The organism is Pseudomonas sp. Fl4BN1 (genome assembly GCF_009908285.1).
In the GTDB taxonomy this organism is placed as follows: Bacteria; Pseudomonadota; Gammaproteobacteria; order Pseudomonadales; family Pseudomonadaceae; genus Aquipseudomonas.
Genome location: NZ_JAAARM010000017.1, coordinates 54,233 through 110,935, shown reverse-complemented (window position 1 = coordinate 110,935; position 56,703 = coordinate 54,233). Strand labels below are relative to the sequence as shown.

Here is a 56,703-nt window from a genome sequence, read left to right as displayed (position 1 = left end):
AACGATTAATTGCGCGAAAGAACATTCGAAAAACGCATGTTACTGACTTCATCCTTGCAGGAGCCACCTGGCCGGCGAAGCGCCCCTTGAGCCTTGCGTGGCCCTTGCCCAGGCCTGAGCTGGCCAAGCCTGCTCCTACAGGGGCGTCGAGGCGGTAGAAGGTTCTAGCTGACGTTGCGCCAACCAGATCTCTTCCTGCAGCCATTGGCCAAACACCTGCAACTGCGGCATCTGGGTCTGCTCCGGGCGGGTCACCAGCCAGTAGGATTGATGGCCTTCCACATGCACATTGCGCACCTGGGTCAACTGCCCGGCCGCCAACTCCGCAGCCACCATGTGCCAGTCGGCGATGGTCACCCCCAGGCCCTCGACCGCGGCGCGGATGGCCAGGTCCAGCAGGTCGAATTCATAGCCGCCCTGAGTGTCGACACCGCTGATCCGCGCAGCGTCCAGCCAGTGCTTCCAGGTCAGATAGCGCTGGTCTTCGCGCGCCAGCACATGCAGCAGCGTCATGCGCGTCAGGTCGATGCCCTGCTCGGTCGATTCGCGGGCCAGCAGCGATGGCGCGCAGACCGCGATATGCCGCTCCTGGAACAGCAGCGAGCTGTCCAGGCCATCCCATTCACCGTCGCCGAAGCGAATCGCGCAATCCAGGGTACTGGTTTGCACCAGGCTGTCCTGCAGGCGCGTGCTCAGGCTCAACTGCAACTGCGGATGCTGTTCGCGCAAGCGCCCCAGGCGCGGCAGCAGCCAGCGACTGGCAAAGGTCGGCGGCACATTGAGGTGCAGGCGATTGGTGTGGGATTGCTGCTGGATGCCGCGCAAGGTCAGCTCGATCTTGTCGAAGGACTGGTGCAGCGCCCGCAACAGTACGCGCCCGGCGCTGGTCAATTCGAGGTGGTGATGGCGGCGCTGCAGCAGGCTTTCCCCGAGCTGTTCCTCCAGCTGCCGGACCTGGCGGCTGACCGCGCTCTGGGTGACGTTGAGCAGCTCGGCGGCGCGGGTAAAACTGCCGGTGCTGCCGGCGACTTCGAAAGCTTTGAGCGCATTGAGCGCGGGCATCTTGCGTTTCACGGCAGTCTCTCGCTGACAGCGGCTGAGGGGCGCCAAGCATCGCACGCCACTGCATCGCCAGCCAACTGGCTAACATGCGTTTTACGCATGCTCAGGCACCGAATAAATCGTTTGTCGCGCCACCTGCGGATGCCAACACTGCGGGAACCTTGTAAAAAACCACCACACGAGCCCTGCCCATGCCCCACTCGCCCTGCCACGCCTGCACCCTGCAAGCGTCGGTTGAAAAACGGTATGAGTGTTCGGCACGAATACTCGCCGTAGCGCTTATAGCAAGTGGAGCACGCAGGCCGTCAGGCTAGAGGCGTTAGGGATTGATGCCCGAAGGGTGGAGGCAGGTCGGCTGTTCGACCTGACTCCATGCGCAGCACGAAAGCCCGGCCCTGTGCGAAGCGCAGGGAAAGCAAGACAGTTTCAGCGCACCGTGCTCAGTTATTGCTGCACTGTTCGTGCTGCGGCTGATTGATTCAACGACGACAGAATCTCATATAAAAAATGTAACCCTTTTTGAGGTTCGCAATAGCGCCACCGGCGGCTGAATACCTCTTTAGAAATACCGACGAATCATTCTAAATCCTCGCAAGTGAAGTTATGTCGAGCAAGAAAAATGGTAGACTTTGAGCATTGGATATACACATATAAGGATATTCCTGTGATAAGACAGATTTTGTTACCTACCTATATTTTATTGCTGCTGACTGGCTGCCAAGCACAATCATCCCCTTTCCCTAAAAGTCAAAAACTCTCGCCTGACAAAGTTGCTCAGATTGCTGCGACCATCGAACAGAAATACCCAAAACTTCCCACTGAGGTTCGTGGCAAGCTGCTCAGTACCGTCGTACAGTCTCTGGACAACATGGTATTCGTCGAAGGTGGCGAGTTTCAGATGGGGGATTTTGGTTGGCCTTATGATGATGACCCCACCAATATGTGCAATTGGCCATGCGGTGTCGAACCAGAGCGGATGGGGCGCATCAGTATGGATGGCGACGACGACTTCGTTCATCCCGTTAAGCTGAGCAGTTACTCTCTGTCGAAATTCCAAGCCACGCTAGGCGATTTTGACTTGTTCTTTATCGCTCAGGGCAAACCACTATTTAATGCGGAAAATCGCAAGCGAGAAGATTTGAAGGAGCTCTACGCGCCCAACCTACCTGCACCGGCCCAAAGCTGGCAAGAGGCCAAGGATTATTGCGGTTGGCTAGGCCAGGTGAGTGGTTATCCGGTCGACCTACCAACTGAGGCGCAATGGGAATATGCCGCTCGAAACCGTGGCCAACACGTAGTGTTCCCTACCGACAATGGTAGTTTGAATTACGGACGAAATTTTCCAGAACCGGATGAAATGGACACATTCCCAGTAGATAAATTCGTCCCTAATCCATTGGGTATCTACAACCTTTCAGGTAATGCGACTGACTGGGTCAATGATTGGTATGACAAAGATTATTACCGCCATTCACCCGTCGAAAACCCTCAAGGACCAAACACTGGCAGCGAACGGGTCTGGAGAGGAGCAAATATGCTGGAGGATCCGCTACTCAGTGCCAACACAGTTCGCCGCTGGAGTGTTGAACCTGTACAGGATGGCCATTATGCAGGAGCGAGTTTTCGCTGTGCCATTCAATCAGAGAAGCAGATATAGCGTTCAAAAAATGGCGCTAATTAGTGCCATTTCTTAGTGCACTACTAAGCTAAGCCATCAAATTTGCCGCTATTGCGAGCAGCTATCAGCACTCTCTCTTTCCGCCAAGCATTGCTAGGACTCCACGCCATTCTGGTCGAACTCGTCGAGCTCTTAGTTGTCTGATTAATTACTAGGCCATCAACAAATCGATTGAACTGGCCTTGCTCATACCCATCCAACAATGCGTTGATTCGTTCCAGACTCTCCATCGCATTTACCTTTCCCGCCTTCGGCGAGCAGTGCTCAAGCACTTCGATAAATTGCCGCCAACTCCGTATCTCTGAAAGAAGAATTACAAGTGCCTCTTCTTGCAGTTCATTAAAGCTCTCGACAAATCCCTCCGTCAACATATAGACCATTGGACCAAGCGATTCTGGCGGAAGTAGCCTAAAAGGTAGACGTTGCCCCCTAACCATCAATACTTTATCGGATTTGTGCTTGATCACATAGTTCGCCAAATTTTTCGCTTCGGCCTTCGATGCATCACGCGCCATCCACCAGTCGCGCATTTTCAAAGCACTATCATCAAACGCATTGATAATTGCTTTACCTGGCGCTACTGCAACTTGGTATATCCCAGTAGTTAGATAGCCAAAAGCCTCCGTCGTCACACCCAATAAATGTCTATAGTCCATATCAGCCAGAGCATTGCAAAACAGTAAAGTCAGTTTTCCGACCTGCTCAAGATCCACCAACGTACCAAATCCACCACCGGCACCAGGCCCGAACACCAGAGAGCCTTTACAGTTAAACGCCAATCGGTTTTTGGAAATACTGATACCAAACTCACCGCTAGCACCGACACCAAAAGCGATGTTGCCTTCCGCCTTGACCTCGGCCAGTTTGGCCCAACTGCTATTGGCATGGGTCTGGCCGACAACGGTTTTCCCTCTGCCCATATTGTCCGGCTCAACCCACTCGAAGGCCCCGCTCAGCGCACCACCTGCTTGGGCTCCGGCAAAAGCATCGCCCTTGACACCAATGTTGCCACTGGGGCCGACTTCCATGGTCGGTGTACCTAACAGAGCAGTAGCCCCAGCCGGGGTTTCGGTAGGTTTGTATTGGACTTTGACTCCCGCTTCTCCTCCCGCTTTAGCGCCGACAAAGCACGACAACTCCAGCTTGCCACTCACGCGAAACACGCCCATCGGGTGCAGCACTTCCTTACCTAAGGCATTGCGATACGACATGTTCGCGACATACCCGCCCCGGCTAGGGAAAAATCGGTTCAACGATGCTGAAGCCTCTGCCAGGGAGAACGCGGCGCTGCCTTTCGCACCAACATCGATACTGCCTTCTTTGGGGTTCCAGTTGTTCACGCCGGCACTGGCGCTGGCAGCAAAGCGCAGAGCATGAGCTTCTGCGGATACTGCATAGCGAGCCGCATCGCGCTGATTGGACGTCCAGGTCACTTCCTTATGTAGTGTGTTGAGCAGGTTATCTTCCTTGCTGCTCCAGGTACTGATCTTGAGTTCAAGGTTACCCAAAGGGCCGGCCTTGCGCCCGCCACCGACGGCTTCTTTGATGTCCTTCATCAGATCCGCGGCCAATTGCTTACTGAACGGTTTACCGGCCATGGCCCGCGTCGAAACACGAACACGCCAAGAGGTAGTGTTGCGGTATGGGATAGAGATAAAGTGGCGACGAGTGGGATCGCTGAACAGGATGATTTCCACCACAGAAACACCAGTCCTGCTTTGCTTGCCACGCTGAGTTTCAACACTACGCCCTTTGCCGTAGTTCAAATTGGGCGCAGCACTATTGGCATGGGATGAGCTGTCTTGCGGCTCGACTGTTCTTTGAGCCGCCAGTTTGCCGTGCAACTCCGCAATATCTATCTCTAACTCCAGCACCTTTTTGCTCTGCAAAAACTTCCAGTTGCTTTCAAACTGCGTTGTTCCAAAAAAACTGGGCGTGTAACTCTGATACCAAGCACGGGCCTTCTGCAAGGTCGCCAGTTGTCCTTCAAGGTCTTTATCGGTCATCAGCGGTGCGGCTTTGTTTAGCAGGGGCTTGGGCACGCGCATCAGCAATCCCGCACCTTCAGCCTTGCCCCCCCAAGCCTCTTTCACGCAACCGGCACACGCGCAACTGGAGTTAGGGTCTTGGGGCCTTTGGCATTGGGTGATGGGCAAGGCTTTCGCCAGGTTCTGATGCAGCTCATCCATCAGTTTCTGAACAGCGCTGATTTCCTGCTTCAAAGCCTTGGATTGTTTGTCGGTCAGTACATAAAAGTGCGATTCGCCAGTAATGTGGGCCACATCGACCAGTTCTTCGTCACATTCGGCCTGTCCTTTAATGGCGATAGAGCTGGTGTTATGCGCGTACATCGGTGGTGGCAATGCCAGCTTGCGTGCAGTGTCGGGGAGCTTCAGAGCCCAACCAGGCTTGATGTGGTTGGGGTCACTGATGATCGGATTCAGCGCTTGTATTTCCGCCGCTTTAACCCCGTGTTGCTGGGCAATTTGGCCCAATGTATCGCCGCTTTGAACCGTGTAAGTACTGTTCATCCATCATCGTCCTTGTGATTCAGAGGCGCTCAAGCGCGATCAGCTTGTCGCCAAGACCCAGGTCATCACGGGCCAATAATTCGGTATGTGGGGAGCGGTTCCAGAAGCCATCGCCCTGACGCAGCGCCAGACGTAGCCAGCGCTCCTGCTCGGCCACTTGCAGATACCCTGTGTTCCGGGCCGCAAGCAGTTGCTGATACACGAACGCCACTGGCTCGGGCATGGGCAATACCGCCCGATAATCCTGGGCGAGCCGTCCTGCCAACACCTTCAAGCGCTGAAGATCCATGAGGGCCTGACGCTCGCACCCCAAGTGCAGCCATCCGGGATCTTGAATCTCTGCCCCTGGTTCAGGTCGAGGATGAGCCAAATGACGCCAGCCCAGCTCGTTGCGCCAAGCTATGTCGGTGAGCGGCCCCATGAATTTCAGCATCTGGGTTTCATCAAGGCTGTTCAGCAGTGGCTCCAACCAGCGAGGGTCAAAAAAACGCATCAGTTGGGCCGGCGTATCATCGGTGCCGACAGTGAGCAGGCTGCGCCAATGCTCGATAGCCTGCTCGAAGGAGTGTTCACTCTCCAGGTAGGCCACGCACCCGGCGTAGGCCTGTTCAAGCAGCGTGCCGGCGTACTCCATCAATGCACCAGGCAGCGGACACAGCAAAACGAACGGCCCAGCAGCTTGCAGAGCTCCGTAGGGTGTGTTGTCGAATAGTGGGATGCAGCGCTCAGCACCGTAACCGATGGCCTGGTCAACGTGATCTTGCAAGTCTGGGTCAAAACTAGCGTCTAGAATCGCGCATAAGAATCCCGGTGCGGCAGGCACCTGAAAAGGCGATGAGATGGATTTGATCATGCCGTTTTACCTGGTTGGTGAATCGGGCAATGGCCCGATGCATCGAGCTGGCAGCCGGGAGTTGGCAGGAGAGCCCCCGCCACCGACTGCTGTTGGTAAAACGAAAGACTAGGGAGCGGCAATACTGCCGGCTCCGACAACCCTTCGAGCATCCCTGGCAACACGGGAGCTGCTGCGGTTCCCGCAACGGGTGCACCACCAATTACAATATTGGTACTGCTGAAAATACCACTAGGGCCAATCACGATATGCTGACCACCCCCCTTCAATGTCGTACTGACCCCAGCATCGAGTATCAGATGAGCACCGGCCTTGATGTGCACTTGTTGTCCGGCCTCAATCACCACCGTTTACCCTACACGGGTATGACTGCTGCCAGCGACCTGCAAATAGTCGTTGGCTTTGAGATCCACTTTACGGTCAGCGATGACGGTACGTTGCTCTTCAGCTTCGAGTACCGTGATGCTATTGCCCTTGATGGTCTCTCGACGTTCGTTACCGACTTCTAACCGGCTATCATTTTCGATCCTCTGCTCCATATCACGCTGAGCACGTAGATAGATCAGTTCCTGCCCGGCGCGGTCTTCAATCGACAGTTCGTTGTAGCCACCACTGTGTGGTGAACTGTGGCTACGTAACACAGTCTTGGTTTTGTTAGCCGGCAAGGGGTATGGCGTAGAGGTGAGCTTATTCACCACGCATCCGGTAATTAACGGTAGGTCGGGGTTGCCCTCTAAATAGGTCACTACTACTTCCATACCGATGCGTGGAATAGTCACTGCACCAAAACCATCTCCCGCCCAGCTGGATGACACGCGCAGCCAGCAACTGCTCTTCTCACTGTTGCGTTCAGCTCGATCCCAGGGCAGCTCGACACGGACACGGCCATATTCATCACAAAATATTTCTTCTCCGGGCGGCCCCGTCACACGGGCGGTCTGGCTGACCAGCACTGATTTACGGGTGACCAGCGGTGGACGGTAGAACACGTCCCAGGGAATCGCACTGAAGCGGTTGCGGTAACCCTGGGTGAAGCCATCTGCGGGGGGCTCCTCATGGGTGATCGACTCTTCCAAAGCTTGCGGTTGTTTGCCCGAGTGATGGACGCTGAGCAACAGCCATAAATCGTTACACGTCTTGCGTGGATGGTCGGTCAGGTCAAAAAAATGCCCGCTGCGCAGGGTCGGCTGATCGCTGTGACCTTCAGCCAGTTGATAGTCCGCTCGGTGGCGCTCAAGGGCCCGCCTCGATAGCACCTTGCCGTGCTCCAGCGAGGTCATCGGCACCGGGTAGCGATAATCCTCCAGCGCGGGGCTGAACTCGGCGGTGAATTGGTTTTCTAGCAATAGGCTAGGCCGTTTGAAATCGTAGTCACGGCGCGTTGTGGTGCTGGTACGGGTGCTGAAGCGCTGGGAGAACTGGCTGACCACAGGGTGATCGGCAACTTGGCCGCTGCCGGGTTGATACGGAGTCGGGCCAAGTTTCGGAAAATAGGTCTGGTCTTCACTGAACACCAGGCGGTGACCGTCCTGGCTGTGCTGGTGGTGCCAGGCGATGCCGTCTTCACTGCACAGACGCTGGATAAAGTCGAAGTCACTTTCGCCGTACTGAGTGCAATAGTCGCGCTCGGGGCTGGCACTGACATGGAAGGTAAATACATCTGTCTGCAGGCCATGGCCCTTGAGCACCTGAGTAACGATTTGCGGCACGCTCAAGTGCTGGAAAATTCGTTGGTTGTAGCTGAATTGCAGATAGTGCAGTACGGGGACCAAGGTCAGGTGATAACGGGTCAAGCGCTTACCCGCTTTCCCCATCTGCACATCTTCGATGTGCCCATGAATCCCTTCACCACCCAGACCAAACTGAAGAAAGGCCGGCTGGCAGAGCAGGCTCTCCAGATCAAAATCGGGGTACTCACTGACCAACTCAATCCGAATCGCATACAAGGCGCTGAGGGCCTCAAGGCCATCAAAGGTCAGCACCTTGAAATCGTTGCGTACAGAGGGGATCTGTAGTTCGAAATGCGCGGTATTGGCTGGCGCGAACATAGGCTTTTCCTTAAGCAGGGAAATAAAAAAACCAGCAAAGCAGAGCTTCTCCCAGAGCGAAAAGCAGGGAGGAGAGCAGCGCCTACCGTTAATGCATCAGACCTGCTGCTGGAATTTTTCGAGGGAGAGCGAGAGTTTGAAGGCAATATTTGAAACATTGATCGTTTAAGCTGAAGCTTTTTATTTGGGCAAAAGTTGAACATCCTCTGTTCTTTTTTACTTTGCTATAGGGCTAGCTCTGGCCTGTAAATGAAGGCAAGTCCCAAACGCACAACAACCCGACCATACCTAGCCAGAGCTATGTAAATAGCTGCTCACGCTAACAAAGCCGAACAGGATTTACTGTAGGAGAAGTCCCAAAATCAGTCTGGGCTTTCAGATATCCAGAATGTCTCGCAGCTAATGCGAGAGGCATTGGGAATACCTACAGAATTCGGAAAAAATCGTACGCGAAAACTTTCAGACGCTAGCGGCGCCATATTCAAGACTGCCATGACCGTATCGATATTGCTTTCCTCTCTTCGAAACGGCCATTGGCATGGTCAATCACTTCGTATGTGACATTGCAACCGCCCTGATGTGCAGGCTGCAACAGAATGCGTCCCAGTTCACCCACCTCGGCACGGCGCAGGTTGCTAGAGCCGCCCCAGCAGCACAGGCCGTCATAAATGCCATCCAAGTACCCCTATCGCTACACCGACAAGGTCGGCGACATCGCCTTCGCCGAAAGCGCCTGGATCGGCTACCGCTTCACCCCCGAACAGCAGGTGCAGGTCGGCCTGAACCAGATCCCCTTCGGCCTGCAGCCGTATTTCGGCAGTAGCTTTTTCGAAACCCTGGGCAACGTGGTGGGCCTGGAGGACATCGAACAGGTCGGCGCCAAGTACATCCAGCAGAGCGGCGCGTGGAATCTCCAGGCCGGCTATTACCTGCGCCCGGCCTGGCAAGGCAAGGGCACCAGCAACGGCCGTACCTACTCCAGCGTGGTGTCCTCCGCCGACCGCTACGTGGCCGATGGCAGTGACAACCGTGAACGCAATACCCTGGTGCTGCGGCTGGCCAGGGCCGTGCAACTGGGGGATTGGGCCTCGGAAGTCGGGGTCTCCGGCCTGACCTCGACCCTGAAGAACAACGACACCCGCCACGATGGCCGGCGCAATGCCCTGGCCCTGCACTACCTGGGCAAGAACGGGCCCTGGGGCGTGCAGTTGCAGGCGGCGCGCCAGCAGATGTCGCCGCGCAATCCGGGCACCGACGAGCTGGTGACCCTGGGCGGTTATGACGGCACCTTCAACGTCGCCAGTCGCGGCAACCTGTATGTCGCCGACCTGAGCTATGCGGTGGACGGCAAGTACCTGTTCGACCAGGTCAGCGGGATCAAGCTGTACACCAACTACAGCGCCTTCGAGAAATCCGCCAGCGGCTACCAGACCTCGCAACGGATGATCCTTGGCAGCTCGTTTTCGCTGAGCCGACTGTGGGTCGCCACCGAGTGGCTGTTCGGCAAGAACGATCCCTACATCGGCGGCAGCAGCTATGCCCAGAGCCTGGGCCCCGGCGGCAGCAACCAGTGGGAAAACCAGCTGTATGTGAATATTGGCTACTACTTCTGAATCTTTGCCGGCCCTTTCGCTGGCAAGCCAGCTCCTACAGCTGACAGGGATATCGCCGGAAACCCTGTAGGAGCCGGCTTGCCGGCGAAGGCGATCTCAAGGTCCTCTTGGCCGGCAAGCCAGCACCCTCCAAGGGCGGCTACAGGGTAAGATGGGCGCGCTGAACAAGCGCCTTACAACAACAATAAGCCTGCCCCGCCACGTCCAGCGCCCCGCCTGCCAGGCTCGGCCGCTCCTTCCTGGCGCCAGGTGCGGAGTCTGCCCGCCATGCGTCAACTGCCCTCCCTGAACATGCTCCGGGTCTTCGAAGAAGTCGCCCGCCACCGCAGCTTCAGCCAGGCCGCACAGGTCCTCAGCGTCACCCAGGGCGCCGTCAGCCGACAGATCAAGCAACTGGAGGATTACCTCGGGGTGGCGCTGTTCAGCCGCAACCCGCGAGGCCTGGAACTGACCGAGGCCGGCGCAGCCCTGGCGCCGAACCTGGGGCAGGCCTTCGATCACATGGAGCGGGCGCTGCAAGCATTGCGCGTGCCCAACCTGCGCCAACGCCTGCGGATTGTCGCGCCGCCGACTTGGGCCACCCGCTGGCTGTCGGCGCAGTTGCGCGACTTCTGCCAGCGCTACCCGGACATCAGCCTCAGCGTGACCCAGCACAACAGCCATGACAGCCCGGCGCAAATCGACTGTGAGATCCGTTTCGGCATGCACGCCGCCACGCATTGCCACAGCCAGTTGCTGGTGATGGAGCGCCATATCGCGGTGGCCAGCCCGGAGCTGTTCAGTGCCGGCCAGGCACCGGACCTGCGCCGCTTTCCCCTGCTGCACATCCTGCATGACGGCAAGCGCCTGCGGGTCTGGGAGAACTGGCTGGCGGCCATGGGCCGGGACGATGTCGACGCCCAAGCGGGCCTTGAGTTCAGCACCCTGGACCAAGTGATCCATACCGCCCTGGCAGGTGGCGGGCTGGCGGTGATCGACCGGCAGATGATCGAGCGGGAACTGGCGGACGGACGCCTGCTGCCGATCACTCCGGTAGAAGTGATCGGCCCTTACGGTTACTGGCTTGAGGTGGCGAGTGATCGGCAGGGGTTGTCCAAGGTGCGGCTGTTCACCCAATGGCTGAGCCTGGTGAGCAACCCTTGAACCTCGCCGCACAGCGTCGACCGCCAGCGGCTTGCCAGCGACGACGCTCAACAACGCACAAGGCTCAAGGCGTTCTTCACCGGCCAGCCGGCTCCTGCAACATCAGATCGGCGCGACGACCTTGGGCAGGTTGGCGACAGGTTCAGGGCTGTGCACGCTGCACGCCTGGCTCAACGTCAGGGACTTGGTTTCCGGCGCCCAGGCCCAGGAGATCCAGGCCCCCAGGGCAAGGATCGCCGCGAGGATGGCCATGGTTGGGCTGAGGCCGATCCCGGCCACGCTCACCGGTAGCAGAAAGGTGCTGATGGCCGAACCCAGGCGACTGACGGCGGTGGCCAGGCCGATGCCGCTGGCGCGCACTTCAGTGGGAAAACTCTCTGCCGGGAACACCCCCACCAGGTTGCTCACCGCCGACAACACCAGGGTGAAAACACCAAACAGCAGCACCATCAGCCAGGCCGCACTGCCCGGCAGCACCGCCAACAGCAGCAATGCCACGGCGAGGATGATGAAGGAGTTGATCAAAAACCCCCGGCGGGAAAATTTCACCGTGCACCAGATGCCGATCAGCGCACCGAGGATCAACAGCAGGTTGAGCATCAACTCGGTGCCGAAGCCTTCGGCCAGGCCCATCTTCTGCAGGATCGATGGCAAGAAGGTGTAGATGGCGAAGTACGGCATGACGATGCACACGAAGAACAGGCAGTTGAACGCCGTGCGCTTGCGGTACTCGGGGCTGAACAGCACCGCGTAGCCGGAACGGCTTTCGCCGCTGGGCTGTTCGTCGAGCACCACGTTGGCACCCAGGTGTTTGTGCACGATGGCCCGGGCCTCGGCAATGCGCCCACGATTGACCAGCCAGCGCGGCGACTCCGGGGTGCCGATGCGCGCCAGCAGGATCAACCCGGCCGGGATCGCCGAGGATGCCAGCATCCAGCGCCAGGCGTCATCGCCCAGGCTGAGCATGGCGGTGCCGATAAAGGTCGCGGCGACGTAGCCGAAGGTCCAGATCACGCTGAACGAACCGAGCAATACGCCGCGGTGCTTTTTCGGCGCGAACTCGGCGAGCATCGCGTGGCCGACGCTGAAATCGCCGCCCAGGCCAATGCCGATCAGCACCCGGCAGAAAAACAGGCCCATGGCGGTCTCGGCATAGAACTGCATCACCGAGGCCAGGGTGATCAGCACGAAGCTGACCAGGAAGATCTTCTGCCGTCCCAGGTGGTCGGAGATCCAGCCGAAGAACAGGCTGCCGATAAACAGCCCGATCAGCGCCGAGGCGCCGATCAGCCCCTGCCAGAAGGCGTCCAACTGCATCTGCGGACTGAGCAGGGTGAAGGCAATGCCGATCAGGCCAAGAATGTAGCCATCGGTGAAGTGCGCGCCGAACGTCAGCCCGGCGATCTTCAGGTGGAACCGGCCAATCGGCAGGTCATCGATCTTGACGGTTGCGGTGGTCATGTTCGTCTCCGTTTATTGTTTTTGAATAAGAGATGAATCGGGGTCGAGCACCCCTTGCCGCAGCCGTATGCGGCAAGGGGCCTGGCTTCAGAGGCCGCCCATCAGCAGGTATTTGATCTCCAGGTAGTCGTCCAGGCCGTACCTGGAACCTTCGCGGCCGAGACCGGATTCCTTGATCCCGCCGAACGGCGCCACTTCGGTGGAGATGATCCCTTCGTTGATCCCGACCATCCCGGCCTCCAGGCCTTCGGCCATGCGCCACACCCGACCGATGTCACGGCTGTAGAAATAGGCGGACAAACCGAAGGGCGTGTCGTTGGCCTGCTGCAGCACCTGGGCCTCGTCCTTGAAACGGAAACAGGCGGCCACTGGGCCGAAGGTTTCTTCCTGGGCGATCAGCATGTCGCCGGTGGCTTCAGTGAGGATGGTCGGCTCGAAGAAGGTCCCGCCCAGTGCATGCCGGCGACCGCCACACAGCAACGTCGCGCCCTTCTCCAGCGCATCGCCGACATGCAGCTCGACCTTGGCCAGCGCCGCCGCGTTGATCAGCGGGCCCTGCTCGGTATCACCGTCCAAGGCGCTGCCCACGCGCATGGCCGCGACCGCGTCTGCCAGCTTGCGGGTGAAGGCCTCGTACACGCTGTCCTGGATAAAGAAGCGGTTGACGCACACGCAGGTCTGCCCGGTGTTGCGGAACTTCGAAGCCATGGCGCCCTTCACCGCGGCATCCAGGTCGGCATCGTCGAAAACAATGAACGGCGCGTTGCCGCCCAGTTCCAGGGAGACTTTTTTCAGGGTGTCGGCGGCCTGGCGCATCAGCAGCTTGCCAGTGCGGGTCGAGCCGGTGAACGACAGCTTGCGCACCACGCTGGAGGCTTGCAGCGCGCCGCCGATGGCCACTGCATCACCGGAAACGATGTTCAACACGCCGGCTGGAATACCCGCCTGTTCGGCCAGTACCGCCAGGGCGAAGGCCGACAACGGTGTCTCTTCCGAGGGTTTGAGGATCATCGTGCAACCAGCGGCCAGGGCCGGGCCGACCTTGCGCGTGACCATGGCCAGCGGGAAGTTCCAGGGGGTGATGGCCGCCACCACGCCAATCGCTTCCTTGGTCACGATGATTCGCGCATCGGCCTTGTGGCTGGGGATCACGTCGCCATAGGCGCGCTTGGCTTCCTCGCCGAACCACTCGAGAAAACTCGCGGCGTAGACCACTTCACCCATGGCTTCGGCCAGCGGCTTGCCTTGCTCGCGGCTGAGCAAGGTGGCCAGTTCACGCTGGTTGCCCAGCATCAGCTCGCTCCAGCGCTTGAGCTTCTGGCTGCGTTCCTTGGCGGTGAGCTTGCGCCACGCCGGCAAGGCGCGGTTGGCGGCGGCGATGGCCAGGTCCGTGGCTTCGGCACCGGCCTTCTGTACCTCGGCGATCAGCTCGCCGTTGGCCGGGTTGAACACCCGGTAGCTGGGGCCACCGTGGGACCATTGGCCATCGATGTAGTTGCCATTGCGGATCAGCGTGCTCATGCCACGGCCTCGGTCAGGGTGAAGCGCTCAAGGCCCGGACGGGCACTGCGCAGGATGCGACAGCCTGCGGTGTAATCGTTGATCACATCGCACGGGGTGTAGTTGCGCTCCAGCTCGTGCAGCTCCTCGGCATCCAGCGGCGTATCGAGGGCCGCCAGGGCACTGTCGAACTGTTCGGTGGTGTCGGCCCCCACCAGCATGCAATCGACACCCGAATGGTTGAGCACCCAGGCCTGGGCGATCTGCGCATTGGGTACGCCACGGGCACGGGCCACACGCTGCACCGAATGGGCGATCTGCAGCGAGGCTTCGTCGCTGTACATCTGCTGGGTGAAGAAGTCGGTCTGATTGCGGGTCGACTGCACGTCGCCGGTGAGCAGCCCTCGGGCCAGCGGGCTGAACACCGACACACCGAGGCCCTGGTCGCGGCAGAACGGGATCATCTCGCGCTCTTCCTCGCGGTAGGCACAGTTCAGTTGCAGCTGCATGTTGATCGGCTTGACCCAGCCGTTGCGCTCGCAGGCCATGAGGATCTTCGCCAGTTGCCCGGCGAGCATGGTGGACACGCCGATGTAGCGGGCCTTGCCGGCGCGCACGATGTCGTTCATCGCGCTCATGGTCTCTTCCACCGGGGTGTTCACATCGAAGTAATGCAGCATGAAGACATCGACGTAATCCATGTCCAGGCGCTTGAGCGAGGCATCGATGCTGTCGAGGATGTGCTTGCGCGAATGGCCGCTGGCGTTGATCCCGCTGCGGGTGCCGTAGCCGACCTTGGTGGTGATCACCAGGTCCTCGCGGCGGGCCAGGCGCTTGACGATGCGCCCCACCACTTGCTCACCGACGCCGGCGGAATAGAAATCCGCCAGGTCGATGAAATTCACCCCGTGATCCAGGGCGTGCGCGACGATCGGCTCGCTTTGCTTTTCATCGAAGATCCAGGGTTTCCAGTCCGGAGTGCCCATGTTCATGGTGCCCAGGCACAGGCGCGAGACTTGCAGGCCGGAATGGCCCAAACGAATGTATTGCATGCGCTGCTCCTCAGGCTTTGGGGGTGTAGAACGGGTTGCTGATCTGGTTCACCACGTCGGCCAGTTGGGCGCGTTCGGGCTTGCCGGCCAGGGCCGCGCGAATCGCTGTGCGGCAGGCGTTGTAGTTGTTCAGGTAGACCGCATCCAGGTCGTCGCAGGCCGGGTTGACCCAGTTGGCGGTGACGATGGCCCATTGGTCTTCGGCTTCGGCCGGCAAGGTGCCGTCCAGCAAGGCCTCCAGCACCGCCTTGGCAATCCCGGCCTGGGACGCGCCCCAGGTGGCGTTGCCGTGCAGCTCGCTGGCGATGGCCGCCTTGTTCACGTACAGGGTCATGGGCTTGACCGGGATGTTCGGCTGGGCGATCACCATGAACGGGCAGTGGCCCTGGCTCGGCGAAGCCAGGCTGCTGGCGAAAGCCTGCCCGGCGGGACCGTTGCGCGGGCCGATGAGGATATTGATATGGGCGGCGTTGACGCCCGGGCCTTCGAAGCCTTCACCGATATACAGGTCGAGTGGTGTCATGGGTGCTTACTCTTTGAGGACGCAGAGGAAAGGAGCGAACCGGATCAGCGACGCTGGGGCCGGAGCGGGTCGAACGTAGAGCTCAAAGAGCGCAGCCCGGAACGGGCGCAGCGGTCACCCGGAAACCGGGTTGGGAGAGATGGAGTCATGGCGCAAACGCTCTTTGTTGTTATGGATGAGCTGGGTTGGCGCTGTTGTATCACCGGGCTTGCGGGGGCCCGTAACCATTAAAAGTCATGCGCCCATGAGCTTTAGTCATAGCCTTGCGAGGAGCTTGGACCAGGCTCGCCATGCCCCATGCTGCCGAAGGCACTGTTGGCCCGGTGTGTGTGGCTCGATGACGCTGAAATCAGCCTCATGGCGCAACCCGACATCGGCGTGGCCCACAACCCCGCCAGCAATGGCTGGACAAGGCCGGCGCGGCGCTCAACGCCCTGAATCGGGCAGAGCGCGACTGAGGTCCGGGCTGCGTCATCGAACACCCTGGCAACGCCCACGAAACCCGAGCCGTTGAGGGGGACGCGCCAGCAGGCGGACATGCTAGAGTCGCCCTTCGATTTTGCAGCGCGCCAGGGAAGCCGTGATGACCGCAATGATCTACCAGGGTGGCTGCCTGTGCGGGCAGATCCGTTTCGAGGCCCGAGGCCCCGCCGCCAACCCCCATACCTGCTCGTGCAAACTGTGCCAACGGCACAGCGGAGCGCTGACCGTGGCCTGGGTCGAATTCCCCCGGGAGCAGGTGAGCTGGACCGGCCCCGGCGGCGCGCCAGCCACCTACAGGTCATCGGACTATTCGAGCCGGGCGTTCTGTTCGCAATGCGGCAGCTCCCTGGGGGCCATCGACGATGAGCCGACCATTGCCTTGCTGCTGGGTACATTCGACAGTAACAACCGCAAGGCGCTGATGCCGACTCATCACTCCTTCAGCGGTAAACGGCCACGCTGGTGGCAGGCCGGAGTCGCTCCGTGAACCACAATGACCGCGGCGCCGCCCTCGCCTCGAACATCTGGACCTGGTACGGCCAGGAGCAATACTCAAAGATCATCCTGGTGGGCGAACTGGGCCCGGCCCTGGAGTTCCTGGTCCTGGAGGCGGACCAGCAACGAGAGGCAATCGACTGCTGCGCCGAGTGCAACCTATGGTCAGACCATCTCGATTATCTGCAGCACTTTCCTGCGCATCTGGCGCCACAACTGCACCTGCGATTGCAAGCCTTGTTACAGGCCTGTGAAACCTTATGCCGGCAAGCCTATGGAGTGACTCTTGAGGACAACGGCTTCGAGCATGGGCAATGGCAGCCGCTGCGCCAAGGTGCCCGGGAGGCGCTGGAGATGCTGGGTTGGCCAGAGGTGCAAGAGCACATGGCCGAGCTGACAGAAGACTGCCGGGCAGCATTGAGGAAATGGCCGGATTGAGAGCCTGGCCCGTTGAGGCGGGGTTGCGGGTCTCTTCGCTGGCAAGCCAGCGCCGACAAGAATCTGCTCAATTCAGGCAGGGGTGCGTGGCAAGGCGCGTTTGTGGGCAGTGCGGGTGTAGGCGTTTTCGATCAGGCTGCGCACCGTATCGGGCACCGTTTCACCCATCAGGTAGGCATCGATCTCTTGGTAGCTGCAGCCATAGGCCTCTTCATCCAGCTTGCCCGGTGCCAGTTCTTCGAGGTCCGCGGTGGGCGCTTTGTGCACCAGATACCCGGGAGCGCCCAGGGCATCGGCGAGCATCCGCACCTGGCTCTTGGTCAGCCCCGAGAGCGGGGCCAGGTCGCAGGCACCGTCACCGTATTTGGTGAAGAACCCCATCAGCGCTTCGGCGCCATGATCAGTGCCCACCACCAGGCCGTTGTTGAAGTTGGCCATGGCGTATTGGGCGAGCATTCGTGCCCGGGCCTTGACGTTGCCCTTGGCAAAATCCGTCAGTGCCGCCGAGGGCTGCAGGTCGTCGCTCTGGATCGAGGTCATCAGGGCGTCAACGCAGTCACCGATGTTGCTAGTGGTGATCTGGTCTGGGCGAATGAAATCCAGGGACGCCTGGGCGTCACGCTCATCGGCCTGGTGCTTGTAAGGCAAACGCATGGCGATAAACCTGGCCTCGTGCCCTGCCCCGCGCAGCTGCTCCACCGCCAGTTGGCACAGGCGACCGGCGACCAGGGAATCGACGCCGCCGCTGATGCCCAGCACCAGGGTCTTGCAACCGGACTCGCCCAGCACCTGCTGGATGAACGCTACGCGGCGGGCGATTTCGCCCGCCTCGCCACCGCGGGCCAGTTGACGATCGATGCCCAGTTCCCGGGCAATGCGTGCTTGGGTTTGGTTGCTCATATCAGGCCTCCAGGGGCGAGTGGGCAAGGTCGACGCTGAACACCTGCGCCGCGTAGCGCAGGAACGACGGGTCTTCGCAAACGTTCTTGATCGGGTCATCGGAGAACTTCACCACCGGCTCGCCGTGCACCCGCACCAGCTTCATCACGATGCTCAGGGGCTCGACGTCCTCGACGTCGCAGGCCAGGCTGGTGCCCATGCCGAAACCGAACCTGGCCTGGCCACGCACGTGGCGCAGGATCGGCAGGCATTTCTCGAAGTTCAGGCCGTCGGAGAACATCAGGTCCTTGGTCCGCGGGTCGATGCCCAGCTCGCGGTAGCGGGCCAGGACCTTGTCGGCCCAGACGATCGGGTCACCGGAATCCTGGCGCAGGCCGTCATACAGTTTGGCGAAGTACAGGTCGAAATCCTTGAGGAAAAAGTCGGTGCTGATGCAGTCGGTCAAGGCAATGCCCAGGCGTCCGCGGTACTCGCGCACCCAGTTTTCCAGGGCGGCGTTCTGGCTTTCCCGCAGCCGGCCCAGTTGCTGGTGCACCATCAACCACTGGTGGGCCATGGTGCCGATCAGCGGCAGGTCGAACTCGTAGGCCAGGTGGGCGTTGCTGGTGCCGACGAACACCCCGGGAAAGTCGCTGCGCATGATCTTCACCACTTCGCGCTGGGCCTTGAACGACAGGCGCCGACGGGTGGAAAAGTCCGAGACACGAAATTCGGCGAGCTCTTCCTGGCTGGCGTTTTTCTCCAGCCATTCGAATTTCTGGTAGAGCCGGCGAGTGACGTCCGCAAGCTCCACTTCCGGGTATTTGTCGCGGTTGCGCAACTCGCTGACCATCGCCAGCACCGGCTGCTCGAACATGATGCAGTGCAACATCGGGCCACGCACACGAATGCTCAACTGGCCATCGACAGCGGCCACATGGATGTAGCGCAGGTTGAAACGGAACAGGCCAAGGAACTGTTCGAAATCCGGTGTCAGGTACTCGCGAAACTTCTTGCTGAACAGGAAACGCTGCTCGCCTTCACGCATCTGCAGGCCGGCCAGCTTCTCCAGCTCCTGGCGAATCTCGGGGATCAGGTGCACCAGGGACTCTTTGGAACGGACGATGAACTGATACTCGACATCGACATTGGGGTGCTGGTGCAGCACCGCCTGCATCATGGTGAAGGTGTAGTAGTCGGTGTCCAGCAGGCTCTGGATCACGCCGTTGTTGCGATCGAATGCACTTTCCATGGGGCTTTCCTTATGCGCTGGCCAATCTGGCGGTTTCTTCGCGAGTCGCGGTAACCGCGATGCCCGCTTGTTGCATGTCATGTATCGCCTGGGTCGCACCCGCTTCGCTGATGGCGCGGCAGGCCGGCAAATGCAGGATCACCTTGAAACCGGCGGCAGCCAGTTGCAGGGCGGTGGTCTTGACGCAGAAATCCAGGGCCAGGCCGCCGACGATCACCCGCTGCACGCCCTGACTGTTGAGGTACTCGATGACCCCGGTGGAGAGCTTGCCGTGCAGGTCGTGGTAGCAGGCGCCGTAAGGGTGCAAGTCCGGCTCCACGCCCTTCCACACGAAGTAGTCGTAGTCATAAGGGCTCGGCAACTCGTCCAACAGGGTGAACCCCACGGTGCCCGGTACGCAGTGGCTGACCCAGGTCAGGTCGGCGTGCTCCAGGCCGGTCGGCTGCAGCATCTGCTCGTGCTTGGCAACTACCCAGGGGGCCTGTGGACTGTGAGCATCCTTGCTGCCGATGCGCAGGCTGGCCAGGGTTGCAATGAAATTCAGCTCGCCACCGATACGCTCACCCTCGGCCACCGGCAACTCGTCCGGGCACAGCGGGGTGAAGCTTTTTTGTGCATCAACATCGAAAGAAGCGGTCTTCATCGTTTGGCTGTTCATGCTGGGTCTCTCCTCTGCATGGAACACAAAGTACACGTCATGTACTTTCAATGCAAGCCCACCTGTTTATTTTTTATCTGCAGAAAAGCAATTATCAATACAAATATAGGCGCTTAAAAATCACCCCATTGGAAAAACCAATGATAAAGTACACGTCATGTACTCAAAGAGGAAAAGCCGATGTATGAACTCGCCCTCTATGGTGGCGCCTTCAACCCACCTCATGCCGGGCATGCCCGGGTCATGCTCGAAGCCGCTCGTCACGCCCGTCGGGTGCTAGTGGTGCCCAGCTTCCGCCACCCGGATGGCAAGCGCATGGCCGACTTCGGGCAGCGTGCGAACTGGTTGCAAGCCATCACCCAACACCTGCAAGCCGAATGCCCGGCGGAGCTGGCAGTGAGCCGGCTGGAGCAACAACTGGCCCTGGCCGACCCCGGCCCGGTCTACAGCTACACGCTGCTGCAGCGTTTGGCGGACGACCTGGCCCTGGACGGCAAACGCATCGCGCTGGTGGTGGGTGAAGACGTGGCGCGCCGGTTGCCGAGCTTCTATCGCGGCGAAGATTTGTTGAGGCGTTTTTCCATCCTGCGTATCGAGGAACAGCCGGGGGTACGCAGCACGGTGTTGCGCCAATGCCTGGCCCGCGGCGAAACACCGCCCAGCCAATGGCTGGCACCAGGAATGAATCCGCTAAACTACGGCCTCTACGCCGCCCACGGAAGTTGATATGCACGACCGCCCCACCCTCCCCAGCGCCTACCTGCACACCATCGACCTGTGCCTGTTGCGCTATAACCGCGAACGCAGCGACCTGGAAATTCTCCTTCATCAACGTGACAGCGAACCTTTCGCCGGGCACTGGGCGTTGCCAGGCATCGTGGTCAATGGCGATGTCGAGGACCGCAGCCTGCAGGACGCGGTCGAACGACTGCGCCGCTCCGCCAAGGTCGACATGCCCGTGGCCTGGATGGAACAGGTGGGCACTGTCGGCGATGCCTTTCGCGATCCGCGCTGCTGGTCGTCCTCGACCTTCTACCTGGGCATTGTCAGCGACCCGGTGGAACCCGGCCCGCAACAGGGTTTCTTTGCCCTGGGAGAGCTCGCCAGCGGCGCTTTCAAGCTGCCATTCGACCACAACAGCCTGGTGACCCAGGTGCATGAGCGACTGTTTTCCAAATCCCTGTACAGCAGCCTGCCGCTGATGTTTCTCGGCAACGAATTCAGCGCCCCCGAGGCGGTGAGCATCTTCTCCCTGGTGCTGCAACGGCCCGTGCTCAAGACCAGCATCCGCCAGCGCCTGCTGAAGATGAGCGACGCCGGTTACCTGCAAGACACCGGGCGCAAGAAAAGCGGTGACGGCGGCCGCCCACAAGCCACGGTGGAACACCTCAAGCCGGGCGAACTGTACTTATTCGATCGTTGTTTTCTGGAGTGATACTGCCCATGAGTTCCGTCACCGACAGCCAATGCCTGCTGCAAACCCCGTACTTCAATGTGGTCCGCGAGAACGGCTATTTCATCATCAAGGAAGCCCAGGCAGTGAATGGCGTGGTTGCCGTGCCGACCCTGGCCGATGGCCGGTTGATGCTGGTCAACCTCAGGCGCCGGGCCATCGGCGGCCAGTCCATCGAGTTTCCCCGGGGCGCCATCGACGCCGGGGAAAGTGCCTGTGACGCCGCCGCCCGGGAATTGCTGGAGGAAACCGGCTGGCAGGCGTCGCAGGTCGTCGAGCTGGGCCTGCTGCACAGCAACACCTCGCTGATCGCCAGCGCGGTAGCGGTGTGCCGGGTACAGATCAGCGAGCAGCAAGCCGCCGCCACTGATGGCGAAGTGGACAACCTGCTGTGGGTCAGTCGCCAGGAGTTGCTGGCGATGATTGCCGCCGGCCAGATCACCGATGGGCACACCCTGTCAGCGGCCATGATGTTGCTGGCCAGCGAGTCGGCCTAGGCGTTGTTGAGGCCTGGCCGGCCCCACTTCTGCAGAGCGAAATCGACGAAGCTGCGCAGTTTGGGCAGGCGGTAGCGGTCCTGGGCATAGAGCAAATGCATCGAGCGCCGGGGCAGTTGGTAGTCCTGTAGCAGCGGCACCAGCCGCCCTTGCTGCAGGTCCTCTTCGACCAGGGCGTCAGGCATCATCACCACCCCCAGTCCGCCCCGTGCCGCACGATGCAGGCCAGACGAGGTATTGATCAGCAGCGAGCCAGATACGGCTATCAGCACCTCTCCGCCCGGGCCCAACAGCGGCCACTGGGTGGCGGTGGAACTCCACTCATCTCCGGCCGGGTAGGCAAACGCCAGGCAGTTGTGCTGCTGCAAATCCTCCGGCACCTGCGGCGTGCCGTAACGCTCCAGATACTCCGGCGCGGCACAAATGGTCAGGGTGTAGTCCTGCATGGGACGGGCGATCAGCGCCGTGGTGTCCAGGCTGCCCAGGCGGACGGCCACGTCGAAGGCCCCATCGATCAGGTCGAAACGCTGGTTGGCCAGGGTCAGTTCCACCTTGACCTGGGGGCAGCGTTGGCGAAACTCGCTCAGGGCCGGCGCCAGGCGCTCGGTGCCGAAGGTCAGCGGCGCGGTGATCCGCAGGGTACCGGACGGCTCGTCCTGGACCTGCTCCGCCAGGCGCTCGGAATCCGCCACCAGCCCCAGCACCGCCAGGCAGCGCTGGTAATACTCGGCGCCAAACTCAGTCAGGCGCTGGCGGCGGGTGGTGCGGTTGAGCAGGCGCAGCCCCAGGCGGTGCTCCAGGGCCTTGAGGTGAATGCCCACCATGGTGGTGGACATCCCGCATTGGCGGGCAGCAGCAGTCATGCTCCCCGCCTCCACCACCCTGACGTACACCGACATCGCCTGGAACAGATCCATTATCAACCCTGACTTGAAGATGATTAAAGAGATGGCGAGTTTATCTAGCTGTGGTGGCTAACGATACTGGCAACACACCCACCCTAGATGGAGTTACCCGCCATGACCGCCGCCTGCCTGATGAGCACCTACCAGCCTCTGTCCTTAAGCTTCTGCAAGGGCCTGGGCACCCGCCTCTGGGACCCGGCCGGCCGCGAATACCTGGACGCCATCGCCGGGGTCGCAGTGACCGGGGTCGGCCATTCCCATCCACGCTTGGTGAGCGTCATCAGTGAACAGGCCGGGCTGCTGTTGCACACCTCCAACCTGTACAGCATCGACTGGCAGCAGCAACTGGCCGCCAAGCTGACCCGGCTGGCCGGGATGGATCGTGCGTTCTTCAACAACTCCGGCGCCGAGGCCAACGAAACCGCGCTCAAGCTGGCGCGTCTGCATGGCTGGCACAAGGGCATCGAACAACCGTTGGTGGTGGTCATGGAGAACGCCTTTCACGGCCGCACCCTGGGTACTCTGTCGGCCAGCGACGGCCCCGCTGTACGCCTGGGCTACGGCCTCTTGCCGGGAGACTTTCTCAAGGTGCCCTTTGGCGATCTGGCGGCCCTGGAATCAGCCATCAGCCTGCATGGCCCGCGTATCAGTGCGCTGCTGATGGAACCGATTCAGGGCGAAAGCGGCATCCAGTTGCCCCCGGCGGGCTACCTCAAGGCGCTGCGCGAGTTGTGCACCCGGCGCAACTGGCTGCTGATGCTCGACGAGATCCAGAGCGGCATCGGTCGCACCGGGCGCTGGTTCGCTTGCCAACACGAAGGCGTGGTGCCGGATGTCATGACCCTGGCCAAGGGCCTGGGCAATGGCATTCCCATCGGCGCCTGCCTGGCCCGGGGCAAGGCCGCCCAGCTGTTCACCCCGGGCAGCCACGGCAGCACCTTTGGCGGCAACCCCCTGGCCTGCCGGGTGGCCTGCACGGTACTGGAGATCATCGAGGAGCAAGGCTTGCTGGCCAATGCCGAACGCCAGGGCGCACTGCTGTTGCAGCGGTTGCGGGAGCAATTGCAGGGGCATCGCGAAGTACTGGCGATTCGTGGCCTGGGATTGATGATCGGCATCGACCTGGCCAACCCGCCCCGGGACCTGGTGCAGATCGCCGCCCGGGATCACGGGTTGCTGATCAACGTCACTCGGGGCAAGACCATCCGCCTGTTGCCACCGCTGGTGATCGATGAGTCTGAAGTGGAGATGATCGTCCAGCGCCTGTGCCGGATCCTGCACAGCCGTTGAACGGCATCGGGGCGCGGCCAACACCTCACCCCGGCATGCGCTGCACGTGGCTCAGTCGTCCAGGTCCTTGGGCGCCGCAGCAGGTTTGGTCGCCTTGCCCGCCTTGGCATTGGTCGCTTTGCTTTGCGGCTCGGGGGCCGGTGCCGGGGCGGCGGCCTGTGCCTCTGCCGCCGGCAGTTGGTCGACCGCGGCGAAGACATCCTTGAGCTCGATGGCCCCGGAGTGCTCCAGTTTCTTCTCACCGTCCTTGCCCACCAGGATCACCTTGGTCTGCGCGCTGGCCCCCAGCTTGAGGCTGCGGATCAGGGCCATGGTGGATTGCGGATCAATATCCTTGCCATCGCGCTGGCCGATGGTGTTGATCACCGTGTACAGGACCATGTGGCGTTCGTTGAAGGCTTGCCGGGTAGCCGGCTCGTCCAGGGACTTCTTCAGGCTCACCAGGGTGGGGTCCACGGTGCTGGGGGCGATCACGACCAACGGCCGTGATTTTCCCAGGTCCTGGGTCAATGGGCCGTCGTTGTCGGCAGCCACAGCGGTGCCGGCGACAGCGAGCAGAGTAGCGAAGGTCAATGACCGAATGAACATGCGTCTCTCCTTAGGTTTTCCACCCAGTAATGATTGCGCATTGCGGGAAAAGGTCCAGCCCGGGACGCAAAATCAAACATTTTTCTGGCCCTGAGCCCGTCTCCCACCCAGCCCTCTGCTACAGGCTGCAGGATACAAGGCATGCAGCGGTCCCACAGTGAACCGCACCAGGCTTCACAGTAAGGTTTTGTTGCATATTAAGCAGGCACTGCAGTGCGCCAGCACAACTCTCCCCTGAACTTCCAACAGTCGTCCATTACACAAACACTCCCCCCAAGTCGTTTATTCACTGCAGCGCCTGATTTGATCGCGCCATGCAAACTCCATGACCTGCACAGTACTCTTGCGGAGCAATCTGGTGTCCCGCGCAACACCATTAAAAAGATAACCAGCGAACTTCAAAAGTTATTTATCACGCGTCATTTTTTGAACGCCAGAATTCAGACAGCCATCATTCGACTTCTTGAATAACCCCCTCTACTCAGTGGACCCTGGCCAGGCAGGCCGGGGTTCGATCCATCACGACAGAGTTCCAGCATGACCCGCTGGCGCGAGCTGAAAGTTACAACTCCGGCAGCGGTTAAATCCCCATGAACAATGACCTGGAACAAATAACCTGCTTCCCCCGCTACTTGTTCTTTGATTACCGACCGAACTATAGTGCGGCGCGGCACGGACAGCCCATCGCACAATTATCAAGCGACAACTCGTCACATTCCCGAACACTATCCCGTTACGGATTTTTTCGAATGAGCGTCCGACCCCGATGATTCCCCTCCTTGTCTGCGATGACTCGAGCATGGCCAGAAAACAGGTCCTGCGGACCCTGCCCAGCGAGTGGCAGGTGTCCGTGACCCAGGCTTGCAATGGTCGGGAGGGCAAGGTGGCATTGCTGGACCTGACCATGCCGGTAATGGACGGCTACCAAGTCCTGAGCGCCGTGCAGGAAGAAGGCATCGACACGCAGATCATCGTCATCTCCGGCGACGTGCAGGAAGAAGCCGTGCGCCGCACCCGCGAACTGGGGGCCCGGGCCTTCCTCAAGAAGCCCTTCGACCCAGAGCAACTGCGCAACCTGCTCAACGAACTGCAATTGCTGGACAACGGCCAGGCCGCTTCCGCTGCCGAGCCGCCGCCCGCGCCGCTGGTGACCTTTCGCGATGCTTTCCGCGAGACCGTCAACGTCTCCATGGGCTATGCCGCCGCGCTGATCGCCAAGGTCCTGGATGTCTTCGTGCACCTGCCCATTCCCCACGTCAACATCCTCGAAGCCGGCGAACTGCAGATGCTCCTGGCCGATGCCCATCGTGCGCGCCAACTGACCGCCATCTGCCAGAGCTACATCGGCAGCGGCATCGCCGGCGAGGCATTGCTGATGTTCTACGACTCGGAGGTGGCCGACATCGCCCAACTGATGGAGCAAGGCACCGATCCCTACCAGGAAATGGAAGTGCTGATCGACCTGTCCAGCGTGCTGATCGGCGCCTGCCTGAGCAGCATCGCCGACCAGCTGGATGTGTTCTTCTCCGTCGGCCATCCCCAGGTGCTGGGGGAGCACACCACCATCGACGAATTGATCGGGCTGAACCAGCAACGCTGGAAAAAGACCCAGGCGGTGGAGATCAGCTACAGCCTGGAAGAGCAGAACATCCACTTCGACCTGTTGCTGTTGTTCACCGAGGAGTCCATGACCTTGCTAGAACAGAAACTCACCTACCTGATGAGCTGAGCCATGCCCAAACGAATGGATTTCAGTGAGCTGCACTGGTTGCTGGCAGTGGTCCAGAGCATCGACGTGGGGATTGTCGTGCTCGACCTCGAGTGCCAGGTCCAGGTCTGGAACAGCTTCATGGAGAACCGCTCCGGCGTGCCCTCCAAGCAAGCCATCGACCGCTCGTTCTTCGAACTGTTCCCGGAGGTCGAACGGCCCTGGTTCAGCCGCAAGGTCGGGCGCGTGGTGGCCCTCGGTACGCCGGCCTTCACCATCTGGAAGCAACGCCCATACCTGGTGCACTTCAAGAACTACCAGCCGATCACCGGCCAGGGCGAGTTCATGTACCAGAACACCACGCTGCTGCCATTACGCTCCTCCAACAGCGAGATCCACCACGTCTGCCTGGTGATCTACGATCTCACCGATGTCGCGGTCAACAGCCTGGCGCTGCAGAAAGCCAACCAGCAGTTGCAACACCTGTCACGCACCGATCACCTGACCCAACTGTACAACCGTGGCCACTGGGAACAGCGCCTGCAGTTCGAATACAGTCGCCACGGCAATACCATCGCCTTGCTGATGCTGGACATCGACCATTTCAAGTCGATCAACGATCGCTATGGACACCAGGCCGGCGACGCGGTGATCAAACGCCTCTCGGTGCTAATCCATGAGCACGTGCGCGACAGTGACGTGGCCGGGCGCTATGGCGGCGAAGAGTTCGCCATCCTGCTGCCGCAAACCGATCTGGTCGGCGCCCGCACCCTGGCCGAACGCTTGCGTCAGTCAGTGGAGACTCAGGAGGTGACCCACAACGACCAGGCCATCGCCTTCACCATCAGCCTGGGCATCGCCTGCCTGGACCATCCATCACAGGACTATCGCTGCCTGATCGAGTGGGCGGACCAGGCGCTGTACGCCTCCAAACATGCCGGGCGCAATCGCGTCAGCACCTATGCGCCCTGAACCGCCAGGTCCGGCAGGATGAAAAAAGCCCCACGAGCAGGATAAACTGCGGGGCTTTCCGGCCCATCCGGAGGCTGATCTTTCCCGCACCGGCGCTACAAGGAGTCTTGCGCACATGTCCGAAACCCACTCGAACCGTTCCCCGCAACAGCAATGGCAACGCGCCGTGATGATCTACGCCAAAGGTGTCAATCGCTACGTCGAGACCGGTACTCGCGAGGGCTGGGATGGCCTGAAAGAACCCTTCATGCCACGCACCGAACATTTGCTCGAAGCGTGGCAGGCCGCCCTGGAGCAGAGCAACCAGGAGGACCATGACCCGGCCCGCCGCGAGGCCTTTCGTCAGGCCTGGCCACCGGCGCACTTTCCCTTGTCGCCGCGCCTTGACGAGCAGGGACAAATGATTCCGGCGCTGGCGCTGCTGGACGACGGCAGCATGCTGGCGCGGATCGGCGCGCCTTACCAGGCCGGTTCGGTGGTGCATATCACCGACGGGCGAGTCGAGACCCTGGAACAGCTGGAGTTCTTCGGGGTGTGCCCGCAGCGGCGTTACTTCGCCTGGGCCTGGGCCGACGGGATCCAGGTCACTGATGGCTGGAACGGCCCGCAGGTGAGCCGCCTGGACTGGCCGAATCCCCTCGCCGGCCTGCCCGCAGGCCTGGACCTGGAACCCCGCGAACGCCCCGCCCCCACCGCCCTGATCCCTTTCCCCGACGGTCGCCGGGTATTGCTGGTGAGCGCCGACGGCATCTTCGTGCTGCAGGCCGAAGGTGCCACCCGACTGCTGCGGCGCCTGGAAGATATCCAGCAGGACTTGAAGGAAGGCGTGCTTGCCGACGACCTGAACCTCAGCCTGTGCATGGAGCATGGAGCCATCTCTGCGGACGGCCAGTGGATTGCCGTCGGCGAGCAATGCGGATCACACCTGGTGTTCGATGCCAGCCTGCGGCTGGTGGCGCAGATCGGCCCCGCCGGCGAGTACCCGCATTTCGCCTGCTTCAACCAGCGCGGCGACCGCCTGCTGCTCAACGCCTGCCACTTCTATCACGGCGCCAGCCTGGGGGTAGCGGTGGCCGACCTGCCGGGGCTGTCCACCGACTTCTACAGCGATGACCCGCGCACCCCGGTGCTGCAGGATGGCGCCCGGGTGTATGCCGCAGCGTCCCGTGGCGACGAGTTCATCATCGGTGATGCCCACGGCTACCTGCGGGCCTTCAGCGAAACCGGCGAGGAGCGCTGGCAGCACTATGTCGGTTCCAGCTTCAGCGCCATGGACATCAGCCCCGACGGCAAGACTCTGGTGGCCGCGACCTATGCCGGGATCATCGTCAAGATCGCCCTGGACACGAAGCGCCCGGACTGGCAGATCGGCACCGGCGAACACCATGAAACTCAGCGCTGGTTGTTCTGGAAGGACTTCGCCAAACCGCTGCAGTGGTAAGGGCGCGTTACCCCTGTGCCGCAGAGAAGCTCACCTGAATCTGCAGATGCTGCGGATCGTCAATCGCCCGCAGGTACTCATCCAGGCTGACCTCACCGGCACTGGCCCGAGCTCCCGGGGCCGGCACATAACCGTCGAGCACCTTGCGCACCACGGCCACCGCCGCGCAGCTGGGGATCTCCGGGCCGTGGTCGTGGGTCGCGGTGAGTTGCGCAGTCATCGACAGCGGCTGTCCATCCAGGCCCTGGCCATGCACGTCGATGTACAAAGCGCTGAGGCCGTCACCGAGCCACTCGAACCAGGTGCCACAACGATGCAGGCGCGCGGCCCAGGGCAGCGGATCGCGGATCAAACCGAGCTTCACCGCCTGGGCCAGCAGGGCATTGGCCAGCCCGGCGACCTTCAACCCGGCACCCGCCTTGAAGCTCAAGGTATGGGCGCCATAACGCTCGGCGAACAGGTCCAGGTCTGGCACATCGACATTGGCCACCAGGCGCGTGCCCAACCTCGGCATTTTGCGCAGGGTCAGGCCTTGCCAGCCGATTACCGAGTGGGGCTGGCCGTCCTTGAGTTGCAGGATCGGCCGACCGGCATAGGCCAGTACGCCCTGGATGGTGGACAGGCCGGGCATTTTCGCCGAAGAGGAAATGCCGTGCTCGATACGCTCGATCCGGGCAAAGCGCCCGCGATGTTCATCGATGATTGCCGCCGACAGGGTCGGCACCGAGCTGCAGCCACTGAGGATCGCCACTCCGGCCGCCCGGGCCTCGGCATCGAGAGCACCGATACCACCGACGAACTGGCGACAGTCCGCCAGGTCGCAGTAGTTCACCCCAGCCTCGATGCAGCCCCGGGCCACGGCATAGGATTGCCCCTGGAACGGCCCACCGGTGTGAATCACCCAGTCAATGCCCAAAGCCTTGAGTGCCGGCGCCCATTGCGCGCCCATGGCATCACCGCACCAGCCTTCACAGGCAGACGCACCCGCGGCCTGCAAGGCCGCGACCTTGGCCGCCAGCTTGTGCGGATCGCGCCCCGAGATCACCAGTTGCAACCCGGGCATAGGGATCAGATACCGGCAGATGATGCTGCCGAAATTGCCATAACCACCGACCACCAAGACCCTGAGTGTCATTACCTGCATCCCTGAACAAAGCCGTTGCGCAGCTGAAAAGCCGCCATTCGAGGCGCGGCAGCTTCCTTGATTTACCCGGGCCCGACAAGTGCCCGAGCACTGGCGCAACGCGCACCGGGAAGCGCGCATGCGCATTCACGCGGCAGCGGTAATCTCCAGTCATAAAAAAAATGCCAATGCCGGTCCGGCATAATGCTATGCAAATTCCTCATCATCTACGGCCTTGGAGCGTGATAGCCTCGTTCTGCTATGTCGGCCTCGCATAACAAACCTGCCGGTTCGCGCAACCGAGCGGGATAAAGACGCCCTGCTACCACCCTGTGCTTCACCTTCATCTGCCCAATTAACGTTTCGCTGTGAGCCTTTCATTCATCGGCTCGCCAAGGGAACTGATTGCAAAATTTGACTCGACCTCAAGGTCGATCTTTCGATCCTATCTCGGAGCTGTTATGTCCAGGCTTTCCCATCAAGATTTGCGCCGCGGTTTCCGTGAACTGATCGCTTCCTCGTCCTGTTTTCACACCGCTTCAGTGTTTGACCCGATGTCCGCCCGGATTGCCGCCGACCTGGGTTTTGAGGTGGGCATCCTTGGCGGCTCCGTGGCCTCGCTGCAGGTCCTGGCGGCCCCCGACTTCGCCTTGATCACCCTCAGTGAGTTCGCCGAACAGGCCACCCGCATCGGCCGCGTGGCCCAACTGCCAGTGATCGCCGACGCCGACCACGGCTACGGCAACGCCCTCAACGTGATGCGCACTGTGGTCGAACTGGAGCGAGCCGGGATTGCCGCGCTGACCATCGAAGACACCCTGCTGCCGGCCCAGTTCGGCCGTAAATCCACCGACCTGATTTCGGTCGCCGAAGGCGTCGGCAAGATCCGCGCCGCCCTCGAAGCCCGGGTTGATCCGGAACTGGCGATCATCGCCCGGACCAACGCCGGCATCCTCCCGGTGCAGGAAATCATCAGCCGCACCCAGCAATACGAGCGCGCCGGCGCCGACGCCATCTGCATGGTGGGCATCCGTGATTTCGAACAGCTGGAGCAGATCTCCGAGCACCTGAGCGTGCCGCTGATGCTGGTGACCTACGGCAACCCGGCGCTACGGGATGATGCGCGCCTGGCGGAACTGGGGGTGAAAATCGCCGTGGACGGCCACGCCGCCTACTTCGCCGCGATCAAGGCTACTTACGACTGCCTGCGCGAACAGCGGCAAATCTTCACCCAGGCCTCTGACCTGAGCGCCACTGAACTGGCCCACACCTACACCCAGCCCGAGGAGTACATCGTCTGGGCCAAGGAGTTCATGAGCGTCAAGGAGTAACACCGGCGATTGGCCGGGGTGAGGCGCAACGCCTCAACCCTGGACCGGTTGCAGCGCGCCTTCCACGCCGTCGAGGATCTGCCCGATGGTCCAGGGCTTGCGGATGAAGGACACCGGATAGCGCACCCCGGAACTCTCGGGGGTCTCGAAACCCGACATGATCACGATGGGCAACGCCGGCCAACGCTCGCCGCACAGGTTGCTCAGGCTGGCGCCATTGAGGATGCCGGGCATGCTGATATCGGTCAGCAGCAACGCCACGTCCGCAGCCCGTTCCTGCAAGAACGCCCAGGCCTGGTCGGCACTCCCATAGGCTTCGGTGACAAACCCCTCGTCCTGCAGGATCTCGCACAGGAACGCCAACACCGCCGGTTCATCCTCCACCACCAAAAGCAAACGAGAACTGGCGCAGGGGTTCACGGACGACACTGGGTTCATGGGGATGACACTCCCTGAGGGGTTGAAGTTTCTACGAACAGGACCACTGACAAGAGTTATGAGCAACGACGGGAAGATAAATTCACTCGCCGTGCCCCCAGGCCATTTTTTTAATACTTGTCCGATCAGCCGCGAGATAATCCTGGCACGATATCAACCCGACAATGGAGACCGGTCATTCATGCAGTTCGATCCCCAACGCCTGGCCCAAGCCCGGCATGTGGTGGTGTTCAGCGGCGCCGGAGTCTCGGCGCAGAGCGGCATCCCAACCTTTCGCGACGCACTGACCGGGCTCTGGGAAAACTTCGACCCGGCGCGGCTGGCCACGCCACAAGCCTTTCGCGAGGACCCGGCGCTGGTCTGGGGCTGGTATGAATGGCGACGCATGAAAGTGCTCCAGGCCCAACCCAATCCGGCCCACCTGGCGATCGCCGAACTGGCCCGACGCGTGCCGCGCCTGACCCTGATCACCCAGAACGTCGATGACCTGCACGAACGCGCGGGCAGCCCCTCGGTGCTGCACCTGCATGGCAGCCTGCACAGCCCCAAGTGCTTTGCCTGCAACCGTGCGTTCCGCGGCGAGCTGCCCGAGCCGCCAACCGCGGAACAGGGCTACCGCATCGAGCCACCGCGCTGCACCGGCTGTAACGGCAAGATCCGTCCCGGGGTGGTGTGGTTCGGTGAAGCGCTGCCGCAGCAAGCGCTCAAGGATGCGTTCAAGGCCGCCGGTGAATGTGACCTGCTGCTGTCGGTGGGCACCTCGGGGCTGGTGCAACCGGCGGCGCAGATTCCCCAGCTGGCCCTGCAACAGGGTGCCGCGGTGGTGCATATCAATCCGCAAGCCCAGGCGTGCGCCCACCCTGAGGAATACCACCTGAAAGGCAAGGCCGGACAACTGCTGCCGGAACTGCTGCAGCGGGCCTTTGCCTGAATCCAGAGTGGCTCACGCCGAGCCGCCCACCTCTCTCAAGGAAGTCTTCAGATGTCAGACACTCCAGCTCCTTCATGGCTCGAAGCCGCTTGGGCACAGCGTGAAGACCAAGTCTACGCAGCGCTGTTCGGCAACCTCGGCCCCGGCATCTACCCACTGGACATGGCGCTGTTCGAGCACACCTTCGGCCAGACCGAAATCGATCCGCGCTGGCTGACTCACGGGGTCTTCGAGTCGCCACCCAACACCACGCGGGACAGCTGGCTGTACGTCACCTCGGGCCTGTCCAATGCCTGGGAGGATGACCAGCCCGAGCCTGATGGCTGGTCCGGGCTGGGCCAGGAGTTGCTGCTGGAAACCCGCGAGCAATCGCCCTGGGCGCTGCGCCTGCTGCGCAACTTCTGCGCCTACCAACTGCTCCTGGCCGCCGGTCGCTTCGGCGAGCAGGCACCGCTGGGACATTGGGACCGCATGCGCACCCAACAACCCATCGACGGTGCCGACAGCCAGTTGCAGGCGCTGTTGTTCATTCCCGCGCCGGGTTTTGCCGGGGCACAGCAACTGCTGTCCGGGCGCTTCGAGTTTGTCCAACTGCTGGGCCTGACCCTGGCCGAACATGCCTGGGGCCAGGCCGCCGGCTACGAGGCCTTGCAGGAGCGCCTGGCCCAGGCCGCGGCCTCGCCGGTAATCGACCCGGGGCGAGCCAGCGTGCTCTAGGCGCTCCCTGGACGTTCCACGGATTCAGGCACGGGCCAGTCGCGACTGCCGGAGCACCAGCAAGGCGACACAGACAAAGGAGGTCAAGGCCAGCAGCGAGTAGAACACCGCCAACGGCCACCACTGGCCACCAAACCGTCCTGCGATCAGGGTGCCAAGCATTGGCGTGGTGCCCCCGATCAGCGCGCCACAGCCCTGGTAGGCCAGGGAGATGCCGGAGTAACGCTGGTGCAGCGGGAAGATGTTCACGATGTAGCCGGCAATCACCGCATAGAACGCCGAAGAGAAAATCTTCGTCAGCGAGATCCCGAGGATGATCATCAGGCTGCTGCCGGTGCCCACCAGGTTGAACATCAGGTAGGGCACGAGAATGCTGATCCCTGACGTCAGCAGCAGGAAGCGCCCCGCTCCGACCTTATCGGCGAGCCAAGCGGCAATCGGCTGGTTGATCAATTGCACGATGGCCACCACCGACAGGCATTCAAGAATTACCTGGCTGTTGATTCCCATGAACTGGGTGGCATAGGCAATCATGAAGGTGTTGGTGAAATACGCCGAGGAGATGCCGATGGTGCAGGCCCCCATCACCAGCAGGATCAACGGCCAGGAGTCACGCAGGACGACCTTCACCGGCGACTGCTGTTCGCTACGCTCGGCAATTTTCGCCCGCTGGGCTTCGAATTCCGGCGACTCGTTGACCCCGCGACGAATGACGAACGCCAGCAGCAACAGCAGCACGCTGCCCACGAACGGCAAGCGCCAGCCCCAGGACAGCATGTCGGCCTCGGGCAGCGAGCTGATGTAGCGAAACACCAGCAGCGACAGGATCAACCCGGCCGGGCTGCCCAGTTGGGCGAACGAGGCATAGAAGCTCTTGCGCCGCTCGGGCGCATGCTCGCTGGCGAGCAACACCGCACCGCCCCACTCCCCGCCCACGGCGATGCCCTGCAGCACCCGCAACAATACCAACAGCACCGGGGCCATGACCCCGACCTGCGCGTAGGACGGCAGCAAGCCGATGCCGACCGTGGACGCCCCCATCAGGAACAGGGTGAGGATCAACGAATACTTGCGCCCGAAGCGGTCTCCCAGGTGGCCGAAGATAATGCCGCCCAATGGCCTGGCGAGAAAACCCACCGCCAGGGTGGCAAAGGACGACAGGGTGCCCACCAGCTGGCTGCTGCCGGGGAAGAACACATGGCTGAAGATCAACGCCGAGGCCGTGGCGTAGATGTAGAAATCAAACCACTCGATCAACGTGCCGAGGAATGACCCCAGGGCGGCACGGATCGGTTGCGCTTGCGCCTGGCGGGGCGTGGTACTGAGACTGCTGGACATAGGACTTCCCGATAATTGGCATTGTTATATAGGGTTGAAGCCTTGGGGCGTGCGTCTTGCTGCGCACCCGCCCCATGCAATGACACTCAGATCGGCCGGCGTGCAGTGTGGACACGGCTGGCGGTTTCAAACCGCTGGGCGAACTGCAACAGGCTGCGCTCGTCGCGGTAGCGGCCGACGATCTGCAAGCCCACCGGCAAGCCCTCTGCGGTAAAGCCGCAGGGCACGGAAATCGACGGGTGTCCGGTGAGGGTGATGAACGAGCAGGACTGCATCCAATCGATGTAGGTGTGCATCGGCTCATCGCCGATCCTTTCGACATAGGCCTGCTGCACCGGGAACGGTGGCACCTGGCTGACCGGCGCGATCAGGAAGTCGTAGGTTTCGAGCAGTTGCTGGGTTTCGCGGAACAACCGGGCGCGCACCTGTTCAGCCGCGATGACCTGTTCGGCGCTGAAGCTTTTCACCAATTCGATGTTCCACACCAGGGTGTCCTTGAGTTGGCCGCGATGGCTCTCGAGCAACGACGCGTAGCCACTGGCATAGGTCAGCGCACGCAGCACCTGGAACGCCTGTCCGGCACCGGCGAAGCTCGGTTCGGCATGTTCGACACTGCACCCCAACGCCGCCAGGCGCTGGGCTCCGGCATCGATCACGGCACGCACTTGCGGGTCCACCGGCAAGCCGCCGAGGTCCGGGCTGTAGGCCACCCGGGCGCTGCACACCGGCAACGCCGGCAAGCTCGCAAAACCCTCGCCCGACTCTTGCAGGGACAGTGGGTCACGTCGGTCAGGGCCGGCGATCACACTCAACAGCAAAGCCACGTCGGCGACGCAACGGCCCATGGGACCGGCGACGGTCAGTTGGCCGAAGCTGTTGCTGTTGGGCCAGTTCGGCACCCGCCCGATGGACGGACGCAGACCGACGATATTGCAGAAACTTGCAGGGTTGCGCAGCGAACCGCCCATGTCCGTGCCATCAGCCAGGGCCACCATGCCGGTGGCCAGCGCCACCGCGGAGCCGCCGCTGCTGCCACCGCAGGTCAGGCTCGGTTCGTAGGGGTTCAAGGTAGCGCCGAACAACTGATTGAAAGTCTGCGAGCCGGCACCGAATTCCGGCAGGTTGCTCTTGCCCAGGAGGATCGCGCCGGCCTCGGCCTGGCGCCGCACAATCAGCGCATCCTGGCTCGGCACATGCTCGGCATACACCGTGGAGCCCCAAGTGGTACGCATGCCGGCGGTGGGGAACGAATCCTTGTGCGCCACCGGCAAGCCGTGCAAGGCACCGAGCTGCCCGCCCCGCGCCTGATACTCATCGGCTTGCGCGGCACGCTGCAATGCCGCCTCGGCATCCAGCGTGACCAGCGCATTCAAGCTGGGGTTGTGCCGTTGCACCTGGCCCAGGCAGGCCTGGGTCAACTCGCGGGCCGAGAGTTCACCGCCGCGAATCTGTGCGGCAAGCCACCAGGCCGGCTGCATGACGAGATCTTGATCTTGCTCTGTAGGCATTCGACACCTGCATGTTCGACATCGATAAAGTATCGTATAGCGATACTATGTATTGTTATTAGGTACTATTTATAAGCTCAAGTGCCGAGCCGGTCAATATGCGCTACCCTGCCCGCCCCTTGGCCACAGCCCTGAAAGGAGCTCCTCACGGTGTCTGAAGCATCCACGGACCAGAGCAACCCACAGTTCATCGCCACGCTGGAAAAAGGCATCCGCGTGCTGGAAATGTTTCGCAGTGGGCATGCCTCCCTCGGCCTCACCGAACTGGCCGAGCACTGCGCCATGACCAAAAGCGCAGCGCAGCGCTTCACTTACACCTGGTGCGAACTGGGCTACCTGCAGAAGGACGAACGCTCGCGGCGCTACAGCCTGACCCACAAGGCCCTTGAGCTGGGTTTCCTGTACCTGAACTCGGACCCACTGATCAGCAAGGTGCTGCCGGCCCTGACCCGCATCCGCGAGCGCTGCTCGCTGACCGTCAACCTGAGCCTGCTCAGCGGCCATGACATCGTCTATGTGATGCGCATTCCCGGGGCACAGCAGACCGTGATCGAGATGCTGCCCGGACGGCGGATGCCCGCCTGGTGTACCTCGGCCGGGCGCATGCTGCTGGCCGCACTGCCCGACGAGCGGATCCGCGACAGCCTCGCGGCGAACCCCCTGGAAGCCTTCACCCCGCACACCCAAGTGGATCCCGAGATGCTCTTCCAGCACATCGTGCAAGCCCGCCAACAGGGTTATGCGCTGGCCAGTGAACAAGTGTTGATCGGCCAGATCGGCGTGGCGGCGCCGATCCGCAACCTGCATCTGCAAACCGTCGCCGCGGTGAACATCACAGCCCAGCTGAACCAGTGGCCGGAGCAACGGATGGTCGAGGAACTGGTGCCATTGTTGATGGAAACCACCCAGTCGCTGCTGGTCGGCTGATGGTTGCCGGCCTCCCCCAAGGCCGGTTCCCGACTCGGCGCATGGCGCCAAGAGAATATTTTTTGCCCCCTCAACGGGCCACGATGGGTTAGATTCAGTCAGCGCAGGATCCGCCGATCCGCTTTACTCTCTGGCATGACCGCTGGAATCAATCACCTCCATCAACGGTCCTGTTCACTGCGCCGTTGTTTATTTTTTCCACCGCCCGAGCACGGCACGGTGGCTTCGCTTTCAGGAAATGGATTAATGCCGCAAAGACACGTGATCAATGCTTCGGTCAGCCCGAAAGGCAGCCTGGAGACCCTCTCGCAACGTGAAGTCCAACAACTCAGCGCCGCCAGTTCCGGCAGCATCTATACGCTGTTCCGCCAGTGCGCCCTGGCCATTCTCAACACCGGCGCCCACGTCGACAACGCCAAGACCATCCTCGACGCCTACCACGATTTCGAAGTGCGTATTCATCAACAGGATCGCGGCGTGCGCCTGGAGTTGCTCAACGCTCCGGCCGACGCCTTCGTCGATGGCGAGATGATCGCCAGCACCCGGGAAATGCTCTTCAGCGCCCTGCGTGACATCGTCTACACCGAGAACGAACTGGACAGCCAGCGCATCGACCTGGAGAGTTCCCAGGGCATCACCGACTACGTCTTCCACCTGCTGCGCAACGCCCGCACCCTGCGTCCGGGTGTCGAGCCGAAGATGGTGGTGTGCTGGGGTGGCCACTCGATCAACACCGAGGAATACAAGTACACCAAGAAGGTTGGCCACGAGCTGGGCCTGCGCAAGCTGGACATCTGCACCGGCTGCGGCCCGGGCGTGATGAAAGGCCCGATGAAGGGCGCGACCATTGCCCACGCCAAGCAGCGCATGAGCGGCGGCCGCTACCTGGGGCTGACCGAGCCTGGGATCATCGCCGCCGAGGCACCGAACCCGATCGTCAACGAACTGGTGATCCTGCCGGACATCGAGAAGCGCCTGGAAGCCTTCGTTCGCGTCGGCCACGGCATCATCATCTTCCCCGGTGGCGCCGGTACCGCCGAAGAGTTCCTCTACCTGCTGGGCATCCTGATGCACCCGGACAACCGCGAGCTGCCGTTCCCGGTGATCCTCACCGGACCCAAGAGCGCGGCGCCGTACCTGGAGCAGCTCAACGCCTTTGTCGTCGCCACCCTCGGTGAAGCGGCGCGCCAGCACTACCAGATCATCATCGACAACCCGGCCGAAGTGGCGCGGCAGATGACCGAGGGCCTGAAGACCGTCAAGCAGTTCCGCCGCGAACGCAACGACGCCTTCCACTTCAACTGGCTGCTGAAGATCGACGAAGGCTTCCAGCGCCCGTTCGATCCAACCCACGAGAACATGGCCAACCTGCAGCTGAGCCACGCTCTGCCGGCCCACGAACTGGCGGCCAACCTGCGCCGGGCGTTCTCCGGCATTGTCGCCGGCAACGTCAAGGACCAGGGCATCCGCCTGATCGAGGAGAAAGGCCCGTACAGCATCCACGGCGACCCGGCGATCATGCAGCCGCTGGACCGACTGCTCAAATCCTTCGTCGAGCAGCACCGGATGAAGCTGCCGGGCGGCGCGGCCTATGTGCCCTGCTACCGCGTAGTGAGCTGATACAAAACGGGCCCCTGATGGGGCCCGCTTCATTCCAGGCGACAACCGCTGATGCCCAGTCCTGCCGCCAGCGCGCCATCAGCTGGTTGCACGGCGCGCCAACGCCGCCGGTGAGAGTCGGCACATGAACGCTATGGCGGCTGTTGCAGCACGGCCGATACTTTTCGATTTTTTTGCGCCATCGGCGCCGCCGCCAACCTCTCTCGGACTGCGTATCTTCGGGGTACTGCCACCACGGCAGCCACTACGGAGATCAGCCACATGTCCAACACGAAATCCCCTGCCAGCAAATCGCCGATGAACCAGCCAGCCGCCTCGCGCATCGCTAGCAGCACTTTGAAGCCCTCGACGAACTGCCACCCGCGCAGTTGATTCATGCCGGCCTGGCCTGGCCGTTCTGCCACCCGGAGTGGTTCGCCAGGTTCTGGCAGTTGCAGGTCGAGGCTTTGCAGCCCGGGGCGCTGCTGGTGGGCCAGTTGTTCGGTGAGCGGGATCAATGGTCCACGGACCCGGACCGGACCTTTCACTCGCGCAGCGCGGCACTGGAACTCTGTGCCGGCCTGGAAATCGAGCATTTCGCGGAAAGCGAAGGCCTGGGCAAAAGCCTGCGCGGTCCCAAGTACAACCACCGGTTCGATCTGATTCTACGTAAACCCAACGCGCTCTAAGCCCCCCCTAGCAACGCGTCGAACAGTCGCGCCGCCTCTTCTCATGTCCCCGGCAACTCCCGACCACTGGGCGTTGCCGCGGGCGAACCGAGTCTGGTTTGACAGCCTCCCAGGCGCTATGGAATAGTTTTCAACAAAAATGGAACACAATTCCACTTTCCCATAATAATCAAAAAAGGCCTGTCATCGTGAGCGAAGCTCCCTGCGCAACCCTCCCCCCCTTGGACTGTGACCTGTTGGTGATCGGCTCCGGTGCCGCAGGCCTGGCCTGCGCCGTAACCGCCGCCTGGCACGGCCTCAAGGTGATCGTGGTGGAGAAGGACAGCACCTTCGGCGGTGCCAGCGCCTGGTCCGGTGGCTGGATGTGGGTGCCGGGCAATCCCCTGGCACGTCGCGCCGGCATCGATGAAGACCCGCAGCAGCCGCGCACCTACCTCAAGCATGAACTCGCCGAACGCTACGACGCAGCACGCATCGATGCCCTGCTCGATAACGGGCCGCAGATGGTGGCCTTCTTCGAGCAACACACCGCCCTGCAATTCGTCGATGGCAACGGCATTCCGGATATTCATGGCCAAGTACCCGGCGCCGGCATCGAGGGTCACCAGGTGATTGCCGCGCCCTACGACGCCCGGGCCATTGGTCCTTTGCTGTCGCGCCTGCGCAGGACCCTGCGGGAAACCTCGTTCATGGGCATGCCGATCATGGCCGGTGCCGACCTGGGCGCCTTTCTCAGCATGACCCGTTCGTTCAAGTCGCTGCGGCATGTCGCCAAGCGTTTCCTGCGCCACCTGCGGGACCTGGCCCTGCACGGTCGAGCCATGCACCTGGTAAACGGCGTGGCGCTGATCGGCCGGTTGGCAAAATCGGCCCAGGACCTCGGCGTGAGCTTGCTGGAGTCCACACCGGCCCGCTCGTTGCTGCGCGATGAGCACGGGGTGCGGGGGGCGCTGGTCGAGACGCCACAGGGCTTGCGGGAAATCCGTGCCCGTCGTGGCGTGCTGCTGGCGGCCGGCGGTTTTGCCCATGACCCGGCTCGGCGCCAGGCGCTGCTGCCCCGGGCTCCAGGCCCCGACGAGCACCTGGCCCTGCCGCCGCTGAGCTGCGCGGGGGACGGTATCCGGCTCGGTGAAAGCGCTGGCGCCGTGCTGGTGACCGACCTCGCCAGCCCGATGGCCTGGGCTCCCGTGTCGCGGGTGCCGCACGCCGACGGCAGCATCGGGCACTTTCCCCACATCATCGACCGGGCCAAGCCCGGGCTGATCGGGGTGTTGGCCAACGGCAAGCGCTTCGTCAACGAGGCCGACGGTTACTACGACTACACCGCCGCCATGCTCGAGACGGTTCCCGCGGGTGAGGAAGTGGCCTCCTGGCTGATCTGCGACCACCGCTTCCAGCGGCGCTACGGGCTGGGTTATGCGCGGCCCTTCCCGCTGCCCGTGGCACCGCTGGTGCGCAGCGGCTACCTGCAACGAGCCGACTCCATCGAGGCCCTGGCGCAGCGTTGCGGCATCGACCCCCAAGGCCTGGCGACCACGGTGCAGCAGTTCAATCAACATGCCCGGCAAGGCCAGGACCCCGAGTTCGGCCGCGGTTCGACGCCCTACAACCGCAAGCAGGGCGATGCCCTGTATCCGGGCCCCAACCCCTGCGTGGCACCGATCCAGCAGGGGCCGTTCTATGCGGTGAAGGTGCTGCCCGGGAGTTTCGGCAGTTTTGCCGGACTCAAGACCAACCCCCAGGCCCAGGTGCTGGACCAGGCCGGCGCGGCGATCCCGGGGCTGTATGCGGCGGGCACCGACATGGCCAGTGTGATGGGTGGTTTCTATCCGTCCGGTGGCATCAACCTGGGGCCGGCGATGACCTTCGGCTACATCGCCGGACGCCATGCGGCGGGGATCAGCGCCCCTGAAGTGATCCTGCCGCAGACGCCTCGACCTGGCGAGATCCCGGACTCCAGCGCGCGCGGCCCAAGCTGATCCGCCTCCGGTGCCTCAAGGGGCGCCTGCAGCGCCGCCCTGCTCAACCACCGGCTGCTGCCGTTGCAGTTGGCCTTCGATCTGCTGGCCGAGGTAATACACCCCGGCCATGACACCATGCTCGGGGTCGTGCAACTGCTTGAGCCAGGCCTGATCGAACGCGGCGCCCAGATCCTGCCGAGTCTGCGCCTGCAGATCCTCACGGTCATGGCTCTGCACCATGGCCCGCACGCCCGCCACGCCCACCGAGATCAGCGCTCCGGCCACCCGGCCCACCGCGGCAGCCACGGCGCCGGCCACACCGCGGCTGGCGAACTGGGCCTGGAGTTTTTCACTGGTCACCTGTGCCACCTGAGACACCCCCGGCGGCGCCACGCCCTCCTCGGTGGCCGCAGCCCCGTGGATCTTCTGCAACAACGGCCCATAGGCCGGCAAGCGGGCAACCGGCTCGACCCGCAGCAGTTGCCTCAACGAGGCGCGCTGGTCGGCGCCCGGGCCGAGGTCGATGGCCAGGAACCGATCGAGGTGCTGGTCCAGTTGCGACGCCGGCAACTGATGACGGGCAGTGATCAGCGCCAGTTGCTGGCGCAGCAGTTGCACGTAGAACTCCATGGCCTCGCCGGTGATCTCATTGGCATCGATTTCCAGGGCCACCGGCGCCAGCACTCGCTGCTGGTATTGCTCCTGCAGGTATCCGGCCAGGCGCTGCGACGATTGCCCACTGTCGCCCCGACTGTTCAGCGAATACCAGCCAACCTTGAGCGACAGCCACTCCTGGGTCCAGTAGCCACTGAACCAGGGGATGAAGTTCTCGTCGGTCTGTTGATAGACCCGGGTTCGCCAATGCTCCATGGAGCCCCGGGCATAGACCTCGGCCTGCTCGGTGGCGGAACCTGCGGCGTCCAGCAGTTCGCCATCGACCTGGCGCCAGGTGGCCGGGCTGACCGTAGGCAGCGCAACCGGCACCGGGGCGCGTCCGGCGCACCCGGCGATGGCCAGCAGCAACACCATCAGCGCACCGAGACTGAACAAGGCCCCCCCATGACGGCAGCGAGTCGCCAGCGGTAACAAGGCAGGTCCCTCCCTGAAAGACGGTGTCAGGTCCAGCACCGCGCCCCGACATCCATGCAGTATAGGTAGCAGCGTGCCGGGATTCGGAGGAAAACCGCAGCGCTGCCGACCCAGGCTTTTTTCCCGCGCCGCGGAGAATCGCCGCCCACGATTGCCCCGCCATCGGTATATTGCCCCGGGCGCCTGCGCCACGGACCTGCCTCTCATACAAGGACCCCCCATGCTCTACCGCATTGCCGCTGACAGCCTGGTGCTGTTTCACCTGTCATTCATCCTTTTCGTCCTGTTGGGCGGACTGCTGGTACTGCGCCAGCCACGGCTGATGCTGCTGCACCTGCCCGCCGCGGCCTGGGGCGTGGCTGTGGAAGTCTGGCACCTGGAATGCCCGCTGACCCGCTGGGAAAACCTCCTGCGCCATGCTGCCGGACAGGACGGCTACGGCGCCGGGTTCATCGAGCATTACCTGATCCCACTGATCTATCCCGCCGGACTGACCCCGGGCATCCAGCTATGGCTGGGCAGCCTGGTGCTGCTGATCAACCTGTCGGTCTATACCTACCTGGCACGCCGCTGGACCCGCAGTCGCACGCGCAGCGCCTGACGCTGCCCCGGGGCCGGAACTGCCTGCCAGTCCCGGCCTCGCCGCCTTCCCCAAGCAAGCCATATCCAGATGCATCAGCACTTGAGCCGGACACAGGCGTTTCGCTATATACTTTTGTATATTGCGAATATCGAACCTTGAGACGTCCCCATGCATCGCCCTTCACCGACCACCGCTGCTGTGCCCCCACCCGCCATTGAGGCTCACTCGGGACAACTTCAGGTGGACGCGCCGGCGAGCCGGGAACGCCGCTCCCGACTGCGCCACCGGCAACTGATTCTCGACGCCGCTCGCAACGAGTTCGCCGCCAAGGGCTTCAGTGGTTGCCAGACCCTGGACATCGCGCTGCGCGCCGGGGTGCCCAAGGCCAATCTCTATTACTACTTCCACACCAAGGAAAATCTCTACGCCGAGGTCTTGCAGCCGTTGCTGGAACCTCTGCGCCTGGCTTCATTGCTGCTGCATGAGGACGCCGACCCCAGCCCCGCGCTCAAGGCCTACATCGAGGCGCGGGTGCAGATCGTCCAGGGGTTTCCCCTACGCTCGAAGATCCTCTGCAGCGAACTGCTGCACGGCGCGCAGCAGTTGCCGCGCACCTGGCGCGAAAGCCTGGAAGCGCAGAACCGCAGCGAAATCGACTGCCTGCGCCGTTGGGCCGAGCGTGGCCTGATCGCCGCCATCGACCCGGAACATCTGTTGCTGTTCATCGGCGCGGCGACCCAGACTTACCCCACCCTCGGCTGGCAGATCGCCTTGATGAACCACAACAACGGCCCCAGCGCCGAGGACTTCCAGGGCGTTGCCGCGACCTTGACGCGCATGGTCCTGGGCGGCGCGCTTCCGGCCTCGGACAGCCGCCCCGAGCTGCCGGCCCGGGCCCTGGCGATCTAACCCGGTTCGCTTGCCGCAAGGCCCTCACAAGCCTCGGTCAGCGCCTGCCAGGTCGACTCATCTGCGGGTATCAGGTGCTCGATGCGCAACGAGGCGACGGTGATGTCCTGGGGCATGCCGAAGGTGGTGAAGGTGGAGAGAAAGCGCAGTTCGCCCAGGGGACTGCGGACCCGGGTCAACAGCAGTGGCGTGGCCAGGTCCGGCGTCGCCACCGACTCTCCGGGAAACGGCAGGCTCGCCAGCCAGGTCGCCAGCCCCGGATCAACCGCTGCCTCGCGCGCCGCCCGCTGCCAGGCCACCTGACGAATCTCCTCGGCATTGATCAGGCAGTCACCGAAACCGCCGGGCGCCAGCAGGGTCGCCAACAGGTTGAAGCCCTGCTCGATTGCGTCCAGCGGCAGCCCCAACAGCTGAAACAAGGCAGTGGTTGCGCGGTTGGCCGCCAGTACCTGCCAGTGGCTGTCGATGACAATCGCCGGCGCCGGATTGTTGGCCTTGAGCAGGTGCATCAGCGCCGTGCGCACCGGCTCCAGGCCCGGATCATTCAACGCCAGGGCGGCGTAGCGCGGGGCGTAGCCGGCAGCGAGAAACACTCGATTGCGGGTTTGCAACGGGGTATCCAGGGTGCCCAGCACGCTGTGCAGCAGCCCGGCACTGGGGTGCGCGCGACCGGTCTCGACGCAGCTCAGGTGCCGTTGCGACATGCCCGCCTGCAAGGCCAGCTCCAGCTGGCTCAAGCGCGCCTGCTGACGCAGCTCACGCAACAACATGCCCACGGAAAGCGAGCCGACGGCGGCGGATTCATGAGATTCGAGCATGGGGCGGGGTCGTCCTGTATGGGCGCATTCTGCGAAAGCCTTGGCGATCAGCGCACAGGCTTGAAATAGATCAGTTCAGGATCGTTCTGGTCAAGGTTCTCCACCACTCCGCTGGGCAGGAATCCGGCCTTGGCAATCAGCGCCCGGGCCGCCTGGTTGGAGCGGTTGGTAGAGATGAACAGCTTGGCTGTCCTGCAGGCCTGCTGCGCCGCCTCCAGCAGCCGCAGGGCCACGCCCCGACGTTGCTGGTCGGGCGCCACCACCACCAGGGAAACGAAGCCCTGGTCGAAAAAATCATGGCTGAGCAGCAGGTAGCCGAGCACGCTGGCGGACTCGACCTCGACCCAGCACTGGCCCTGCTCGACGGCCCGATGGATTGCCAGGCCACGCCCGGGGTGGGCACTGGCATAGGCATCGAAGCCGAGCATGGCTGGCACATCCTCGGGGCGGGCTGCACGGATCAACCGGCCGCTGGTAGGGCCCGGTGTCTGTTCGGTCATCACTGCTCGCTCCTTGAAGGTGATCGTCGTGCCAGGCACAGCTGACAGGATTGGCCGCCCTCCTGTCTATGACCTGTGGGGTCATTGAGTGACGGCGGGGTTGCCACTTAGCCTGTTTGCTTCTCGTAGTTCAAGGAGTTTCACCGTGAGAAAAACACTCTGGGTGCTTTGCGTGGCCCTGTTCGCCGGCCATGAACTGGACGCCGTGGCCCAGTCCGAATGGCGCCTGCTGTATGGCTTGCGCCACCTCGAGCCAATGCTCGGCCAGGAGCTGTTCATCGCCCTGCACGTCCCCCTGGTTGCCGGGTTGATCTGGCTCGCCGGGCATCCGCGTCCTGGCGTGCGCCGCAACAGCCGACGGCTGCTGACAGGCTTCGCCGTGGTCCACGCCGGGCTGCACTTCAACCTGCGCGAACATCCGCTGTGTCTGTTCGACTCGCCGTTGTCCCAGGCTCTGATCTTCGCCTGCGGCGCTGCCGGCCTGCTCTGCCTGCTGCTGGACCTGAGCCGGCAACGCCGCCAAACCGCCTGCCCATGCCCTGACTGATCGAGGACTCTTTCATGCACCGTCCCTATCTCGCGCTCCTGGCCCTGCTGGCCTTCAGCGGCTACACCCTGTTCACCCTGCTCCAGGCCGAGCAGTCACTGCTGCAGTTCGGCCTGCAACTATTGTCGCGGCCCGACACCGCGCAAGTGGTAATCGATCTGTACCTGATGGCGCTGCTGGCCTCGGCCTGGATGTTGAGCGACGCCCGCCGCCGCGGGCGCTCGGTATTCTCGGTGCTGCCCTACCTGCTGCTGACAGCGGTCTTCGTCTCTATCGGGCCACTGCTGTACATCGTGATCCAAGGTTGGCAGCGCCTCCCGCCAGCCCAGACCCAGAGGAATTGAAACCCGGCTTCAGATCCGCCACGGGATCAGTATCCGAGCCATGCCCCGAATAACCCTGCGAGTTCGATCTGGGTGAACAAGCCACTGCCGCTGCACCGTACGGCTTGGTGTCGCCTCTGGGCCAAGGGTGATGCCCAGCACACTCACGGTACACAGCCCAAGGTAAAGATCACGCTTGAGGTGTCGGCAAGCACTCGATAAGTCACTTAGCGAACAGCACACTAGTTGAGAAAATCTTGATGCATGTCATAAACCGATTCCGCTTCAAGACACATGATCGGGTGTTTTTATTTTCTGTTTGAGCATGACAACATGCGCTGCTGCCTAGATGATCTAAAAGCCATAAAAATTTAAATTTTAGTAGCGACCTTGCTTTCATGACTTTCTGTGCTAAAAATATGTTCTCCAATCACTTAGTGCAACTAGGAAGGGAAATTACTAGTTAAAATAAATATTCTTAAAGCGAAATAACCTTCGCTCTTGGCAAGTAATGAATGAGTCATTTTTGCTCCTGCACACTCATCGTCATGGATGAACACTTAAACAAGGATGCTGTATGAAAATCGTAGGACTTTCAGGAATTCTTCCTTCGCGAATCGTTACAAACCAAGATGTTCTTGAATTGGTTGAGCAACACTCGAAAAACACCTTCCAGGATGACTTGCCAAAAACACTGAAAACCATCGGCAAACTACTTGATAAAAGTGGAATCGAAACACGGCATTGGTTAGGCGCCGGAGAAAAACCAATGCAACTGATGGAGGCGGCATTCAACTCAGCGTTAGCACAGGCCAACATCAGCAAGGCAGACGTTGACTTGTTAATTTACCCCAACGTTACACGAGGGTTTATTGAGCCAGCCAACAGTACGTTCATCGCCAAGGCCCTGGGCCTGAGCTGCAGAAATTTCGATGTTGTCGACGCCTGCAACGGCTGGGTGACGGCCATGGACGTCATCAACAGCAAGATGGAAGCGGGTGAGATACGCCACGCGGTCATTGTCAACATGGAGTTTGGCATGTCTGACGGCGGGCCAGTGATGCCAAAGAACTTTACGTTAGAGTCCCCGTCAGAACTGGCGTACAAGTTCCCAAGCTTTACCATCGGAGAAGCAGCAACAGTCACCATACTCAGCAATGAATCACCTAAAAACTTCAGGTTCTCTTATATCAGCAGGCCTGACTTGAGCGATCTTTCTACCATTTCCCTGCCAGATTGGAAGCTGTTCTGCAACGAGGAGGATACGCCTCGCATTTCACCAACAGGCGGGGAGTATCAATTCAACTCTTACGCTGCGGCCTTGCATGAAGATGGTCGAAACGAAGCGATAAACGTCTTTAACATGCACAAAGTAACTGGCTCGGACATTCATAAAATGTTCATCCACACTGGCTCACCAAAAATGTGGGATCACATTGGCGAGATCATCGGCATTGATGACAAACTGCATCACGTCGGGCATAAAACAGGCAACATCATTACCGCATCGATACCTTTTGGGATTTTCGACGCCATTAGTCGAGGCGTAGTTGAAAAAGATCAGTTCTGCATGGGTTGGGCAGGAAGTGGCGGGATGGTTTTTTCTGCCCTTTCATTTAAATTGTAGAGCGCCGTTGAAAAACATCACAGGGTGAACTTCCGGTTAACAGCCGCCAACAAAAACTGCAGCCAAGTTCTCTAAAAAACCCGATCAACTTGTCGCGACCACGCGGCAAGTTGAATACGCCATACCGCTCGGTGCGATTTATCGCGAACTCTCGCATGCGCACCGCTGCACTGGGTTTCTCAGCTCATCTCTCTATATGAAACGCGCAACACCGGTGTACCCAACGTCGGCATACCGCGCGTTTTCACCTGCCCGCAGCAACTCGGCAACCTGAGTGACGTCCGCCACAATCGCCACCGTACAGTGGTCTTGCCTACCCTCCTCCAAGGGTTCCTGACTTGAGCGCCAAGACGGGTTGAATCCGCTGTCAGATCAGGCGCTGGATCTGTTTGTGCCGCCAGACCAGTTTGAAATAGCAGGTCTGCAGCACCAGCATGGTCAGGTACGCCACCGGGAACGCCATCCATACCCCTTGCAGGCCATAGTGCGCATCCAGCAAATAGGCCGCCGGCACCTGCACCCCAAGGATGCAAAAAATCGAGATTGCCACCGGCATCAACACCGTGCCGCTGGCGCGCATGATGCCGCCCACCACCGCCTGAAAACCGAACACCAGGATGCTCCAGAGCATGATGTGCAGCAGGTGTTCGGCCTGCACCAGGGCCGCCGGATCGATGATGAACAGCCCCAGCAGCCAGTGGGAAATCAGGTAGCCGAGCAACACCAGGGCGCCGGTCAGGCACAGGTTGATCGCCAGCCCCGTGCGCAGGATCGGGGTGATCCGCTGCAACTGTCCGGCACCGATGGCCTGGGCCCCGAGGATCGAGGCGGTGATGGCGATCGACAGTGCCGGGAACTGCACGTAATTGACGATCTGAGTCACCGCGCCATACGCCGCGGTGGCCTGGGAACCATGGCGGTTGACCAGGGACAGGATCACCAGCTCAGACAACGAGATCACCACCATCTGCACCCCGGTGGGCAGGCCGATGCGCAGCACCTTGGCGAGGATCGCCGGGTCCAGTTTCATCGCCGCGAACAGTGCCCGGTCCGGGGCCAGGGGATGGTTGCGGCCACTCAAGCGCCAGACCAGAAACCCCATGGCGAGGATGTTCCCCACCAGCCCGGCGAAGGCCGCACTCTGGATGCCCATGGGCGGCAGGCCCAGCCAGCCAAGGATCAGCGCCGGCGTCAGGAGCAGGCCCACCAGGGTCGAGACGATCAACGCCAGCAACGGCGACAGGGTATCGCTGACCCCCCGCAGCAACTGGGTGAACAGCACGAACACCAGCAGCAACGGCATGATCAGCATCATCACCCGGGCATACCCCACCGCCTCGTCCAGCACATCCAGGGGGGTGCCCAGCCCTTGCAGGGCCGGCCGCGCGAACAGGCTGCCCAGCACCGCCCCCAGCAAGCCGATCATGGCGCCGAGCAACAGCGTGCTGCCCGCCACCGACTTCACCGTATCCAGCTCCCTGGCCCCCCAGGCCTGGCCGATCAGCACCGAGGCACCGGCCCCCAGGCCGATCACCAGGGCAATGAAGAAGAACACGATGGGGAACATCCCCGACACCGCCGCCAGCGCCTGGGTACCCAGCATCTGGCCAATGTAGATGCCATTGAGGGTGCCGGAAAACGACTGCAGGAAGTTGGACAAGACCATGGGCAACAGGAAGATCAGATACACCTGCCAGAGCGGGCGCTGAGCGACAATCGACATGGAGCAGGCAACCTCGGATCAAGGGCACGGCGGGCGGCAAAGGGCCCGAAAAAGTCTGCTGACCGGCTGTTTTCAGGCTCAGCGGTGCAGCACCGATGCCACCACAGGAATCGTCCGTAAGCGGCAAACAGCACGAACGCGCCATCCTACTCAAACCCCTGGGAGGCGTCCATGCTCAACCCGCGCGCTGGCAGGCCAGTGCTCCCCGGGGCCCCACTTCGCCAGCTGCGGATCGCCGAGGTAATGGGGCGACAGGATCTGCACCCCGTCCCCGCTCAACACATTCTGGAAATAGACATGGCAAGCCGCGGCTTCGCAGCGCGACCATGACGCGGCTTTTACAACCTGACCGAACGGATTCCCGAGCGTGTCCCACCTACCGGAAAAAGCCGCCGAACGCGGCGACCTCGTCCCTCTCATACAACAGGCCCCTCAAGCATGAGCAATGCCTTGACCATGGCCTACTATCAGGGGCGAGACAACCACCGCGGCTATGTCGACGACTGCCTGCAAGCCTTGGCGCTCGACCCGCAGGCGATTTACCGGGTGAAAAACAGCTGGAGCAACTGTGACCGGCTAGCAGTGCCGATGGATCGCCGACTCGCGGCCTGGCGCGCCATGGGTCGACCGCGGAACTTCGAGTGATCGCAGTAACCCGGGTCAGGGGTAGCTGATGATGAAGCTCACATTGCTGACCCAAGGGCCTACCCGCAACTTGTCCTTGGTGCGTTCGAGATAGATATCGATTGTTTGCCTGAGGGTGGCTTTATCGGTCTGCGCAGTGCCGACGTTGAACCAGACCGAAGAGTCCCCCGTCACCGCTGCCGGATTGCCAAACCGGATGTCCGCGCCATTGTTGGCATTTTTCAAGCGGATATAGAGTCCATCGATGATCCTGTCATCGGTTGTCGACACCACCAGGTTCTGGTACTTGCCCCTGGACAGGTCACGGTAGGAGGCAAAATGGATATTGGGCTTCACCCCTTTGCCGCATTGACTGAGCACGATTTCGACACTGCGCTTCTGACTCAACTCGTAAAGCGCCAGCTCATCGGAGGCCAATGGCGGCCAATCGACCCCGAGGAGCTTGGTATCCAGCGTACACGTTGACTGGACCGGATCAGGGATTTTCAGGTTCAGGTCCATTTCTATCCAGGCATGTGCATCCCCTCCACAAACGCCTGCAGGAAACGTCGCGACAACCATCGCTGCGTATAAAGCTTCGATAGTCCCGCCCTTGGTAAATTGATCATTCATTTTCACAACCTGCTGTTTTAACACCGCATATTGATTCGAGGGTTCCTGATAAGGCTGGAACCTTCCGGCCTTCAGCAGAAACGCACCCTGAGTGATGATCTTGCCGTCCTCGGTGGTATAACGGATACCGAGTCCATTCAAAAACCCTCCTCCATTAGCAGTACCATAAACCGATGCGGCATAGCTCGGCGGTTGGACGTTGGTATTGCTCCAATATCCATTGATAACAAAGTCCTCCACCAAGGCAGTTGAACCTATCCGCTTGAAGGATACTTCCACTGCAAGAGTTCGCTCGAAAATCACACTGCCAATGGGCAGGTTGCCATCGATATTCAAGATTTTCTGTGACCAGGCCCCTTCAATACGGCGTTCATAAACGCAAGACATGGCCGCCTGTACCGATTGCGCAAAAAACCCGGCGCCCATCAGCAGGCAAAAACCGAAGATACGAAAGTTAGCCTTTATCCTGTTCATCTAGTGCCTACTCCAGGCCTGGCCTGATCATCTATAACATTCAAGAGCCGCGACTCATCCGTAACAAAAACCTTCATCAGCACGCTCAGTCGCATTTCAAATCGGCGTTTTCAAAATTCAACGCCTTGTCGCGCGGCGCCAGTCGGTAAGCGGCGGTGCAGGTCTGCTTATCCCACTTGAGGGTGAGCACGCCCTGGTCCTCACCGAGCAAGGTCAGCGCCTTGCCATAAGGATCGGAAATCGCCAGCAGCTTGCCCTGGGCATCCTCGACCCGGGCACCAAACCCCAGGGGACTGCCATCGGCCTGATACAGCTGGAATTGCAAGCGCCGGCCCTGCTCGGCCTGATACCCGCTGTGCAGCACCGCGCCCCGGCGCGGCACCAATTGATGCACGGCGTTTTCCAGCTCCACATCGGCGCCCAGCTCGCTGCTGTCCAGGCTGACCCAATTCAATCGATACGGTTGCAGGGTCGGCACGATGGCGTAGCCATTGGCGCCGGTACGCACGCCGATGTGATTGCTCACGCCCACGCCTGGGGTATCAGGGACTTCCACCAGGGCAAAGCTCTCGCCGACCTGCCGACCAAAGTTGAAGCCGCCACCATGGGCTACCACCGAACCGCTGGCCCCCAGGCTCAAGTTGCTGTAGTCACGCCCCTGCCCATAACCCAGGTCGAATCGGCCCACCGCAGTCTCGGTACCGACGCTGGCAAATCCGCTGCTGCCGCCAACACTGTCGTTGCCGGCCTGCAACGAGTACTGGCTGGCCCGATCGAAGTGACCGCTGAGCCCGGCCTGGGTGTTGTTCTGGTTGTTGCTGTCCCGGGTACTACGCAGATGCAGACGCGGGGCCTGTGAGTCCTGGCCCAAAGGCAGGGTCAGCGAAACCGCGAGCTGCGAGTCACGGCGGCTGCCGTTGCCGGTATTGAGGGTACGGGTGAAACCTATATCGTAGGTCAGGCGTTGCCAGTGGTTGCTGTAGCCCGCGGAAATACTCTGGGAGCGGTCGCTGTTGTTCCAGTAGCTCTGGTCGCTGGCCGTCAGGTAGGCGCTGCCGTACTGGCGCTGTGGTCCGAGACGCTGCTGCAAGGTCAGATCCAGGCGTGCCCTTGAGCGGCCCAGGGTTTCCTTCGCCGGGTCGTGGCCGACGGCTCGCACATGGTCGTCCAGGGTCCGGTAGTTCTCGGTGGAATAGCGATAGGCGGCCAGCATGAAATCCGTGTCCGTATGGATAAAGGTCTTGGAGTACAACATCCGCACACTCTGCCCACGGCTGGTCTGCCCCTGGGCGGTGCTGCTGGATTGGGTGAGGTCCAGAGACACCGCGCCAATAAAGGTATTGCGCCCTATCCCCAGGCTCATGGCCTGGAACCCCTCGCTGGCCTGGACACCGAGGACCCCGGTCAGGTTGTCGCCAATGCCATAGGCAAAGGCGGAACTGAGAAAGGCCGGGCTGCCCAAGGTCGCGTCATTGCTGTGGAACTTGCCGGCGCTGGTGCTGAAGGTCAGCCGCCCCTTGCGCACCATGATCGGCACGTTGCCGAAGGCCTGGCGGGTCACCCGACGACGACCGTCGGCCTCGATGATGATCACTTCCAGATCACCGTTGGAGCCACTGGGATATATGTTGGTCAAGGCGAAGGGGCCGGGGGTGACGGTGGTGCTGTAGAGCAGGTAATCGTTCTGGTACACCTCCACCGTGGCGTTGCTTTCGGCCACGCCACGGATCACCGGGGCGTAGCCACGCTCGCTGTCGGCCAGCATCGCGTCATCGGACACCAACTGCACGCCCCGGTAGCGAACGCTATCGAACAGACTGTCCCGGGAATAAAGCTCACCCAGGGCAAACTGCGCCTTGAGCACGGTGACATCGTGCTCGGCGAAGTTGCGGTTGCTGTTGAACTCGGTAGGCTGCCCGGTGCTCGTGGTCAGGCTGGACTCGTTGCGTAGGCGCCAGGCACCGAGGTTGAGTCCGTTCTGCAGGCCCAGGTAGGTGGACGTGTCATAGTGCTGGTTGCTCTTGTTGCGCCGCAGGTTCAGTTGATAGTTGCTGAAAGCCGCATTGACTCCCTGATCCCAAAGCGCGGGATCCACATAGCCCTGAGCCCCCGCCACCTGGTAAACCTGGGGCACGCTGATGTTCAAACGCAGGCGCGAGGCGTCGAACTCCACCTCGGCTTCCTTGATCAACTCCACCAGCTTGATGCAGCTCTCGCCCCGCGCCTGTTCAAGGGCCGCGCTGTCTTTGAGCCGGCCAAGATCGATGGCGAACTCCTGGAGCATGGCCAGGGTAAGGCAGGGTTCAACCTGGTCGCCCGCGTCGTTCAAGCTGAAATCAAGATCGCGACGACTGTTGAGATCACCGTTTACATAGATGTCGACACGGTAGGTACCAGGCATCACGCTGTTGCCGGCCAACAGGAACTGCAGGCTTTCAGGTCGGCTGCCGCCCTGAAAGAAACCACTGCCAAAGGCCGTTGAAGGAATGACCTGTTGCTGGGACTTCTCCGGGGAGACGATGTCCTTCTTGCTGGTCTCTGAACCCAGGACCAGACATGGAAAACCGAGCAGAACTATAAGTTGATACTTGTTGAAACCCAGTCGACTTAAAACGCCTTCAAAACAAGTCAGCGCAACGGATAAAGGCCGCATCAAGCCACACACATCAAGTGCTCTCCGTGGTGAGTTCATGGTATCCATTCAACGACCCTACGGATTTCACACACCTGAAACGGTGCCGCTATCGAAAAAAACCATGCGCTTTACTCTTTGGCATTGGCTACGGCCACTTGCCCCTCCAACAACTTCACCGAGTAAAGATCGCGACCTCCATGATCGTTCATGCTGCCGAAGTTCAAGACAACGCCGGCACTGCCTTTGACCTTATCCAGCGGCAAAATCACCGAAGCGCCAGGCGCCAGCATCTGCACTTCAGCCAATCGAACCTTTTGCAGACCTTGTTCAAGATCAAGGTCCACCAGGCTTACGTAATAAGGCCCGGAGTTGCTCACCGAAAGCTCAAAGGCTTCACTATTGCGTTGTAATTTCCACTGCAACTTCGTGGCGGCTTGAATCGGCTCCCCGAGCAATCCCTTGGGTCGATAGAAGACTTTGATGCGCTGGCGAATGGCGAACTGCAACGCATTCTCGGCATCGGTGGATTGCGGTATCTCCTGGACGTTAAGCCAGAAGATCGACTCTTTGTCGGTTGGCATGCCCGCACCGGAATACATGATCCGCAACAGCTGCTGTTGCTTGGGCGCGACCCGGATCAACGGCGGCGTGACCACGAATGGCAGATCCCTGACCTCGACCCCTGCGGCCGGCTCCAACCAGGACTGTACGAGAATCTCGCCGCCGTCATTGCGCACGACAAGGCTCTCTTCTTTCCTGCCTTCGTTGAACACCAGACGTGTGCTGGAGAGGGAAATTCCTGCGTGGGCCGCGCTCGTGAGCGCCATCCATAGCAGCAGACCAGTCATGGAACAAAAAGTAGGTGACATGCAATTACCTGAAAAACCAAGCCGTGCGGGGTCTTGGGCCCCCGCACTGCAGAGAGCCGTCACTCGTAGGAGAGTACGAATGGCATTTTCGCGTTGGCGGTACCGGCCGTTACATCGGTTGACGTGGAACCGGTGCTGATGACATAGGCGGCCTTCAGCGGAATGTTGATGGTGCCGCCCGTGCTCCCGTTGCCAAAGCTGGCCTCATAGAACTCGGTGTCCAGGTTCATCACGCTGCCGTCGGCTTTGAGCATGACAATCGCCACGTTCTTGGCAAAACCCGCACCGGTGACCCCTTCGTTGACCCGCAACGCCTTGCCGCTTTCAACCTTGTCGGCCGCAGCCGGCTTGAAGGACATCTGTACCTTGGTCCCGGACGCACACTTGATGGTCAGCGGAGTGCTGGCCCCGGTACCGCCGACTGGCGCAGCGACAGTCCCCAGTTCACGCGCCTGCACTTCACCCAGGGGAACACTGACATCAGTGGTGCCATTGACCGGATAACAGGTATCGGCCTTTACCGAGCCGGTGAAGTTGACCACCCCGCCACCGCCGGCAGTAGGTACAGCCATGGCCAGTTGAGAGAAAGCAACTACGGAGGACAAGCCCAATGCGACTGAAAGCCTTTTCATATTAGATACTCAATGTATTTTCAAGATAAACAAAAGCCTCGAAAGCGAAGCTTTATTACGCAGCCACCAGACAATGCGTCTTTCCAGATCCAAGGGGGGAACTTGAACCTTCACCCAACAACGGCAAAAGCCTTGAGCAAACACCCCAAGTTTTTAAACAGTATTCAACCTACAGAAACATCACAGCGATCCTGCTACAACTGATCAACCATCAAGCCTGAAAATCAAAAACCTAGACGCCAAACTAGAATAAAACAGAAAAACCAAAAAACACTTGAGAATATTCTGAATACCAAAAAACATCCTACACAGACCGAAAAAACCATCTAAGGATGGTCTGAAGTAGTCATGTATTTCTGGCTGACTTCAGCCCCACCGATTTTGATCCCGGCGAATCGATCAAAGACGATCAGGTCACCCGCTCATTTCTTTGTTTTTTGCCGCCGCGAGCACCTCGCGGCAACTATTCCCCACATTACAGGCGCACCTTTCCTGTACTCGTCAGTAAATGTCTACGCACCATCCACAGGTTCGACAGCGCGAACGGTGTCACCAATTGCGCCGTGTTCTTCGCCAGACCACGGAAACGCGTCTTCACATAACCGAACTGGCGCTTGATCACTCGGAATGGGTGTTCGACCTTGACCCGAACCTGCGCCTTGGCCTTCTCGATCTTGCGTTTGGCTTTGTACAAAGCGCTGCGCTTGCCCAGCTTCTTGTAAGTACTGCGGCGTGCCGTGATCTGCCAGATCACCTCGCGCCCATAATGCTCGGTACGTTTCTCAACACCGGTATAACCGGCATCGGCGCAGACCACGTTCTCCGCGCCGTGCAGCTGTTTGTCGACCTGAGTGACATCCGCCACGTTGGCCGCCGTGCCCATCACGCTGTGGGCCTTCATGCCGAAGTAATACTGGTTGACCTTCTTGGTCTGATGCATGTCCGGGTCGCGCCTACCGTCCTTGTTCTTGGTCGAGCTTGGCGCATTGATCAGCGTGGCATCCACGATAGTGCCTTGGCGCAGCGACAGACCTCGGTCGCCCAGATAGCCATTGATCACGGCCAGGATTCCGGCGGCTAGTTCGTGCTTCTCCAGCAACCGGCGGAAGTTGAAGATGGTGGTTTCATCGGAGATGCGCTCCAGGCTCAACCCAGCAAATTGTCGCAGGATAGTGGTCTCGTACAGCGCCTCCTCCATCGCTGTAGCCGAACCAGTTTTGCATCAGGTGGACACGCAGCATCGCCATCAGCGGATAGGCCGGACGACCACCATTCCCCTTCGGGTAATGCGGCTCGATCAGGGTAATCAAGCCCTTCCACGGCACCACCTGGTCCATCTCGATCAGGAACAACTCTTTGCGGGTCTGCTTGCGCTTGCCGGCGTACTCGGCATCGGCGAAGGTCATTTGCTTCATCGGAAAACTCGGCGGGTGGAGTCCCGGCATTTTGCCAAAATCAGGAAGTCTTCTTCAGGATTTCCCTAAGGATGCTCCGATCAACTTGCCGCAAGGTGGCAACAAGTCGAAAATACTCCGACGCACATCGCTATTTGCAGAAAACCGCTTTGTGCATAGCCGCCTGACGGGCTTTTCCGTCCGGTTCTCCGTGTTAACCGCACAACTCGCCCATACC

50 protein-coding genes and 4 pseudogenes are annotated in these 56,703 nt (G+C 61.1%); 25 read left to right on the top strand and 29 right to left on the bottom strand.

Going from position 1 to position 56,703, the window contains the following annotated elements; genetic code table 11:
- Positions 1-135: 135 nt before the first annotated feature.
- A complete protein-coding gene (locus GV818_RS19790) occupies positions 136-1,074 on the bottom strand; it encodes a LysR substrate-binding domain-containing protein (protein WP_161759164.1) in 939 nt (312 codons plus the stop codon).
- A 652-nt stretch (positions 1,075-1,726) separates the two neighbouring features.
- On the opposite strand from GV818_RS19790, the gene GV818_RS19785 reads away from it, so the two are divergent.
- Positions 1,727-2,719: a formylglycine-generating enzyme family protein gene (locus GV818_RS19785; RefSeq protein WP_372242104.1), complete on the top strand. Its 993-nt coding sequence runs from the start codon at positions 1,727-1,729 to the stop codon at positions 2,717-2,719.
- A 44-nt stretch (positions 2,720-2,763) separates the two neighbouring features.
- On the opposite strand, the gene GV818_RS19780 is transcribed toward GV818_RS19785, so the two are convergent.
- From GV818_RS19780 to tssI, 3 genes and pseudogenes are all read right to left on the bottom strand, one after another.
- Complete coding sequence (locus GV818_RS19780) at positions 2,764-5,271, bottom strand: LysM peptidoglycan-binding domain-containing protein (RefSeq protein WP_161777296.1); 2,508 nt, start codon at positions 5,269-5,271, stop codon at positions 2,764-2,766.
- Positions 5,272-5,290: 19 nt separating this feature from the next.
- Positions 5,291-6,124, bottom strand: coding sequence for a DUF4123 domain-containing protein (locus GV818_RS19775; RefSeq protein WP_161777295.1), 834 nt, complete (start codon positions 6,122-6,124; stop codon positions 5,291-5,293).
- A pseudogene (tssI, locus tag GV818_RS19770) lies at positions 6,121-8,172 on the bottom strand (type VI secretion system tip protein TssI/VgrG). Before tssI ends, GV818_RS19775 begins: the two are co-directional and overlap by 4 nt.
- A gap of 680 nt (positions 8,173-8,852) precedes the next feature.
- Here tssI and GV818_RS19765 point away from each other — a divergent pair.
- Both GV818_RS19765 and GV818_RS19760 read left to right on the top strand, forming a co-directional pair.
- Positions 8,853-9,785, top strand: a pseudogene (locus GV818_RS19765) (hypothetical protein); the annotation flags it as partial.
- Between the two features lie 267 nt (positions 9,786-10,052).
- Positions 10,053-10,928 carry a LysR substrate-binding domain-containing protein gene (locus GV818_RS19760; protein ID WP_161777294.1) on the top strand — a complete coding sequence of 292 codons (876 nt, stop codon included), beginning with the start codon at positions 10,053-10,055 and terminating at the stop codon, positions 10,926-10,928.
- 102 nt (positions 10,929-11,030) lie between these two features.
- On the opposite strand, the gene GV818_RS19755 is transcribed toward GV818_RS19760, so the two are convergent.
- The 4 genes from GV818_RS19755 to fae form a co-directional block, all read right to left on the bottom strand.
- Positions 11,031-12,389 carry an MFS transporter gene (locus GV818_RS19755; RefSeq protein ID WP_161777293.1) on the bottom strand — a complete coding sequence of 453 codons (1,359 nt, stop codon included), beginning with the start codon at positions 12,387-12,389 and terminating at the stop codon, positions 11,031-11,033.
- Positions 12,390-12,476: 87 nt separating this feature from the next.
- Entirely contained in the window at positions 12,477-13,910 is a 1,434-nt protein-coding gene (locus GV818_RS19750) for an NAD-dependent succinate-semialdehyde dehydrogenase (RefSeq protein ID WP_161759160.1), read from the bottom strand.
- Positions 13,907-14,941 (bottom strand): aldo/keto reductase, encoded by a 1,035-nt coding sequence (locus GV818_RS19745; protein ID WP_161777292.1) that lies wholly within the window; start codon positions 14,939-14,941, stop codon positions 13,907-13,909. The genes GV818_RS19750 and GV818_RS19745 overlap by 4 nt, the downstream gene beginning before the upstream one ends.
- A 10-nt stretch (positions 14,942-14,951) precedes the next feature.
- Positions 14,952-15,464 (bottom strand): formaldehyde-activating enzyme, encoded by a 513-nt coding sequence (gene fae / locus GV818_RS19740; RefSeq protein WP_161777291.1) that lies wholly within the window; start codon positions 15,462-15,464, stop codon positions 14,952-14,954.
- Positions 15,465-16,047: 583 nt separating this feature from the next.
- Here fae and GV818_RS19735 point away from each other — a divergent pair.
- Together GV818_RS19735 and GV818_RS19730 are read left to right on the top strand one after the other, a co-directional pair.
- Positions 16,048-16,434 carry a GFA family protein gene (locus GV818_RS19735; protein WP_161777290.1) on the top strand — a complete coding sequence of 129 codons (387 nt, stop codon included), beginning with the start codon at positions 16,048-16,050 and terminating at the stop codon, positions 16,432-16,434.
- Positions 16,431-16,880 (top strand): hypothetical protein, encoded by a 450-nt coding sequence (locus GV818_RS19730; protein WP_161777289.1) that lies wholly within the window; start codon positions 16,431-16,433, stop codon positions 16,878-16,880. The genes GV818_RS19735 and GV818_RS19730 overlap by 4 nt, the downstream gene beginning before the upstream one ends.
- A 72-nt stretch (positions 16,881-16,952) precedes the next feature.
- Here the strand turns inward: GV818_RS19730 and nadE are convergent, their stop codons facing one another.
- From nadE to GV818_RS19715, 3 genes are read right to left on the bottom strand one after another with little or no spacing between them, the layout of a single operon-like run.
- Positions 16,953-17,780, bottom strand: coding sequence for an ammonia-dependent NAD(+) synthetase (gene nadE / locus GV818_RS19725; protein ID WP_161777288.1), 828 nt, complete (start codon positions 17,778-17,780; stop codon positions 16,953-16,955).
- Position 17,781: 1 nt separating this feature from the next.
- Positions 17,782-19,011 (bottom strand): nicotinate phosphoribosyltransferase, encoded by a 1,230-nt coding sequence (gene pncB / locus GV818_RS19720; RefSeq protein WP_161759154.1) that lies wholly within the window; start codon positions 19,009-19,011, stop codon positions 17,782-17,784.
- 10 nt (positions 19,012-19,021) lie between these two features.
- Positions 19,022-19,669: an isochorismatase family protein gene (locus tag GV818_RS19715; protein WP_161759153.1), complete on the bottom strand. Its 648-nt coding sequence runs from the start codon at positions 19,667-19,669 to the stop codon at positions 19,022-19,024.
- A 180-nt stretch (positions 19,670-19,849) separates the two neighbouring features.
- Here GV818_RS19715 and GV818_RS19710 point away from each other — a divergent pair, with 180 nt between their 5' ends.
- The 3 genes from GV818_RS19710 to GV818_RS19700 are packed head-to-tail and all read left to right on the top strand — an operon-like array spanning position 19,850 to position 21,619.
- Positions 19,850-20,395, top strand: a complete 546-nt coding sequence (locus GV818_RS19710; protein ID WP_161759152.1) for an adenylyltransferase/cytidyltransferase family protein — start codon at positions 19,850-19,852, stop codon at positions 20,393-20,395.
- Position 20,396: 1 nt separating this feature from the next.
- Positions 20,397-21,104: an NUDIX hydrolase gene (locus GV818_RS19705; protein ID WP_161759151.1), complete on the top strand. Its 708-nt coding sequence runs from the start codon at positions 20,397-20,399 to the stop codon at positions 21,102-21,104.
- A gap of 8 nt (positions 21,105-21,112) precedes the next feature.
- On the top strand, positions 21,113-21,619 hold the full coding sequence (locus GV818_RS19700; RefSeq protein WP_161759150.1) for an NUDIX hydrolase: 507 nt from the start codon (positions 21,113-21,115) through the stop codon (positions 21,617-21,619).
- Here GV818_RS19700 and GV818_RS19695 read toward each other — a convergent pair.
- The gene (locus GV818_RS19695; RefSeq protein ID WP_161777287.1) at positions 21,616-22,536 is read right to left on the bottom strand and encodes a LysR family transcriptional regulator; all 921 of its coding nucleotides are present in this window, start codon (positions 22,534-22,536) and stop codon (positions 21,616-21,618) included. The genes GV818_RS19700 and GV818_RS19695 overlap by 4 nt on opposite strands.
- A 102-nt stretch (positions 22,537-22,638) precedes the next feature.
- Between GV818_RS19695 and GV818_RS19690 the strand changes: the two genes are divergently transcribed.
- Positions 22,639-23,814, top strand: coding sequence for an aspartate aminotransferase family protein (locus tag GV818_RS19690; protein WP_161777286.1), 1,176 nt, complete (start codon positions 22,639-22,641; stop codon positions 23,812-23,814).
- A 51-nt stretch (positions 23,815-23,865) separates the two neighbouring features.
- On the opposite strand, the gene GV818_RS19685 is transcribed toward GV818_RS19690, so the two are convergent.
- Positions 23,866-24,402, bottom strand: coding sequence for a DUF4174 domain-containing protein (locus GV818_RS19685; RefSeq protein WP_161759147.1), 537 nt, complete (start codon positions 24,400-24,402; stop codon positions 23,866-23,868).
- Positions 24,403-25,168: 766 nt separating this feature from the next.
- Here GV818_RS19685 and GV818_RS19680 point away from each other — a divergent pair.
- The 3 genes from GV818_RS19680 to GV818_RS19670 all read left to right on the top strand — a co-directional run bounded on the left by GV818_RS19680 (position 25,169) and on the right by GV818_RS19670 (position 28,523).
- Positions 25,169-26,131, top strand: a complete 963-nt coding sequence (locus GV818_RS19680; RefSeq protein WP_161777285.1) for a response regulator — start codon at positions 25,169-25,171, stop codon at positions 26,129-26,131.
- 3 nt (positions 26,132-26,134) lie between these two features.
- Complete coding sequence (locus GV818_RS19675) at positions 26,135-27,082, top strand: sensor domain-containing diguanylate cyclase (RefSeq protein ID WP_161759145.1); 948 nt, start codon at positions 26,135-26,137, stop codon at positions 27,080-27,082.
- Positions 27,083-27,197: 115 nt separating this feature from the next.
- Positions 27,198-28,523, top strand: coding sequence for a YncE family protein (locus GV818_RS19670; protein WP_161777284.1), 1,326 nt, complete (start codon positions 27,198-27,200; stop codon positions 28,521-28,523).
- Between the two features lie 7 nt (positions 28,524-28,530).
- Here the strand turns inward: GV818_RS19670 and GV818_RS19665 are convergent, their stop codons facing one another.
- Positions 28,531-29,658, bottom strand: coding sequence for a saccharopine dehydrogenase family protein (locus tag GV818_RS19665; protein ID WP_161777283.1), 1,128 nt, complete (start codon positions 29,656-29,658; stop codon positions 28,531-28,533).
- A gap of 449 nt (positions 29,659-30,107) precedes the next feature.
- Between GV818_RS19665 and GV818_RS19660 the strand changes: the two genes are divergently transcribed.
- Positions 30,108-30,977 carry an isocitrate lyase/PEP mutase family protein gene (locus tag GV818_RS19660; protein ID WP_161777282.1) on the top strand — a complete coding sequence of 290 codons (870 nt, stop codon included), beginning with the start codon at positions 30,108-30,110 and terminating at the stop codon, positions 30,975-30,977.
- A gap of 33 nt (positions 30,978-31,010) precedes the next feature.
- Here the strand turns inward: GV818_RS19660 and GV818_RS19655 are convergent, their stop codons facing one another.
- Positions 31,011-31,415: a response regulator gene (locus GV818_RS19655; protein WP_161759141.1), complete on the bottom strand. Its 405-nt coding sequence runs from the start codon at positions 31,413-31,415 to the stop codon at positions 31,011-31,013.
- 181 nt (positions 31,416-31,596) lie between these two features.
- Here GV818_RS19655 and GV818_RS19650 point away from each other — a divergent pair, with 181 nt between their 5' ends.
- Positions 31,597-32,346 (top strand): SIR2 family NAD-dependent protein deacylase, encoded by a 750-nt coding sequence (locus tag GV818_RS19650; protein WP_161759140.1) that lies wholly within the window; start codon positions 31,597-31,599, stop codon positions 32,344-32,346.
- Between the two features lie 51 nt (positions 32,347-32,397).
- Positions 32,398-33,063, top strand: coding sequence for a suppressor of fused domain protein (locus tag GV818_RS19645; RefSeq protein WP_161777281.1), 666 nt, complete (start codon positions 32,398-32,400; stop codon positions 33,061-33,063).
- A gap of 24 nt (positions 33,064-33,087) precedes the next feature.
- Here the strand turns inward: GV818_RS19645 and GV818_RS19640 are convergent, their stop codons facing one another.
- Positions 33,088-34,401, bottom strand: coding sequence for an MFS transporter (locus GV818_RS19640; RefSeq protein WP_161777280.1), 1,314 nt, complete (start codon positions 34,399-34,401; stop codon positions 33,088-33,090).
- A gap of 86 nt (positions 34,402-34,487) precedes the next feature.
- A complete protein-coding gene (locus tag GV818_RS19635; RefSeq protein WP_161759137.1) occupies positions 34,488-35,909 on the bottom strand; it encodes an amidase in 1,422 nt (473 codons plus the stop codon).
- Between the two features lie 150 nt (positions 35,910-36,059).
- Here GV818_RS19635 and GV818_RS19630 point away from each other — a divergent pair, with 150 nt between their 5' ends.
- On the top strand, positions 36,060-36,836 hold the full coding sequence (locus GV818_RS19630; RefSeq protein ID WP_368668948.1) for an IclR family transcriptional regulator: 777 nt from the start codon (positions 36,060-36,062) through the stop codon (positions 36,834-36,836).
- Between the two features lie 246 nt (positions 36,837-37,082).
- On the top strand, positions 37,083-38,456 hold the full coding sequence (ppnN, locus tag GV818_RS19625; RefSeq protein WP_161759136.1) for a nucleotide 5'-monophosphate nucleosidase PpnN: 1,374 nt from the start codon (positions 37,083-37,085) through the stop codon (positions 38,454-38,456).
- A gap of 131 nt (positions 38,457-38,587) precedes the next feature.
- On the opposite strand, the gene GV818_RS19620 is transcribed toward ppnN, so the two are convergent.
- The gene (locus tag GV818_RS19620) at positions 38,588-38,833 is read right to left on the bottom strand and encodes a hypothetical protein (RefSeq protein WP_161777279.1); all 246 of its coding nucleotides are present in this window, start codon (positions 38,831-38,833) and stop codon (positions 38,588-38,590) included.
- Here GV818_RS19620 and GV818_RS19615 point away from each other — a divergent pair.
- Both GV818_RS19615 and GV818_RS19610 read left to right on the top strand, forming a co-directional pair.
- Positions 38,825-39,124 (top strand): hypothetical protein, encoded by a 300-nt coding sequence (locus GV818_RS19615; protein ID WP_161777278.1) that lies wholly within the window; start codon positions 38,825-38,827, stop codon positions 39,122-39,124. The genes GV818_RS19620 and GV818_RS19615 overlap by 9 nt on opposite strands.
- 188 nt (positions 39,125-39,312) lie before the next feature.
- Positions 39,313-41,103 carry an FAD-dependent oxidoreductase gene (locus tag GV818_RS19610; RefSeq protein WP_372242103.1) on the top strand — a complete coding sequence of 597 codons (1,791 nt, stop codon included), beginning with the start codon at positions 39,313-39,315 and terminating at the stop codon, positions 41,101-41,103.
- A gap of 15 nt (positions 41,104-41,118) precedes the next feature.
- Here the strand turns inward: GV818_RS19610 and GV818_RS19605 are convergent, their stop codons facing one another.
- Entirely contained in the window at positions 41,119-42,135 is a 1,017-nt protein-coding gene (locus tag GV818_RS19605; protein ID WP_256667611.1) for a hypothetical protein, read from the bottom strand.
- Between the two features lie 259 nt (positions 42,136-42,394).
- Here GV818_RS19605 and GV818_RS19600 point away from each other — a divergent pair, with 259 nt between their 5' ends.
- Positions 42,395-42,775 (top strand): DUF2784 domain-containing protein, encoded by a 381-nt coding sequence (locus GV818_RS19600; RefSeq protein WP_161759132.1) that lies wholly within the window; start codon positions 42,395-42,397, stop codon positions 42,773-42,775.
- Between the two features lie 150 nt (positions 42,776-42,925).
- Positions 42,926-43,666, top strand: coding sequence for a TetR/AcrR family transcriptional regulator (locus GV818_RS19595; protein WP_178125004.1), 741 nt, complete (start codon positions 42,926-42,928; stop codon positions 43,664-43,666).
- On the opposite strand, the gene GV818_RS19590 is transcribed toward GV818_RS19595, so the two are convergent.
- Positions 43,663-44,484 carry a helix-turn-helix domain-containing protein gene (locus GV818_RS19590; protein WP_161759131.1) on the bottom strand — a complete coding sequence of 274 codons (822 nt, stop codon included), beginning with the start codon at positions 44,482-44,484 and terminating at the stop codon, positions 43,663-43,665. The genes GV818_RS19595 and GV818_RS19590 overlap by 4 nt on opposite strands.
- Before the next feature lie 47 nt (positions 44,485-44,531).
- On the bottom strand, positions 44,532-44,984 hold the full coding sequence (locus GV818_RS19585; RefSeq protein ID WP_161759130.1) for a GNAT family N-acetyltransferase: 453 nt from the start codon (positions 44,982-44,984) through the stop codon (positions 44,532-44,534).
- A gap of 145 nt (positions 44,985-45,129) precedes the next feature.
- On the opposite strand from GV818_RS19585, the gene GV818_RS19580 reads away from it, so the two are divergent.
- The 3 genes from GV818_RS19580 (at position 45,130) to GV818_RS19570 (ending at position 47,481) form a co-directional block, all read left to right on the top strand.
- The gene (locus GV818_RS19580) at positions 45,130-45,531 is read left to right on the top strand and encodes a DUF6713 family protein (RefSeq protein ID WP_161777277.1); all 402 of its coding nucleotides are present in this window, start codon (positions 45,130-45,132) and stop codon (positions 45,529-45,531) included.
- Between the two features lie 14 nt (positions 45,532-45,545).
- Positions 45,546-45,875, top strand: a complete 330-nt coding sequence (locus tag GV818_RS19575; RefSeq protein WP_161777276.1) for a DUF2834 domain-containing protein — start codon at positions 45,546-45,548, stop codon at positions 45,873-45,875.
- Between the two features lie 556 nt (positions 45,876-46,431).
- Positions 46,432-47,481 (top strand): 3-oxoacyl-[acyl-carrier-protein] synthase III C-terminal domain-containing protein, encoded by a 1,050-nt coding sequence (locus GV818_RS19570; protein ID WP_161759127.1) that lies wholly within the window; start codon positions 46,432-46,434, stop codon positions 47,479-47,481.
- A gap of 201 nt (positions 47,482-47,682) precedes the next feature.
- Here the strand turns inward: GV818_RS19570 and GV818_RS19565 are convergent.
- Both GV818_RS19565 and GV818_RS19560 read right to left on the bottom strand, forming a co-directional pair.
- A pseudogene (locus GV818_RS19565) lies at positions 47,683-47,787 on the bottom strand (IS5/IS1182 family transposase); the annotation flags it as partial.
- A 61-nt stretch (positions 47,788-47,848) separates the two neighbouring features.
- Positions 47,849-49,204, bottom strand: coding sequence for an MATE family efflux transporter (locus tag GV818_RS19560; RefSeq protein WP_161777275.1), 1,356 nt, complete (start codon positions 49,202-49,204; stop codon positions 47,849-47,851).
- Positions 49,205-49,642: 438 nt separating this feature from the next.
- Between GV818_RS19560 and GV818_RS19555 the strand changes: the two genes are divergently transcribed.
- Positions 49,643-49,849 carry a hypothetical protein gene (locus GV818_RS19555; protein WP_161759125.1) on the top strand — a complete coding sequence of 69 codons (207 nt, stop codon included), beginning with the start codon at positions 49,643-49,645 and terminating at the stop codon, positions 49,847-49,849.
- Between the two features lie 15 nt (positions 49,850-49,864).
- Here GV818_RS19555 and GV818_RS19550 read toward each other — a convergent pair whose 3' ends face one another.
- The 6 genes and pseudogenes from GV818_RS19550 to GV818_RS34510 all read right to left on the bottom strand — a co-directional run bounded on the left by GV818_RS19550 (position 49,865) and on the right by GV818_RS34510 (position 56,486).
- Positions 49,865-50,935 (bottom strand): hypothetical protein, encoded by a 1,071-nt coding sequence (locus tag GV818_RS19550; protein WP_161777274.1) that lies wholly within the window; start codon positions 50,933-50,935, stop codon positions 49,865-49,867.
- 85 nt (positions 50,936-51,020) lie between these two features.
- Positions 51,021-53,588, bottom strand: coding sequence for a fimbria/pilus outer membrane usher protein (locus GV818_RS19545; protein WP_161777273.1), 2,568 nt, complete (start codon positions 53,586-53,588; stop codon positions 51,021-51,023).
- 110 nt (positions 53,589-53,698) lie between these two features.
- Positions 53,699-54,439 (bottom strand): fimbrial biogenesis chaperone, encoded by a 741-nt coding sequence (locus tag GV818_RS19540; protein WP_161759122.1) that lies wholly within the window; start codon positions 54,437-54,439, stop codon positions 53,699-53,701.
- 59 nt (positions 54,440-54,498) lie between these two features.
- Entirely contained in the window at positions 54,499-55,011 is a 513-nt protein-coding gene (locus GV818_RS19535) for a fimbrial protein (RefSeq protein WP_161777272.1), read from the bottom strand.
- Between the two features lie 535 nt (positions 55,012-55,546).
- Positions 55,547-56,279 (bottom strand): annotated as a pseudogene (locus GV818_RS19530) (IS5 family transposase); the annotation flags it as partial.
- Complete coding sequence (locus tag GV818_RS34510) at positions 56,196-56,486, bottom strand: transposase (RefSeq protein WP_256667610.1); 291 nt, start codon at positions 56,484-56,486, stop codon at positions 56,196-56,198. The gene GV818_RS34510 and the pseudogene GV818_RS19530, both read right to left, overlap by 84 nt.
- Positions 56,487-56,703: the final 217 nt, after the last annotated feature.

Bases quoted from the DNA above. Each gene is read 5' to 3' on its own strand.
- GV818_RS19780 (WP_161777296.1), bottom strand. From the start codon at position 5,271: ATGAACAGTACTTACACGGTTCAAAGCGGCGATACATTGGGCCAAATT.
- GV818_RS19775 (WP_161777295.1), bottom strand. From the start codon at position 6,124: ATGATCAAATCCATCTCATCGCCTTTTCAGGTGCCTGCCGCACCGGGA.
- GV818_RS19760 (WP_161777294.1), top strand. From the start codon at position 10,053: ATGCGTCAACTGCCCTCCCTGAACATGCTCCGGGTCTTCGAAGAAGTC.
- GV818_RS19755 (WP_161777293.1), bottom strand. From the start codon at position 12,389: ATGACCACCGCAACCGTCAAGATCGATGACCTGCCGATTGGCCGGTTC.
- GV818_RS19750 (WP_161759160.1), bottom strand. From the start codon at position 13,910: ATGAGCACGCTGATCCGCAATGGCAACTACATCGATGGCCAATGGTCC.
- GV818_RS19745 (WP_161777292.1), bottom strand. From the start codon at position 14,941: ATGCAATACATTCGTTTGGGCCATTCCGGCCTGCAAGTCTCGCGCCTG.
- fae (WP_161777291.1), bottom strand. From the start codon at position 15,464: ATGACACCACTCGACCTGTATATCGGTGAAGGCTTCGAAGGCCCGGGC.
- GV818_RS19735 (WP_161777290.1), top strand. From the start codon at position 16,048: ATGACCGCAATGATCTACCAGGGTGGCTGCCTGTGCGGGCAGATCCGT.
- nadE (WP_161777288.1), bottom strand. From the start codon at position 17,780: ATGAGCAACCAAACCCAAGCACGCATTGCCCGGGAACTGGGCATCGAT.
- pncB (WP_161759154.1), bottom strand. From the start codon at position 19,011: ATGGAAAGTGCATTCGATCGCAACAACGGCGTGATCCAGAGCCTGCTG.
- GV818_RS19715 (WP_161759153.1), bottom strand. From the start codon at position 19,669: ATGAACAGCCAAACGATGAAGACCGCTTCTTTCGATGTTGATGCACAA.
- GV818_RS19710 (WP_161759152.1), top strand. From the start codon at position 19,850: ATGTATGAACTCGCCCTCTATGGTGGCGCCTTCAACCCACCTCATGCC.
- GV818_RS19705 (WP_161759151.1), top strand. From the start codon at position 20,397: ATGCACGACCGCCCCACCCTCCCCAGCGCCTACCTGCACACCATCGAC.
- GV818_RS19700 (WP_161759150.1), top strand. From the start codon at position 21,113: ATGAGTTCCGTCACCGACAGCCAATGCCTGCTGCAAACCCCGTACTTC.
- GV818_RS19695 (WP_161777287.1), bottom strand. From the start codon at position 22,536: ATGGATCTGTTCCAGGCGATGTCGGTGTACGTCAGGGTGGTGGAGGCG.
- GV818_RS19690 (WP_161777286.1), top strand. From the start codon at position 22,639: ATGACCGCCGCCTGCCTGATGAGCACCTACCAGCCTCTGTCCTTAAGC.
- GV818_RS19685 (WP_161759147.1), bottom strand. From the start codon at position 24,402: ATGTTCATTCGGTCATTGACCTTCGCTACTCTGCTCGCTGTCGCCGGC.
- GV818_RS19680 (WP_161777285.1), top strand. From the start codon at position 25,169: ATGATTCCCCTCCTTGTCTGCGATGACTCGAGCATGGCCAGAAAACAG.
- GV818_RS19675 (WP_161759145.1), top strand. From the start codon at position 26,135: ATGCCCAAACGAATGGATTTCAGTGAGCTGCACTGGTTGCTGGCAGTG.
- GV818_RS19670 (WP_161777284.1), top strand. From the start codon at position 27,198: ATGTCCGAAACCCACTCGAACCGTTCCCCGCAACAGCAATGGCAACGC.
- GV818_RS19665 (WP_161777283.1), bottom strand. From the start codon at position 29,658: ATGACACTCAGGGTCTTGGTGGTCGGTGGTTATGGCAATTTCGGCAGC.
- GV818_RS19660 (WP_161777282.1), top strand. From the start codon at position 30,108: ATGTCCAGGCTTTCCCATCAAGATTTGCGCCGCGGTTTCCGTGAACTG.
- GV818_RS19655 (WP_161759141.1), bottom strand. From the start codon at position 31,415: ATGAACCCAGTGTCGTCCGTGAACCCCTGCGCCAGTTCTCGTTTGCTT.
- GV818_RS19650 (WP_161759140.1), top strand. From the start codon at position 31,597: ATGCAGTTCGATCCCCAACGCCTGGCCCAAGCCCGGCATGTGGTGGTG.
- GV818_RS19645 (WP_161777281.1), top strand. From the start codon at position 32,398: ATGTCAGACACTCCAGCTCCTTCATGGCTCGAAGCCGCTTGGGCACAG.
- GV818_RS19640 (WP_161777280.1), bottom strand. From the start codon at position 34,401: ATGTCCAGCAGTCTCAGTACCACGCCCCGCCAGGCGCAAGCGCAACCG.
- GV818_RS19635 (WP_161759137.1), bottom strand. From the start codon at position 35,909: ATGCCTACAGAGCAAGATCAAGATCTCGTCATGCAGCCGGCCTGGTGG.
- ppnN (WP_161759136.1), top strand. From the start codon at position 37,083: ATGCCGCAAAGACACGTGATCAATGCTTCGGTCAGCCCGAAAGGCAGC.
- GV818_RS19620 (WP_161777279.1), bottom strand. From the start codon at position 38,833: ATGAATCAACTGCGCGGGTGGCAGTTCGTCGAGGGCTTCAAAGTGCTG.
- GV818_RS19600 (WP_161759132.1), top strand. From the start codon at position 42,395: ATGCTCTACCGCATTGCCGCTGACAGCCTGGTGCTGTTTCACCTGTCA.
- GV818_RS19595 (WP_178125004.1), top strand. From the start codon at position 42,926: ATGCATCGCCCTTCACCGACCACCGCTGCTGTGCCCCCACCCGCCATT.
- GV818_RS19590 (WP_161759131.1), bottom strand. From the start codon at position 44,484: ATGCTCGAATCTCATGAATCCGCCGCCGTCGGCTCGCTTTCCGTGGGC.
- GV818_RS19585 (WP_161759130.1), bottom strand. From the start codon at position 44,984: ATGACCGAACAGACACCGGGCCCTACCAGCGGCCGGTTGATCCGTGCA.
- GV818_RS19575 (WP_161777276.1), top strand. From the start codon at position 45,546: ATGCACCGTCCCTATCTCGCGCTCCTGGCCCTGCTGGCCTTCAGCGGC.
- GV818_RS19570 (WP_161759127.1), top strand. From the start codon at position 46,432: ATGAAAATCGTAGGACTTTCAGGAATTCTTCCTTCGCGAATCGTTACA.
- GV818_RS19560 (WP_161777275.1), bottom strand. From the start codon at position 49,204: ATGTCGATTGTCGCTCAGCGCCCGCTCTGGCAGGTGTATCTGATCTTC.
- GV818_RS19555 (WP_161759125.1), top strand. From the start codon at position 49,643: ATGAGCAATGCCTTGACCATGGCCTACTATCAGGGGCGAGACAACCAC.
- GV818_RS19550 (WP_161777274.1), bottom strand. From the start codon at position 50,935: ATGAACAGGATAAAGGCTAACTTTCGTATCTTCGGTTTTTGCCTGCTG.
- GV818_RS19545 (WP_161777273.1), bottom strand. From the start codon at position 53,588: ATGCGGCCTTTATCCGTTGCGCTGACTTGTTTTGAAGGCGTTTTAAGT.
- GV818_RS19540 (WP_161759122.1), bottom strand. From the start codon at position 54,439: ATGTCACCTACTTTTTGTTCCATGACTGGTCTGCTGCTATGGATGGCG.
- GV818_RS19535 (WP_161777272.1), bottom strand. From the start codon at position 55,011: ATGGCTGTACCTACTGCCGGCGGTGGCGGGGTGGTCAACTTCACCGGC.
- GV818_RS34510 (WP_256667610.1), bottom strand. From the start codon at position 56,486: ATGAAGCAAATGACCTTCGCCGATGCCGAGTACGCCGGCAAGCGCAAG.